This window comes from Rothia sp. HMSC061C12, from assembly GCF_001815755.1.
Taxonomy (GTDB): Bacteria; Actinomycetota; Actinomycetes; order Actinomycetales; family Micrococcaceae; genus Rothia; species Rothia mucilaginosa.
On the sequence record NZ_KV821880.1, the window covers coordinates 85,635 to 143,305 of the forward strand.

Below are 57,671 nucleotides of genomic sequence, written 5' to 3' on the forward strand. Positions count from 1 at the left end.
CAGGGTGCCCGAAGCGAAGCGAGGGCGGGTCCCCTGTAGGAACAAGGAGGGCACCATCCCTCCTAAACCAAAACTAAAAAGTTAAACACAAAAGCCCTGATTCCGAAGAATCAGGGCTTCATTTGTGCGCGATACTGGGATCGAACCAGTGACCTCTTCCGTGTCAGGGAAGCGCGCTACCGCTGCGCCAATCGCGCTCACAAAACAGTTGTTTTGTTGCGAGGTGAGGACGGGATTCGAACCCGCGTACACGGCTTTGCAGGCCGCTGCCTAACCACTCGACCACCTCACCGCATACGCTCCACGAGGGAACGCGTTCGAACTCTTGGAGTCCTTACGAGCGGTTGACGAGACTTGAACTCGCGACATCCACCTTGGCAAGGTGGTGCTCTACCAACTGAGCTACAACCGCATATCAGCGTATTCAATTTGAATCATGACGAGGAGTTTTTCGCTCCGTCGTGCTGACAGGTAAATACTATACGGGGTTTTTGAGTGTTTGCCAAATCCTTTGCAGAATGCCTTGTGTTCCGCATGTTTCCGGGGCAGAACGGGGTATTTGGGCTCGTTTTTGAGGTGCGCGAGCAAAATTTATTTTCATGGTGCCGGTCACATTTTTGGGGTTTTGGGGTGGTTACTGTTCCCGTGAGGGCAGCAGCGGGCACACGATGTCCTCCACGATGTCTGCAGAACGTCCGCAAAATTTTTTCAAAAGAGAACGAAAAAGAGAGGCGGGGAGCCAAAATTGGTTCCCCGCCCCTCCCCCATGAATTCCGCGCCTGTGATTTTTAGAGTTCTTCGAAGAAGAGTCGCTCGTAGACTTTGCGGGCGTTGCGGGTTTGGCGCAGGTAGTCCTCTTCGAGGGCGCGCGCGCTGCCGGCGGGGTATCCGCACCAGCGGGCGATTGCTTCCAAGTCGGCGCGTCCCGAGGGTAGGGTGTCGGATTGGCGCACGCCGCGCAGTACGTTGCCGCCGCGAATCTTCGTGGCGAGTAGCCAGGCGCCGCTGAGGACTTCAGCGTCCGCGGCCTCGACCAGCCCCGCCTCAACCGCGGCGTTTAGCGCCTTCAGGGTGGAGGTGGTTCGTAGCCCCGGCACGACGTGCGCGTGGCGCAGCTGCACGAGCTGGACCAGCCATTCCACGTCAGAGAGGCCGCCGCGGCCGAGCTTGAGCTGGCGGGTGCGGTCGGCACCGTGCGGCATGCGTTCGTTCTCAACGCGCGCTTTCATGCGGCGAATCTGCTGCACCTGTTCGGGCGTGAAAGTTGCCGGGTAGCGGTACGGGTCGATGAGCTCCACGAAAGCCTCGCCTAGCGCCTCGTCGCCGGCGATGGGGCGGGCGCGGGTGAGCGCCTGGAACTCCCAGGTTTCCGCCCATCGCTCGTAGTAGGAGCGGTAGGAGTCCAGCGATCGCACAATAGCGCCCTGCTTGCCTTCGGGGCGCAAGTCGGCGTCCACTTCGAGGGGCCGTTCGGCACGAATGGCGGGCTTCACCGGCTGCTTGAGGAGCGCCAGGGTGCGGTTGACAATGCGTGCCGCCTGTTCCTGTGCGGCGTCTTCGTCGGCCCCGTCGAGGGGTTCGTGAACGAACATGACGTCCGCGTCGGAGCCGAAGCCGTTCTCGGCGCCGCCGAGGCGGCCCATGCCGATGACGGCGATGCGGGTGAGCAGCTTCTCCCCCGCTGTCGCCTCAGCTTCGGCGCTTTCCGGTGCCGCTTGGAGTTCACGCAGGGCAATCTGCAGCGCCGCACCGATTGTGCACTCATCAATGGCGGCAAGACCGGCGCAGGTGTCCTCAACGTCGACGATGCCCAGGGCCCAGCCCATGGCGGTGCGCAGGGTTTCGCGGCGGCGCAGGTAGCGCACGGCGCGCATCGCCTCGGCTGCGTCCGCGTGGCGTGCCAGCAGGGAGGAAATCTCGGAGGCGAGAGCCTCCTCCCCCAGCGGTTTGAGGTCGGCAACCTTGTCCAGCCAGGCGATGGAGGCGGAAGCGTCCTCGAGCAGGTCGGTCATGGGGCGTGAGCTGGAGAGCAGCTGGCTGAGGCGTTCGGCGGCTGCGGGCGAGTCGCGGAGCATGCGCAGGTACCAGCTGGTGCTGCCGAGCGATTCGGAGACGATGCGGAATCCGAGCAGACCGGCGTCCGCGTCCACGCCGCGGGCGAACCAGCCCAGTAGCACGGGCATGAGGTGCCGCTGAATGTCTGCGCTACGGGAAAGTCCCGTGGTGAGTGCCTTGATGTGGCGCATGGCGCCGCGCGGGTCGCGGTAGCCCAGCGCCGCAAGACGGTCCTGTGCCGCCTGTTCGCTGAGCACCACTTCGTCGCGGCTGAGCGTGGAGACAGCGGCGAGTAGCGGGCGGAAGAAGATTCGCTCGTGCAGAGAACGGACATTCCGTTTAATTTTCTGCCACGCCTTCAGCATCTGCTCGGCGGAGAGCGTGCCGTTGCGTTCCGGGGAGAGAATCGAGCGGGCAAGAGCGCGCTGTTCGGCTTCCTTCTCGGGCATCAGGTGGGTGCGGCGCAGCTGCTGCAACTGGATGCGGTGCTCGAGCACGCGCAGCTTCTTGTAGTCGCGGCTGAATGCTTCGGCGTCGGTGCGGCTAATGTAGCTGACGGCGGTCAGCGCCGCGAGGGAATCCACGGTGGATTTGGTGCGCACAGCGGGGTCGGTTCGACCGTGCACGAGCTGCAGCAGCTGCACGGTGAACTCAATATCGCGCAGGCCGCCCGGACCCAGCTTAATCTGGCGGTCCACCTGGTTCGAGGGAATATTGTCGGTCACCCGGGCGCGCATCGCCTGCACGGATTCCACGAAGGATTCACGGGCGGCGGACTCCCACACGAAGGGGTCAATGGCGCGGGCGTAGCGGGCACCCAGCTGCGCCGAACCGGCGATGGGGCGCGCCTTGAGCAGCGCCTGGAACTCCCAGTTTTCCGCCCAGCGCTTGTAGTACTGAACGTAGGATTCGACGGTGCGAACGAGCGGGCCGTCCTTGCCTTCGGGTCGCAGGTTCGCGTCGACTTCCCAGAGGGCGGGTTCGGGTGCGGGGCCCATGATGGCGCGGGTGAGGGCGTGCACGAGCTCCGTGCCGATGGTGGAACATTCGTTCTCGGTGAGCTTGAGCGGGGTGCTCTCCCCTTCTGCCCCGGCATGAGGCGCGGCGCCAGCGGTGGCGGGTTCCACGGGCGCAACCACGTACACCACGTCAACGTCAGAGATGTAGTTCAGCTCGCGGGCACCGCACTTACCCATACCGATAATCGCCAAGTCCAGGGCGTCTACGGCTTCGCCTCGGCGAGGAGCCGCCAGGCCGGGGCCCAGCCCCTCCGCCACTTCGGTGCGGGCAATGGCGAGTGCACCCTCCAGCGCGGCGGCAGCCAAATCGGCGAGGTGACGACCGATGGTGGGCATCATTTCGACCGGGTCTTCACAGCACACGTCGAGCAGGGCGATGCGCGCCAGGGCGGCGCGGTAGGCGACGCGCAGGGTCACGTAGCCGTCTTTGCCGGTCTGCTCGGCGGCAGCGCGCGGACGCTCCGCGTGGGGGTCGGCACCGAGGGCGGTGAGGATGTCACGGCGGTAGGGGGTGTCCAGCGGTGCGATGGGGGTCAGGAATTCCCCGTCGGTTTCCGGCAGAATCGACGCCGGGTGCTGGGAGCGAATCAGCGCGCTCTCAGCCGGGTACACCTGCGTGTCGAAGAGCGGGTCAATGTGTTCGGGGCGGCGGTAGAGAAAATCGCCAATCGCCTGGGATGCGCCGAGCAGGCGGTACATGCCGAATTCTTTGTCGCCGCGGTTGGCGCGTTCGGCGACCGCCGGGTGCTTCTCGATGAGGCGCACGAGGGCGGGCAGGGCAATATCCGGTGAGGGCGCGAGGCGCAGCCCGGCAAAGAGCGCATCCTGCGAGACGTGCTTCAGTTCGGGTGCGTTGAGCCAGCGTTCTGCCTTGGACGGGTCGTGGAAGCCGGTGGCGATCATGCGGGTGCGCAGGCGTAGCTGGGCTTTGCGTTCGGCTTCGGCGCGTTGCTCGTCGTCGAGCGCATCGGGGGCGATGTCGGTCAGCGGCTTGGGTTCTTTGGCGGGGTCAACAATGCGGATGAGCCCGGTGACCGGGTAGTGAGAGCTGTCAGTCATAGCGTGAGAACTGTGGGTAGAGAGTATAAATTTCGGCGGGATAAAAAGCGATGCTGATACACCTGTGGGCGGTACCCGCCGGCGTGTTACCGGTAGCGGGTACCGCCCTGAGGCTGTCAGCGCTCACTCATCCTGTGAGGAGGTGAGAGGATCCAGCCGTTAGAGGATTCCGAGGTTGTGCTTGAGCTCGTAGGGGGTCACCTGAGCCTGGTACTGGTCCCAGTCGGCGCGCTTATTGCGCAGGAACTGCTCGAAGACCTGCTCGCCCAGAACCTCCGCCATGAACTCGGATTCTTCGGTGATATTGATGGCTTCACGCAGGGACGCGGGCAGCGGGTTGTAGCCCATGGCGCGGCGTTCGGCGTTGGTCATGGCGGCGAGGTCTTCGGTCACGGCGGGCATGAGCGGGTACTCGTTTTCGATGCCCTTCAGGCCTGCTGCGAGAATCACCGCGTAGGCGAGGTACGGGTTCGATGCTGAGTCCAGGCCGCGGTACTCGATGCGGGCGGACTGCATCTTGTTCGGCTTGTACAGAGGCACACGCACGAGGGCGGAGCGGTTGTTGTGGCCCCAGGAGACGTAGGAGGGTGCCTCGCCGCCGCCCCAGAGGCGCTTGTAGGAGTTGATGAACTGGTTGGTGACCGCGGTGAATTCGGGGGCGTGCTTGAGCACACCGGCGATGAAGTGGCGCGCGGTCTTGGACAGCTGGTATTCGGCGCCGGCTTCGAAGAATGCGTTGGTGTCGCCTTCGAAGAGGGAGAAGTGGGTGTGCATGCCGCTGCCGGCGTACTTGGTGAAGGGCTTGGGCATGAAGGTTGCGTACATGCCCAGCGAGTAGGCGACTTCCTTGATGACGGTGCGGAAGGTCATGACGTTGTCGGCGGTCTGCAGGGCGTCGGCGTGGCGCAGGTCGATTTCATTCTGGCCGGGGCCGGTTTCGTGGTGGCTGAATTCGACGGAGATGCCAACTTCTTCGAGCATGGTCACTGCCTTGCGGCGGAAGTCCTGCACGATGCCGCCGGGGGTGTGGTCGAAGTAGGATTCGTAGTCCACGGGCACGGGGAATCCGTCGGCGCCGAGCTTGGAGGATTCGAGCAGATAGAACTCAATTTCGGGCGAGGTGTAGCAGGTGAAGCCCATCTCCGCAGCTTTGTTGAGTACGCGCTTGAGCACGCCGCGGGTGTCGGATGCGCTGATTTCACCGTCGGGGGTGAGTACGTCACAGAACATGCGGGAGGTGATGTCTTCTTCACCGCGCCAGGGCAGGATCTGGAAGGTGGAGGGGTCCGGCTGCAGCAGCATGTCGGATTCGTAGATGCGGGAGAAACCCTCAATCGAGGAACCATCGAAGCCCAGGCCCTCGTCGAAGGCGCTTTCTACCTCGGCGGGCGCGAGCGCGACGGATTTGAGGGTGCCGACCACGTCGGTGAACCAGAGGCGGATGAAGCGGATGTCGCGCTCTTCGATGGTGCGCAGTACGAATTCCTGTTGACGGTCCATGAGTTGCCCTCTCGGTGCGGGCGCGCATCCGCGTGGTACCCGTCTGTGGGTGGCGGAGGCGCGCTAAATTTGCTGCCGAGGTGAGGAAGACCCTGTTGCGGAAGGTCCTGCATGTCCCTTGGGGTTCCAAGGGGTTCCGGCGGGTTGTGTACCAGCGGTGCTGGCGCCTCCTTGCCCCGGCGTGTGTCCTGTTGTTATCTAGCCTATCGGGTTCTGCTGTGCGTCGCGCGGGTGGGAGGTTTCGTTTGTGTAAATTCTCTTTTTCTGCGCCGCGGTAGCTCAGATTCTGGGCGGTATCGGGGCCGCTCCCCCACTTTTCTGCGGTGTGGGTTTTACTCAGATGCCAAGCAGGTTCAGATACCTAGCATATGACGGTTCTCGGGGCGGGGAGCGGGGTCGCCTTGCGATAATGGGAGTATGCTACATTCCATTCTTCCCTCGACTGTGCAGTTTCCGTCGGAGCAGTTTCCATTGGCGCAGCTTCCGCTGGCGACCAGCATCGTTGCTGCTGACCCCACCGGGCTTGAGTGGCTGCTACTTATTGCCGCCCCCATTGTTTTCTTGGTGTTGTATCTGGTCTGTCTTTTTGCGGTTGCAGTCTTTGGCCCGACAGTCATGAAGAATAACAAGACCGGTGGTGCGACCTACCTGCTGGACCGCCCCTCCCGTGTGGCGTTTAGGACCCGCACCGTGGCGTTGTGGGCGCTGGTTGGTGCGTTTGTGGAGTTCATCTGGACCGGTTACACGGGCCGTTTGGGTTCGAGTGCGGCTATTCCGGTCATTATTTTTAGTTGGTCGTGGAAGTACACTTTCTTCTTCTTGCCGCTTCAGGTAATTCGTTCCTGGTATGTTCACGCAAGCCGCGGCAAGTATGATGCGCTGTCGGCTGAGGGTGCTCAGCGCCGTGAGAAGCTGAACCGTAAGAGCGCTTACGAGGTGTCGAAGATGATGCAGCGTAACCCGCAGCAGTTCGCCATGAATAAGGAACTACATACGCTGGCGCGCGGTCAGAAGATTGCGGGCGTGCGTCCGTTCCAGCACCTTGACGAGGCGGGCAAGAAGCGCCGCACGAACTATACGGTGGAGCTGGCTGTGGCGCTCATGCAGGCGCGTGCCATGAACCCCGGCAAGCTTCCGTCGGAGGCGTTCGGTGAGAGCATCCTGGGTATGGGTGTTGGCATTACATCTGATCGGGCGGTGGAGCAGACCTGGTTGACTCTGTGCACGGAGCGTGTCAACGCGCCGGATGCGCCGAACTACCCGGATTCGCTGTACCCGGTGGCGGCTCGTTTTTCACTGTTTACCACGATGTCGCTGTTGCAGCCGGTGATGGGCCGCCCCTATTCGCCGTTTACTGCGCCGGATGCTCGTCGCTTCGTGCCGCGTGATTTCTCGGCGGATACTGTGCTGTTGAAGACTGAGGAGCTGGGCAAGAAGGCTTTGACGCAGAGCGCTATTTTCCGTCAGATTCATGAGCGTCTTTTGCCGTTGCATCGGCAGCAGCCTCAGCTGGTGGATGGCCGCGCGCTGGCGTATTGCGGTGCCCTGCTGGTAAGCGTGGCGAAGGCGGAGGCGGAGAGCCAGCGTCTGACGAGCCAGATTCTGGCGACGGCTGCTTCGGAACGTGGCGTCCTGTCCTTTGGCGTGTTCTCGCAGATTTCTGAGGATTATCAGTGTGTTCAGCGTCTGCTGAATCTGATGGTGAAGGCGACCGCCGACATTGAGCGTTTCATTAACGCGGTGGAGGCGTTGGTGCAGATGCATTCTGGTCCGGTTCAGCCTTCCGGCATTACCTACGAGAAGGTGCAGATGGAGTACATCGCTGCTCTTCTGGACGTTATTGTCTTCTCTTCGCACGCCCCGCTTGCCGGTTCTATTCAGGCGTCTTACGCCCTGCTGAAGGCAGACTATGAGGCGTTTACTTTCAACACCACCGATGAGCTGAGCCGTAGCTACTGGCTGCAGTACGCGAAGAACGCGGTGAACGCCTGCGATACGGGCCTGTCTCAGGGCTATGAGGGTTTCTTCGATAACGATGCAGCGCTCCCTGCGTGGGAGTCCTACGCGGAGGACGTCGTGAAGGAAGTCTGCACCTATTCGATCATGCAGCTGTACTGGGATGCGCTGGTGCAGCAGGCTCTCATTCAGCGCGATTTGCCGCGTGAGTTTAGTGATGCTTCTTCCGCTGTTCCGGAGCTGATGAATAAGAACGCCGCTGCATCGTTCCCGACCTACTACATTAACCTCATCTGGAACTAGGCATAGTTGTTCCCTCGTGGTGAGCGGTACGCCAGGTTGGAGCCGTACAGGGTTAGAATAGTCAGCATGACTACTGAGCGTTCTTCCGAGATCTCTTCGCCCTACGCGGCACAGCCTGCCGCTACCTCCGCGGATGCTCCCGCGACTGCTTCTGCGTCGAAGCCTTTTGACCTGGACACCGTCAAGAAGGTTCGTACCGTTCACCTGGCGCAGGCTAAGGCGACCGGGCAGAAGTTCTCCATGCTGACCTGCTATGACGCCCTGACCGCGCAGATTTTTGATCGCGCGGGCATCGACATGCTACTGGTTGGCGATTCCGCGGCGAATGTGGTGCTCGGTTACGAATCGACCCTGACCATTACCCTGGATGAGATGATTCCGCTGGTTGCGGCGGTTTCTCGCGGTGCTTCCCGCGCCATGGTGGTTGCCGATCTGCCGTTTGGCTCCTACGAGCAGTCGCCGCAGCAGGCGGTGGCGAGCGCTGTTCGCCTGATGAAGGAGGGCGGCGCGCACGCGGTCAAGATTGAGGCGGATGCCTCGATGACCGAGTGGGTTCGCGCCCTGGTGCGTACCGGTATTCCGGTGGTGGCGCATGTTGGTTTCACCCCGCAGTCGGAGCATGCTCTGGGCGGTTTCCGTGTGCAGGGCCGCGGCGATGCATCTGAGCGTGTTCGTGAGGATGCGGTGGCGCTGGCTGAGGCTGGCGCGTTCTGCGTGCTGATGGAGATGGTGACTACCCAGACTGCGCAGCTGGTGGATGATGCTGTGGGCGCTGTACCGACTATTGGTATTGGTGCCTCGAATGTGACGACCGGTCAGGTGCTGGTGTGGCAGGACATGATGGGTGTTCGTTCCGGTCGCGTGCCGCGTTTTGTGAAGCAGTTTGCGCAGGTCGGTCAGGTCATGGAGGACGCTGCGCGTGCTTATCGTGAGCAGGTTCGTTCGGGTGAGTTCCCGGCGGCTGAGCACACTTTTGAGTAGGCTTTAGGCTGAGAAGAAAAGCGTGAGAAGAAAAACTTGATGAAGAAAGACCCCCGTATCCGGTGCTCCGGGTGCGGGGATCTTCTGTGTCTCAAACTTTTTGTGGTGTTGGTAGCCTCAAACAACGCCGGGAGCGTTGAATCTTTAGCTCCAGTCGCTGTCCTTATCCCAAGCTTCGTTGCGTTCGCGGGCGCGGTCCATGGCGTGTGCCGCCTCCTCGTAGGTTTTGAAGGGGCCCCACAGGGAGGTGACGGCGCTCTGCTGGCCGCGCTCAACCTCGCCGGTTTTGAGGTTGTACCAGTACTCTTCGGGATGCGGGCTGGTGGCTTCGGTCGCGGAGTTCAGGGTCTTTTCGACCGCCGATTCGATGGCTTCGCTCAGGCGGTTTTTCTTCTCACTCATGGGTTCTCCTTCGACGGTGAGGGGCTGGTGTTTCTAGTTTCTCACGCACATAGGTTCGTGGCAACGAGGCGGGCAGAGCTTCTCACGGCGCTCCCCCTCCAGGGTCTTCCGCCTCTGCCTTCCGCTGCGCACAGTTTTGCCGCTGGGGTGCATGAAATTTTATTCACAATCTGGGAAAAAGGTACGGCTTATGTATCCGCCGCTTTTTTAGCGCCTGAGCAAGGGACACAACCCGCCCACGCCCGGTAAGATGAAACTATGTCTTCAACCAAAACGAATACTTCGCACAATCTTCCTGCAGAGCCCGGTCGAGCACCCGTGGGTTGTCTGACCCCCGGACGCATCACCCCCATGCGCCCGGTCCCCTCGCACATTGTTCGCCCCGAGTACGTGGGTAAGCCCACCGCCAACGAGGGTAACGACTCGAACATGTACACCCCCGAGGAAGTTGAGCGGGTTCGCGCAGCCGGCAAGATTGCGGCAGGCGCCATTGTTGAAGCATCCAAGATTTGCGTGCCCGGCACCACCACCGACGAGATTGACGTGCTGGTCCACGAATACATTTGCGACCACGGCGCGTACCCCTCCACCGTGGATTACCGCGGCTACCCCAAGTCCGTGTGCACCTCCCTGAACGAGGTCATCTGCCACGGCATCCCGGACTCCACCGTGCTGGAGGACGGCGACATCCTCAACCTGGACGTCACCGCATACCTGGACGGCATGCACGGCGACACCAACAAGACCCTACTCGTCGGCAACGTGGACGAAGAGTCCCGCCTGCTGGTTGAGCGCACCGAAGAGTCCCTGAACCGTGCGATTAAGGCTGTGAAGCCGGGCCGCCAGATTAACGTGATTGGTCGCGTCATTGAGAAGTATGCGGCACGTTTCGGTTACGGCGTGGTTCGCGACTACACCGGTCACGGTGTGGGTCGTGAGTTCCACTCGGGCCTCATCATCCCCCACTACGATGCGGCACCCGCCTACGACACCGAGATTCGTGAGGGCATGATTTTCACCATTGAGCCCATGCTGACCCTCGGCACCATCGAATGGGACCTGTGGGATGACGACTGGACCGTGGTCACCCGCGACCGCAAGCGCACCGCGCAGTTCGAGCACACCCTCGTGGTGACCGCTGACGGCGCGGACATCCTCACCCTGCCCTAAGTTGTTGTCTTAGGCATCTAAGTTTTACGGCTAACCTGCCGGACCATCTATTCATTATCACTCGATAGCGCAGATATGTTCCTCCGCTCAGGCGAAGGAAAGAAAGGAAATCATGGCTAACTACGCTGAGCCCGGCCTCATCAACGACCTGCCCGAACCCACCCCCAAGGACCTGCAGATTGGTGTGGACATTGGAGGCACCGGCATTAAGGGCGGCATCGTCGACCTGCGCACCGGTAACCTCGTTTCGGACCGTTTCCGCATTGACACCCCCAAGCCCGCAACCCCCGCCGCTGTGGCTGAGGTTGTACGCCGCGTAGTCGACGAGCTGCAGGGTCGCGACCTGGCACCGGACCCCGAGTCCGCTGTCGGCATCGACTTCCCCGCAGTGGTGAAGAACGGCATGGTCTTCTCCGCAGCTAACGTGGACGATTCCTGGATTAACACCGACCTGGAGCAGGTCATGAGCGAGGCGCTGGGCGGCCGTACCGTCTACGGTCTCAACGACGCTGACGCAGCCGGTCTGGCTGAGGCAACCTACGGTCAGGGCCGTAACCGTGACGGCCTGATTGCTGTCATCACCCTGGGCACCGGCATCGGCTCCGCCCTCATCAACAACGGCGTGCTGATCCCGAACACCGAGCTGGGCCACCTGGAGATTGACGGCCACAACGCCGAGTCTCAGGCTTCCGCTCGTGCCCGCGAGGTGCACGAGCTGTCCTGGAAGAAGTACGGCAAGCGCCTGTACCGCTACTTCGAGCACGTACAGATGCTCTTCTCCCCCGACCTGTTCATCATTGGCGGCGGCATCTCCAAGAACCCGGAGAAGTTCATGCCCTACTTTGAGGATCAGATTCGTACCCCCATGGTCATGGCTGCCCTGCGTAACAACGCGGGTATTGTGGGTGCGGCACTGTGGGCTGGCGGCATGCTGCCGGAGCGTCAGCGCCGCGGCGAAGCGTAAGGTTTTCCTGAACCTGCTTGACCCGCGGCCGCGTCAGCGCCGCGGCGAAGCGTAAGGGCTTGCTTCCTGCTATCCGCCTCGGATAGCGCTTCACATACGTACGAAGGGACCGCCTTCCGAATCATTCGGAAGGCGGTCCCTTCTGTATGCCGCCGCTCATGTAGCGGCGGCTGAGCTCATTAGCTACTGGGTTAGCTAGTGGCTGTGCTAGTCAGTTACTGTGCTAGCTAGTTACTGGGCGATGCGGTCCTCACGCAGACGCGCAATCGCCTCCTCAAAGTCTTCAAGGTTCTCAAAGGCCTGGTACACGCTCGCAAAACGCAGGTAGGCGACCGCGTCCAGCTTCGACAGCGGCTCCAGGATGGTCAGACCCACCTCGTGCGCGTTAATCTCCGCCAGACCGCGAGCACGAATCAGCTCCTCAACCTCCTGGGCGAGCTTCGCCAAATCATCCTCACCCACGGGGCGGCCCTGGCATGCCTTACGCACGCCCGCGGCAATCTTCGAACGGTCAAAAGGCTCGGTCACGCCGGAACGCTTAATCACCGAAATGGTGGTGGTTTCAACGGTCGTGAAGCGGCGAGCGCAGGAGGTGCACTGGCGGCGGCGGCGAATTGCGGCGCCGTCATCGGTGGTGCGGGAATCCACCACGCGCGAGTCGGTGTGCTTGCAATAGGGGCAGTACATTGTTTCTCCTTGGCTGGGCGCTAGCGCCCGCGTATACAGCGCTCAAGAATATTTATACCTATTCTACCGTGATATAGAGCGGATACACCGTATGTTGTGAGTGAATATACGCTCAGGGTGGACTCTGCTATGCAGAATCCACCCTGTCATTCCCACCTTGCGGGGTTATATATGTTTAGCGTCGAATGCAGCTCGGACCGAAAATCGTCTTGATTTCACCGAAGAGGCTCGGGTTCGGTTCCACACGCACACTAGCGTCCAGAAGCACCAGTTGCTCCTTATCGCGGGTGCGGATGAGCATGCGCACATCCGCGGTGCCCTTGTGGTCGCGCAGGGTCTCCTTCAGCTCCTTCAGGTTCGCCTCGGTCACCAGGTACTCGGGTACCACGATGGTGATGGGTGCGGCGCGGCCGTCATCGCTGATTTCCAGGATCTGCAGTTCCTGCGCGCTCATGTTCACGCTACCGTCGTCGCGGCGCTGCACGCGGCCACGAATCGAGCAGATGAGGTCGTCCGCCAGGGCGGCGCCCATCGTCTCGTAGGCGCGGGAGAAGAACATGACCGTAATGGTTGCGCCCGAGGGGTCTTCCAGCTCCACGGAGGCGTACTGGTTACCGCTGGACTTGGCGATACGACGCGAAACGCCGGTGAGCATACCCGCAATGGTAACGGTTTCGCCGTCGCGCACGTGCGAGTCTTCACCGATGATGTCGTGTACCGAATGGCTTGCGGCATCCGAGAGCGCACGCTCCAGTCCGCGCAGCGGGTGGTCCGAAACGTACAGGCCCAGCATGTCACGCTCAAAGTTCAGCTTCTCACGGCGGTCCCACTCGGGCACGTCGGGGATGGTCACGGTCAGCTCATCACCCAGGGTGTCATCCATTCCGAGGGAGCCGAAGAGGTCGAACTGACCCGCCGCTTCCTTACGCTTGACCGCCACGGCTGCGTCCACTGCCGCCTCGTGAATGAGCGACAGCGAACGGCGCGTATGGCCCAGGTCGTCGAAAGCGCCCGCCTTAATGAGCGACTCGATGGTGCGCTTATTGCACACCTGCAGCGGCACCTTCTTCAGGAAGTCGTTGAAGGACTCGTAGCGTCCCTTCTCCTCGCGGGCGGCAATCATACCTTCGACCACGTTCGCGCCCACGTTACGGATCGCGCCCATACCGAAGCGGATATCGTCACCGACAGGGGCGAAGGTCAGGGTGGACTCGTTCACATCCGGCGCGAGCACGGTAATGCCCATGGCGCGGCACTCGTTCAGGTACAGCGCGAGCTTGTCCTTGTTATCGCCCACGCTGGTCAGCAGCGCAGCCATGTACTCCTGCGGGTAATGCGCCTTCAGGTACGCCGTCCAGTACGACACCAGACCGTACGCAGCCGTGTGCGCCTTGTTGAACGCGTAGTCAGAGAACGGCAGCAGAATATCCCAGAGCGCCTTAATAGCGCCCTCAGAGTAGCCGTTAGAAATCATGCCGTCGTGGAAGGTAGCGTACTGCTTATCCAGCTCCGCCTTCTTCTTCTTACCCATCGCACGGCGCAGCAGGTCTGCCTCACCCAGAGTGTAGTTCGCGACCTTCTGCGCAATCGCCATAACCTGCTCCTGATACACAATCAGGCCGTAGGTGGTGTCCAGAATGTCCTTCAGCGGCTCTTCCAGCTCGGGGTGAATCGGCTCAATCTCCTGCTTACCGTTCTTACGCAGAGCGTAGTTGGTGTGCGAGTTCGCGCCCATCGGGCCGGGACGGTACAGCGCCAACACTGCCGAAATGTGCTCGAACTCCTCGGGCTCCATGAGCTTGAGCAGCGAGCGCATCGGGCCGCCATCGAGCTGGAACACACCGAGGGTGTCACCGCGCGCCAGCAGACGGTACGATTCCGGGTCGTCCAGCGAGAGGGATTCAAGGTCCAGGTCGATGCCTCGGTTGACCTTAATGTTCTCCACCGCATCGGAGATGATGGTGAGGTTACGCAGACCCAGGAAGTCCATTTTGATCAGGCCCAGGCCCTCACAGGTGGGGTAATCGAACTGGGTAATGACCTGGCCGTCAGCCTCGCGGCGCATCACGGGAATCACATCCACCAGGTTCTTGCTGGACATAATCACGCCCGCGGCGTGCACGCCCCACTGACGCTTCAGGCCCTCCAGGCCCTTCGCAGTCTCGAACACCTGGCCGTAAATCTTATCGACCGGGTCCTCAATGAGGGCGCGCAAATCTGCCGCCTCGGCGTAGCGCTTATCCTCTTCGTTGTACACGTTCTCCAGAGCAATGTTCTTGCCCATGACGTCCGGCGGCATCGCCTTGGTGAGGCGCTCGCCCACCGAGTACGGCTGGTCCATCACGCGGGAGGCGTCCTTGAGCGCCTGCTTCGCCTTAATGGTGCCGAAGGTGACAATCTGCGCGACCTTCTCTTCACCGTACTTTTCGGTCACGTAGTCGATGACTTCGCCGCGGCGACGATCGTCAAAGTCCACATCGAAGTCGGGCATGGAGACGCGGTCGGGGTTGAGGAATCGCTCGAAAATTAGGTCGTGGTCGAGCGGGTTCAGGTCGGTAATACGCATCGCGTACGCGACCATGGAGCCTGCACCGGAGCCACGGCCGGGGCCCACGCGAATACCGTTGCGCTTAGCCCAGTTGATAAAGTCGGCGACCACGAGGAAGTAGCCGGGGAAGCCCATGGAGGTAATAACCCCCACCTCGTACTCTGCCTGCTTGCGCACCTTGTCGGGCACACCGTCCGGGAAGCGGTAGTGCAGGCCCTTCTCGACCTCCTTCACGAACCAGGATTCCTCGTTTTCGCCCTCGGGCACGGGGAAGTTCGGCATGTAGTTCGCCTTGGTGTTGAACTCCACGTTGCAGCGTTCAGCGATTTCGAGGGTGTTCTCGCACGCGCCGGGAATGTCGCCGAACAGGGCGTACATTTCTTCTGCAGAGCGCAGGTAGAAGTTATCCGCGTCGAACTTGAAGCGCTTGGGGTCGGTGAGGGTCGAGCCGGACTGTACGCACAGCAGCGCCGCGTGGGCGGTGTGGTCTTCCTGGCGGGTGTAGTGCAGGTCGTTGGTGGCGACGAAGGGCAGGTTCAGCTTCTTGGCGAGGCGGTGCAGATCCTCCTGGACGTTGCGTTCAATGTCCAGGCCGTGGTCCATGACCTCGCAGTAGAAGTTATCTTTGCCGAAAATATCGCGGAATTCACTCGCCGCCTGGACCGCCTCGTCGAACTGACCCAGGCGCAGGCGCGTCTGAACCTCACCGGAGGGGCAGCCGGTGGTGGCAATCAGGCCCTTCGAGTAGGTCTGCAGCACCTCGCGGTCCATACGCGGCTTGTACAGCTGACCTTCCAGCGACGCAATCGAGGAGGCACGGAACAGGTTGTGCATGCCCTCAGTGGTTTCAGCCCACATGGTCATGTGGGTGTACGCGCCACCACCGGAAACGTCGTCACGGGAGCCGTCGCCCCAGCGCACACGCGAACGGTCGGTGCGGTGCGTGCCGGGGGTCAGGTACGCCTCCACACCAATGATGGGCTTGATGTCGTGCGCTTTAGCCTGGCGCCAGAAGTCGAAGGCACCAAAGAGGAAGCCGTGGTCACTAGTCGCCATGGACTTCATGCCGAGTTCTTTAGCGTGGGTGAACAGGTCACCCAGGCGCGCGGCACCGTCGAGCATGGAGTACTCGGTGTGCACATGCAGGTGCGTAAATTCTTTGGTTGCCACGGGAATCTCCTGGAGGTGTGGACTGGAGGATGGGCGGTGAATGTGAAGCTGTGTGCGGCGGCCCGCGGGTGGCTCTACCTAGCTGGGCTGTCTAGCCGAACCGAGCTGTCTAGCCGAGCTGAACCTTACCCTCGCGCAGAGCGGTCAGCGCGTAGGACAGGTCGAGCGGGTACTCGCTGGTGAAGGTCACGCGCTCGCCGGTGCCGGGGTGATCGAAGCCCAGGCGGTGCGCGTGCAACCACTGGCGGGTCAAACCCAGTTCGGCGCTAAAGCGCGGGTCTGCGCCGTAGGTCAGGTCACCGCAGCAGGGGTGGCGCAGCGCGGAGAAGTGCACACGAATCTGGTGGGTGCGCCCGGTTTCCAGGTGTACCTCCACCAGGGATGCGGGACCAAACGCTTCGAGCACATCGTAGTGGGTGATGGAGTTGCGTCCGTCTTCGACCACGGCGAACTTCCATTCGTTGCCGGGGTGGCGGCCGATGGGTGCGTCGATGGTGCCACGCAGCGGGTCGGGCAGGCCCTGCACGAGGGTGTGGTAGACCTTGTCCACAGTGCGTTCCTTGAAGGCTCGCTTGAGTTCGGTGTAGGCGCGTTCGCTGCGGGCTACGACCATCAGGCCGCTGGTGCCCACGTCCAGGCGGTGCACAATGCCCTGGCGTTCTGCCGCGCCGGAGGTAGCAACCGAAATGCCCTCGCCCATGAGCGCGGAGATGACGGTGGGACCGTGCCAGCCGGGTGAGGGGTGTGCCGCCACGCCTGCGGGTTTGTCCACCACAACGATGTCCTCGTCCAGGTGCACGATGCGGAAGCCATCCACCTTCTCGGGGCGGATGTCCGCCAGATCGCGCGGTGCGGGTGCATCCACGACGACCTCGTCCCCTGCGGACAGCTTGTAGGACTTGCCGATTTTCACGGACTTGCCATTGTTGGTCACGGTCACGTGACCGTCACGAATCCACCCGGAGGTGCGGGTGCGCGGCGCATCGAGGGCACCGGCGAGCGCGGCGTCCAGGCGCATACCGGCGAGCGCGCCTTCAACGGTGAATTCGGCGCGGATGCGTGCCGTATCTTCGGCGGCGTTGGTGGTTTCGCTCATGCGGCTCTCCTTCGGGTGGTGTTTGCTTTGGTTGTCTGTGTGAGGGGTCGTCTGTATGAGAACGGCTATAGGCACGTGTAACGGCGATGCAGCCGGGCAGGAAGCTATTTGGCGCTCTTTTTGTCGGTGCTCTTATCGTCAGCCTGCACGCGAGTGCCGTTGAGGTTCAGGCCCTTGAAGTTCAGCAGCACGATGAACGCCATGCACACGCAGATTGCGGAGTCTGCAATATTGAAAATCGCGAAGTTCGGTACGGAAATAAAGTCAACCACGTGGCCGGAACCGAAGCCGGGCTCGCGGAAGAGACGGTCGAAAAGGTTGCCGCAGATACCGCCGAGCAGTCCGCCCAGGGCGAGGGTCCAGGACAGGGCGCGGGTGCGGCGCAGCAGGTAGAGCACCACGGCTGCGGCGACGACCATGACGAGGGTGAAGACCCAGGTGACGTTCTCACCCATGCTGAATGCGGCGCCGGAGTTACGGATTGAGTACCACCACAGAAGCCCGTCAATGACGGTGATGCGCTCCCCCAACTGCATCTGGGTAACGACCAGGTATTTGGTGCCCTGGTCGATAGCGAACACGACGGCGGCGAGCACGAGCGCGAGAATCCCCGCGGAGCGAGCCGAAAGGATGCGCACGCGGCGTCCAGTGGCTTCTTCGGCGGCGTTATCGCTAGCCTGTGCGACTGAGGATTCAGCAGTCTTGGGGGTGTTGGTCATAGCTCTCCTCTAGTCTGTGCCGGTTGCTGCGGTCTGTTCCGGTTGTGGCGCCTACGGTGCGGAGGCCCCATGGTACGGAGACAGGGCGCGCTCGCGTTCGATAGTGCCCCTCTAGCTTAGCAAATAGGGGTAGCGCATCGAGTATTCGGCGGTGATGTGGCGGGTGCTCTCCCCCGCTTTGCACGCTGGGTTTTTAGGCCGTGCCGGGCGGGCATGAGAATACCGCCCGGTTCTTTCGATCTTCCCCGGTGAATAGCGGTGGAAGAGAAAGAATCCGGGCGGCATACGCTTCAAAGCGTCGTTAGCTTATTTAGGCACGCTGATTTATGCGGAAGCCTCGATGGACTTGAGGTTCTTCAGCTCCTGAACCTGTGCGTCCAGGTGCTGCAGCAGCTTGGAGCGGTAGCGGCTCTCGAAGCCGCGCAGAGCCTCAACAGCGATCTCCAGCTCTTCCTTCTCGTCGGTGAGGCGGGAGAGAACCTCTTCGCGCTGCTGCTGAGCTTCGCTCACCATAGCGTCTGCCTTCCTCTCTGCCTCTTCGAGCAGTTCAGCCTTAGCCTTCTCGCCCTGTGCCACGTAGTCGTCGTGAACCTTCTGTGCCATGGCGAGCAACGCCGCCGCATCCTGAGGTGCAGCCGATGCCGCCGAGGACTGTGCGGGTGCTACAGCTGCTGCGGGGGAATCGGGTGCATTTGCAGAGAGCTGCTCAACCTGACGCTCCAGAGCGTCACGATCGGAGTAGAGTGCGCGCAGTTCGACAACAAGCTCGTCCAAGAAGTCGTCGACCTCGTTGCGGTCGTAACCGGACTCTTCGGTTACGATCTTGAAGCTCTTAGTGATCAGGTCTTCGGGGGTGATTGCCATGGGCTTCTCCTCTGGGTATCCCTACGGTGTTTGGTGGTGAAGATGAGTGCCGCGGATTCACCAGCCAGATAGGTCGTGATCCCCGATAATTCAGGGTCCCGATGGGTCAGGGCATGGCTATTCCGCTATGCAGTCGTTGGCACCAATTCTACTATTCTTTGGTTTCTGTGCCCGGTTACACGTCGGTTGAATCGTAAAATATTCGCTCGGCGCAAGGGTGGGATTCACCACGCGCTGCGTTTATCCCTATCCCCGCCGTAATCAAGCTCGATATCTGCTCGCGGGTGCATTTCGCATGATTCGACGCCGGCTGTATTCGTCTCTCCCCCCTCGCGGGAGGTTCTTCTCGGCCCAGAAATTGGGTACAGAAAACCCCGCCAGCACGTCATCCCATGTCAGGATGCCAAGCGCAAGCGGGGCTCTCATGCCTAGTTCTCGTATCTCTCCGATGGAGGGGCACGTTAGGACAGCTTCGCGGTAATCGTCGTCATGATGTTCAGCAGGAAAGACAGCAGAACAATCAGAATCAGAAAACCGGTATCCAACGCAACGTTACCCACACGCACCGGCGGAATCAGACGACGCAACAGGTTCATCGGCCAGTCCGTCACCGCGTACACGCCGCTAGCGAAGAGCAGAACGATGCCCTTCGGGCGCCATCCCGGAGCGAACATGCGTACCCAGTCAAAGAGCATGCGCAGCAGCATGGAGACGTAGAGAACGTACAGAATAATCGTAATGAGGGCGAAAATATAACCCATCTATCAGTCCTTAGCCCTGGTCGAAGGGGAATTCGCCGTCGGTCTCAAAGCCGGCGGGAACCTCGGAGTTAGCCACGCCCAGAACCTCCAGGTTGGAGGGGGTCAGCAGGAACACCTTAGCGGTGACGCGCTCAATGCGGCCCTCCAGTGCGAATGCCAGACCGGATGCGAAGTCCACCAGGCGCTTTGCGTCTGCGTCAGGCATTTCTTCCACGTTCATAATCACGGGGATGTTCTCGCGGAATGCCTCACCAATGATCTTTGCGTCATTGTAGGAGCGGGGGTGGATAGTGGTGATACGACGCAATTCGTCCTCTTCTTCCTCGTAACCGTAGGTGTATCCGTTGGTTTCTTCGGGCGCGTAGCCCTGTTCGTAGTAGCCGTCGTTGGAGTACGTATCGGCGTACTGCTCGGTGTATTCGGTATTCGGCACCGGGGTGTCCTCCCAATTGTCTGCGCTGGCGTCGTCCCAAGTCTGTTCGGTTTCTGCCAGATCAGCTGTGGTTTCAGGTGTATGAGCGGTGGCGTGTGCCGCTGCATCTACGGTTGCTCGTCCGTCGGCAGATTCTTCTGCGTCCAGATACTCGGTTTCTGTACCGTCATCGTAGCTATCAGCCTGCAGGTACTCTTCCTGTTCAGTATAGGCGGGTTCGTCCTGCAGATGGTAGGTTTCGCTCTGCGACTCGGCATCGCTGTACTGTGCCGAGCCGGGCAGTGCTGAGAGCCTGTTGGCGCTATCGGTCTTCTGCGCTGTAGCAGCCTGCCCTGCGGAGGCGTTCGCCTCCTTGCGGGTGTCAGCCTGCACAGCCTGCGGGGATTCTTCCGGCGTCGCCTCGGCGTCCTGGTATCGTTCCAGGCCGAGGAAACCCGCCAGACGGCTTTGCTTCGCCATGATTCTCTCGCTGTTCTTTGCTTGTGGTGTACAGGGTCTGCCGTGGTGCTTCGTCAGAAGGTGTGTGCGTGACGGTACGTCATGCACCGGCATGTATATATTACCAGCGCCCACCCCGCGCGGGCGGTCAAGGGCACCGATGATTATGCCGCCAGTCTGCACCGAAAGCAGCCCAGCACTCGAAAACAGCCCAGCGCTCGAAAAGGCTACGCACGGCGCGTAGCTTAGGCGAGGCTAGAGCGCCGGGCGCTTACCCATGATGTCGCTACCCACGCGCACGCAGGTCGAGCCCCAGCGCACCGCCGCCTCCAAATCCCCGCTCATACCGGCGGAAATCTCGGTCGCGTGCGGCACCTGCTCACGCACCAGCGACGCCAAACCATAGAGCTTCTCAAACGCCGCATCCGGGTTCATGCCCAGCGGCGCCACCGCCATCACGCCACCACAGCGCAGATGCTCGTGATTCTCGATGCGCTCCACCAGCTCCAGCAGCTCGGAGGCGCTCGTACCGCCGCGCGCGCCCTCGGCGGCGTGGCCAGCCGTCGCAACCTCCGCCAGGGACACCTGCACCAGGCAGGTCAGCGCGCCCTGCTCCGCCGCCGCAGGTGCGGGCGCCTCCCCCGCCTCGAAGCGTGCCAGCTGGTTTGCGTACGCCTTCTCCAGCGCGTCCGCCAGGGAAGGGCGGTCCACCGAATGCACGCTGGAGGCGTACTTGACCACAGACTTCGCCTTGTTCGTCTGCAGCTGGCCAATAAACGCCCAGTGCGGGGGCTGCACCTCATACTGGGCACAGTATGCGGCAAGCTCGCGAGCCTTCGCGCTCGCCTCCTGGTCGCGGTTCTCACCGAAAAGAGTCACTCCCCCATCCAGCAGTGCCGCCGCGTCGGAGGCGGGGAAGAACTTTGTGACCGTCACCAGCTGCACCGGGGCGCTCGCCTCGGTACGCACAGCGCTGTGGTCCTGCTCCGCGGCGCGGATACGCTCAAGCACTCGGCGGTAGTTCTGCAGCAGCTGCTCGGCACGTTCGGGAGTGTACTGCAGGTTCTCTTCTACGTTCATTTCAGACATCTTCTTTCCTTCAGCGGCTCATCTTTAGCGGTTCTATCTTTAGCAGCTCTAGGCGGCGGGCTCTGCCGCCTTCTCAATCCACACCAGACCTGCGATGCGGCCCGGCTTCTCACCGCGGTTCGTGAACCCGCGATGCGAATACACCTCGGGCTCCTCAAACGTGCACTGCGCACAGTCCATGCTCACCTGCACGCCAGCCTCCTCCAGCACGGCGCGGGCACCGGCGGGCAGGTCCAGGCCGGGGGTCTGTTGGCTGGTCACCGAATGCACCTGCGGAATCAGTTCGGTGGACTCGGTGCGCATCGCCTCGGGCACCTCGTAGCAGCTACCGCAGATGCTCGGACCCAGCCAGGCGGTAATTTTCTCCGCACCGAGCTGACGCATCCGCTGCACGGTCTGCTGGAGCACGCCGTCAAGCAGGCCACGGCGACCCGCATGAGCCACCGCCAGGATCGGTTGCCAGTTCGCGACCCGCTCACCCACCAGCACCACGGGAATGCAGTCCGCCACCATAATCGCCAGGGGCACGCCCTCACTGCTAATCGCCGCATCGGCGACCGGGGAGTTCTCCAGCACCGCGCGGGCACGCTCAACCGTACGCTCCTGCGGCGCACCGGGCGCGTAGGATTCCACCGCATAGTCTTCCGGGTAGGCAATCTGCACGCCGTGCACCTGGTTCAGGTAGAAGAACGGCTCGGTACCCAGCGCCTCCTCCAGGGCGGCACGGTGGTTGAGGGTGCGCACCAGGGAGGCGTCCATACCGCCGCCGAGCTCATCGTCCACGTGCAAGCCCAGGTTGCCCGCCGCGCGGGAGGTGAAACCCACCCGCACACGCCAGGGGCCCAGGGTGCGGGTATCGGCAGAGGCAAGCAGCGAAGTTTTGGGGTTATCGCTCATCTTCTATTCCTTCATCAGATGTCAGCGGGTATAACGGCGGGTATAGCAAAGGGGAGCCGAGAACAGCACAATGTGCGTGTTTCTCAGCTCCCCTATAGCTTCATAAGACTCTCAGCCGTGCAACGCTTAGGCGTTCACAGCCGGGCAGACTACTTCAGGAAGTCAGGGACGTCCAGGGTGTCGCGGCGAGCCGGAGCTTCCTCCACAACCGGGGGAAGGTCAACGTCGAAGCCAGCAGCGCCGGTGGAAGCCGGAGCAGCAGCGGGTGCGTTGTAGCCGTAGCCGTTAGCAGCCGGAGCAGCCGCAGCGGTGGAACCGCCGAAGGATGCCTGGGTGCGCTGAGCCTGAGTAGCCGCAGCAGTGGAAGCGTTGGAGTTGGTCTCCGGGTTCACTGCGTCGAAGCCAGCAGCAATCACGGTCACGCGAGCCTCATCGCCCAGTGCGTCGTCAATAACCGCACCGAAGATGATGTTTGCGTCGGGGTGAGCAACTTCCTGAACCAGGCGTGCAGCCTCGTTAATCTCGAACAGACCCAGGTCGGAGCCACCCTGAATGGACAGCAGAACGCCGTGTGCACCGTCGATGGATGCTTCCAGCAGCGGCGAAGCGATAGCCAGCTCAGCTGCCTTCACGGCACGGTCCTCACCGGATGCCGAGCCGATACCCATCAGAGCCGAACCAGCACCCTGCATGACGGACTTAACGTCAGCGAAGTCAAGGTTGATCAGGCCGGGGGTGGTGATCAGGTCGGTAATGCCCTGCACACCGGAGAGCAGAACCTGGTCAGCGGACTTGAATGCGTCCAGCATGGAGACGTTGCGATCCGAAATCGACAGCAGTCGGTCGTTCGGAATAACGATCAGGGTATCAACCTCATCGCGCAGAGCAGCGATACCGGTCTCAGCCTGGTTGGAGCGGCGACGGCCTTCGAAGGTGAAGGGGCGGGTCACCACACCAATGGTCAGAGCGCCGAGGGAGCGGGCAATACGTGCCACGACGGGTGCGCCACCGGTACCGGTGCCACCACCCTCACCTGCGGTCACAAAGACCATGTCTGCGCCCTTGAGGACTTCCTCAATTTCCTGCGCGTGATCCTCGGCTGCCTGACGGCCAACCTCGGGGTTTGCGCCCGCGCCAAGACCGCGGGTCAGCTCACGACCAACGTCCAGCTTAACGTCTGCATCGGACATCAGCAGAGCCTGAGCGTCAGTGTTGATAGCAATGAACTCAACGCCGCGCAGACCAACCTCAATCATGCGGTTGACTGCGTTGACGCCACCGCCGCCGATACCAACGACCTTGATGACTGCCAAGTAGTTCTGGGGAGTTCCAGCGTCCATGTATTCCTCGATTGTTCCGTGTTCCAGCTTCGGAAGACCCGCAGCTTAATCTAAGCCTGAAGGTTTCCTCTAAAGAATGACTTTATCTGCTAGGATACCAAACTGTTTTTGTCGGTTCCTAGTCACACAGCGCAATTACCCCCTCTTTTTGCGGATTTCACACAAAAAGGGAGGATAAAGCGCCTGATTGGTTCCCCTAACGGGTCACCGGTACGCGCGGGGCAGACACGTCATAGACGGTCACCTTCTGCGTCTGTGCCTCGGAAGATTTCTCCTCCTGAGCACGCTTAGCAATAGCCTGGCGCAGGGAGAGCAGGACCTTAGCCTTCAACTCGCTCTCTTCAGCGGTTCCCCACTGCACCGTAGTATTATCCCTCAAGGTTAGAGTGATACTTGAGGTTGACGTAGCGCCGGCTTCCTTAACCTGAGCTAGAAGTTCAGAGGGCATCGCCGAAAGCGCGGTAGAAATAGTGCGGAACTCAGCCGAAGCCTGCGGGTCATCACCGCTGAAACGAACCAGCGGCACCGACGTATCGGGCTGGGTTGCCGACTCCAGAAGGCTCACACCATCGCTATCAACAGTATGGTACGTATCGCCCTGCTTCACAACCGCAACCGCGGTACGCTCCTTCAGAGTCACCACCAGCTCATGCGGCGGACGGCTTTCCACCTGCACGCTACGAATCACATTATCCTGCCCGATCAGCTCACGCACCTTCTTCTCGTCGATGCGAGTGAGCGGAACACCGCGCAGGGGCTCCAGCTTCTGCTCCACCTGAGTGGTCTCCAGTAGGGATGCGCCGCGCACCGTAATCTTCTGAGTCGCCAACAGGGGCGAGAAGAAGACCAGCACCACGTACAGCACCGCAATAATAGCCAGCGCCGAAGCGGTGTACAGCAGCTTACGGGCACGGGTCAGAGGCGCACGCTCCTTACGGGAGCGTTCCTCAGCACGCAGACCGTCCAAGCCCGGATCCTGACGCAGACGCTCACGCTGAGCCTGGCGGCTCGCACGCTCACGCTCCTTCTCAATCTCCGCGGCACGCTGCTGCTCACGCTCGGCACGCCAACGACCAAAACGGCTCGTGGGGCGAGGCTCTTCAGCAGCCTTCTCCCCCGCCTTATCAGTGCTCTTGTCGGCGCTTTCCTCAGCCTTCTGGGCGGCAGGCTCTTCGCGAGAGCCGGCAGCATCTGACTGGGCAGATGCCTTACCGGAGGCGGACGCAGACTTCTTGCTGGCGCCCTTATCGCTATCCTTGCCGGTGCTCTTCTCAGGCTGAGCAGAGGCACTCTGAGCAGACGTTGCCTTAGACGAAGAATCCTCAAACGCCTCAACATCAAACAGCTCGGGGGCATGCTCAACCTCAGACACGGTGCGACCGGTCATCAGAGCCGAACGCACCGAATCTTTCAGAGACTGCGCCGAAGAATGCACCGCCGCAGCGCTCTTACGAGACGAAGAATCAGCACCGTGCTGAGCGGAAGCCTTATGCGCCACGGGCTTACGCGGCGCATGGCGAACAGAGCTCGAAGACTGAGTAGCGGCTGCCTGGGCCGAGCCCTCGGAAGCGGTCGCCTTGGCGGGCTTCACCGCCTCCGCAGACTTCGTAGCCTCCGCAGCCTTGGTCGTCTTTGCCACCTGAGACTGGGCAGACTCAGCCTGCGCGGATTCGGCATGCTTAGCCTCAACCTGCGCATTCTCAGCTACCTGCTGGGCGCGCAAACGAGCACGCGAACGCGGAGCCTTCGGCGCGCGCGAGGAGGAATGCCCCTCCGAAGAGAGACCAGAACTCATCGGCACAGCCTAAGCCTCCGACTTCTTCGACTCGCCACCGTGACGAACCTGCAGGGACTCCAGCAGACGAGCACCCAAAGCGGTCACGTCACCGGCGCCAACGGTCATCACAATATCGCCGCTCTGAGCGCACGCCACGATATCCTCAATAGCGCCCTCAGCGGTGGCGTAACGAACCTCAGAGAAACCAGCACCGGTAATCAGCTCACTGGTCACGCCCTCAATCGGCAGCTCACGAGCCGGGTAAATATCCAGCACGTGGGCGCGGTCAGCCATCGACAGAGCCTGCGCGAACTCCTTCGCGAACTCGCGAGTACGCGAGAACAGGTGCGGCTGGAAAATCACGTACAGGTTGTGGCCATCAGCCACGGTGCGACCGGTCTCCAAGGCGCGGAACACCTCGGTCGGGTGGTGCGCATAGTCATCAAAGACCTTCACGCCGGCAACCTCACCGCGCAGGGTGAAGCGGCGGTCAGCACCCACGAACTCAGCCAGAGCGCGAGCAATATCGGCAGCCTCATAGCCAGAAATCAGCGCCGAGGCAAAAGCAGCCGAAGCGTTCAGCTGGTTGTGGATACCGGGCACCTTCAGAGCAATATCCTGCTCACCCTCATAACGCACGCCACGGCATTCAAACGACCAGGACAGGTGCGAAGACGAGGACGAACCGGCGCTCGTAATCTCGCTAATGCGCAGGTCAGCATCTGCAGACTCACCGTAAGTCACCACGGGCACACCCGCCGCACGAGAACGAGCCGCCAAATCAGCCGCGCCCGCATCATCAGCACAGGTCACCACAATACCGTTAGGTGCCAGCGAACCCACAAAACGGTTGAACGCCTCAAAGACACGCTCATCCGTCTCATAGAAATCCAGGTGGTCCGGCTCAACATTCGTCACCACAGCAATAGCCGGGCGGTAACGCACAAACGAGCCGTCCGACTCATCAGCCTCAGCCACAAAAATCGACTCCGGGCCCTGAGCACCCAGGTGAGCGTTCGTGCCGCGACCAGCAATCACAGTACCCACCGCAAACGACGGGTCAGCACCCAGCTGATCAAACATCACAGAAATCATGGAGCTGGTCGTGCTCTTACCGTGAGTACCGGCAACAGCAACCACCTGAGACTCACCCATCACAGCGGCAAGAGCCTCAGAACGATGCAGCACACGCAGACCCTGCGCACGAGCGGCAACAAGCTCCGGGTTATCCTCACGAATCGCAGTAGAAATCACCACGGTATCAACGTCCACAATGTTCTCAGCCTGCTGAGGAACACCCACACGAGCACCCGCAGCACGCAAAGACTCAACAGTAGCCGACTCCGCACGATCAGAACCACTCACCGTCACACCAGCCTGCAGCATCAGAGCGGCAATAGCGCTCATACCCGAGCCACCAATACCGATGAAGTGCACACGGCCCAACTCGCTCATCTTCGCACGCTCAGGGAACGGCGGGGTCAGCGGTGCCGGCAACACCATCTCAAGATTCATCAATTCAGTCATTACTTCTCAGCTGCCTTCAATACTGCTTCAGCCATAACGCGCGCCGCGTCACGGATACCAAGTTCATACGCCGCAGCGCCCATACGCTCCAGCTCCTCCGGGTTCGCCATAAGAGCCGGAATCTCACGGGCAAACCACTCACCGGTGACCTCTGCATCCTTCACCAGCAGAGCCGCAGACGCCTCCACCAGAGAACGAGCATTCAGAGCCTGCTCACCATTACCAATGGGAAGCGGCACAAAAATCGCGGGAACACCCACCGCAGCAACCTCACTGACGGTCGCCGCGCCCGAACGCACCAGCAGAAGATCAGCGGCAGCATACACATCCTGCATGCCGTTGCTGAACTCAATCTGACGGTAATTCGGCGCGCTCAACGGCTCACCATTCTCATCCAGAACAGCCTTACCCTTACCGGTAATATGCAGAATCTGGAAGTCCCACTCAGCAAAGTGGTCACGGCACGCCGCCACCGCATTGTTCAGGCTCTGCGCGCCCAGCGAACCACCGGTCACAATCACGGTCGGCTTCTGCGGGTCCAGGCCCAGGTTACGGCGAGCCTTCGAACGGTGCGCCTCACGGTTCAGGTAGGCAATCTCATCCTTCATCGGCATGCCCACCAGGGTCGCGCGCGGGAACGGAGTATTAGGGAACGCAACACCGGTGAACTTCGCAAACGTGCCACCCAGGCGGTTCGCCAAACCGGGCTTCGCGTTCGCCTCATGAATCACCACGGGAATCTTAGCGCTCAACGCCGACAAATACGCAGGCGGGCACACGTAGCCGCCCACGCCAACGACCACATCCGCATCTACATCCTTGAGGATGCGGCGGGTCTTCGACAGGCCACCAAAGAACTTAGCGGGGAAAGCCAAAGCGGCACGGTTAATGCTACGAGGGAACGCCGCACGAGGAATGAACTCAATATCGAAACCAGCTGCCGGAACCAGCTCGGCTTCCATCTTGTCGGCGGTGCCCAGCATCAGAATCTTAGCATTCGGCTCAAGATCACGAACCGCACGCGCAATCGCGAGCATCGGATTAATATGACCGGCGGTGCCACCACCGGCGAAGACTATAGAGGGCGCCTTCTTCGTCATAGGTCTTTCTCCCAACACATCGGTACAGCATCATTTTACGCTATCGCACCTGTTCAAAAGAGCGCCCCCGCCATTGAGCTACAACTCAATAGCGAGGGCTTTATCTTATATTCAGCACATATTCATCACGGGTAGAGGTGCGAACCGCAGCTCACTTCCCCGATTGCCAGCCCCCGATATGCAGGCTTCGCGGAGCGGGTTCCGCGGGGTTTAGCCCTGCTTACGGGTGCCGCGCTGAGCCGAGTTCCGAGCCGCGCCCTGAGCCGGACGCTGCGCCTGCTGAGCGCTGTTCTTCGGAGCACCCTTGGCCTGAGTACCCTTTGCCTGAGTGCCCTGTCGCGGCGCTGCCTGACGTTGAGCGCCCTGTCGAGGATTACCCTGTCGCTGGGCACGACGCTGACGGTCCTCCGGATGCAGCGGCTGCAGACCCGCAGGTAGCGAACCCGACGGACGGTGCTGTGCGCTACGGGGCTGAGCGCCACGAGGCTGCTGCACTCGCTTCTGAGTAGCAGGTTTCTGAGCGGTACGGGGCTGAGCGGCGCGCTGCTGTACAGCTTGCTTCGGAGCCGCGGGCTTCTGACCTGCAGGCTTCGCAGCGGTAGCCTTCTGAGCGGGGCGAGTCTGCTGACCGGTACGAGGCTGAGCAGGAGCCTTCTGCGGAGCTACCTTCTGCGGTGCAGGCTTCTGCGAGGCCTTCTGCTTCTGAGCTTCAGCCTTCTGCTCCGCCTTCACACGGGCAGCTTCCTCACGAGCCAGACGCGCCTCCTCGCGAGCACGACGCGCCTCTTCTCGAGCCTGCGCCGCCTCCTGGCGAGCCTGTTCCTCCTTGCGACGAACCTGCTCCCGAGCCTGGCGCTCCTGCTCCTTCTGCTGCTCACGAGCCATACGAGACAACTCGCGCTGCTGATCCGGCGCAAAACCCAACCATCGGCGCAACGTGCTCTCCGGGCCGAAAACAACCTTCAAAGGATTATGTTCCTTCAACAGGTGACCACCGGCAGCCGCACGAGCTGCCTCTTCCTGATTCAGCACATCCTGCAACGGCGTACGACGCTGCCATTCAGCATTCTCACGACGAACCTCACGCGCGCTCTGGGTCTCAATATTCGACGGTTTCGTCGCGCCACGCAACGGAGTCTGCCGCGCAAACGCCAACAACAAACCCGCTGCAAACAACGAGGACAACAGCGACGAACCACCATAGGAGACAAACGGCAAAGGCACACCAATCACCGGCAGGATACGGGACACCATGCCCATATTGATAATCGCCTGAGAAGTCAGCCAAATCATGATGCCGCCCGTAGCCAAACGCACCAGCGGATCAGTAGTACGCAGCATAATACGAACCGCGCAGTACACCAGGCCCACATACAGCAGCAGAACCGCCAGCGTACCCAGCAGACCCAGCTCCTCACCAATAATGGCGAAAATATAGTCGTTATGCGCCTCAGCCAGGTAGTTATACTTCTGGCGCGACTGGCCCAGACCAACACCCAAGAAGCCACCGGTCGTCAGCGCCACCTCACCAGAATTTGCCTGGTCACAGTTAGCGTTCGTGCACGAACCCCAAATACCGAAAATACGAGCCACACGGTTCGCGCTACTGAGCACACCCACGAGCGCCAACACCGCAAACGCGCCGCCAATCTTCAGCAGCGAGCTGCGAGAAGCACCCGCCAGCCACATCATGCCCACAAAGATGAAGCCATACACCATGGCGGTACCCATGTCACCACCGAGCATAATCAGCAGCACCAGGGCACCCACACCATAAATCGAGGGGAACAGCGTGCGCCAAATACTACGAGAAATATCGCCGTGGCGGCTATACACCCACGCCAGCCACATAATAATCGCAAGCTTCGAAAACTCCGACGGCTGAATCTGCACCGGGCCGAGCTTCAACCAGTTACGGTTACCGTTCACCTCAACGCCAACGACCACCACAGCAAGCTGCATGACCAAGGCGGCAACCAGCATCGCGTACACCACAGACTTCTTGTGGTAATACCCAACAGGGATACGCGTAATACCCGCCATCGCAATCACGCCAAGAACCAAGAACATGACCTGAGACGAAACCTGAGAGAACGGCGACTGCCCCTGAGAAATCATGGTGACGCTCGACGCCGACAGCACCATAATGCAGCCAAAAATAGCCAGACCCAGGGTCGTGACCAGCAGCATCACCGGCACATCCCACAGGTCAGCCTTCAAACCACGACGGTACAGCCTATCGGCACGAGTACGGAACGGCGCAGAGAAATCCTCCAAACCGGCTCGCAAAGACGCCCAACGACCACTCGCGGTCGAACGCGCCGAAGAAGCCGAACGCTCCGAAGATGCGCTGGTACTCACATGCCCTCCTATAGGCCTCAACTGCCACGGATCCGTCGTGGCGAATACACGAAAAAGGTTCAGGGGTGGGACACCGTTACCATCCCACCCCCGAGAAGAACCCGCAGAAAGCACCCCGGTCACCCAAGACACCCTCTACAGGCAATGTCCTAAGAGTCTGCCAGCTGGGCGGCAACAGCGTTCGCAAACGCATCACCGCGCACCGCATAATTCTTGAACTGGTCCATCGAAGCAGACGCGGGAGCCATCAGCACGGTATCGCCCGGATGCGCCAGCTCAGCAGCCTTCGCAACGGCCGCGTTCATCACGGCAATACCGTCCGAAGAATCAGCCACAGCGGCGGTCATATTGTAGGTCGGAACCTGCGGAGCATGGTTAGCCAACGCCGACTTCAGCGCCGCAGTATCAGTACCGATAATCAGCACAGCCTTCAGACGCTTAGCGTGAGCAGCAATCAGCTCATCGTACTCAACGCCCTTCGACAGGCCGCCAGCAATCCACACCAGCGAGGGGTAGCCGCTCATCGACGCGTTCGCGGCGTGAGGATTCGTAGCCTTCGAATCGTTCACCCACATGATGTCGTTCGCGTAGCCCACCAGCTGGTTGCGGTGCGCACCGGTCTTGAAGGAACGCAGGCCCGCGCCCACAGCCTTCGGGTCAATATCAGCCGCACGGCACAGCGCCGCAGCCGCCAGAGCGTTCTCCACGGTGTGCTTCGCAGGCATCTTACCGGGAGCCGGAGCCAAATCCTCCAGAACCGCCAGCTCATACGCCTCGTTGTAACGGTTCTTCAAGAAGGCGCGGTCCACCATAATGTCCTCAGCCAGGCCGAGCATCGACACGGCGGGCATCTCAGTGGAGCTGAAGCCAATCGCGCGAGCGCCCTCAATAACGTCCGCGTTCTCAACCATGCGCAGGGTGTCCACGTGGTCGGTGTTGAAGATGCAGGCAACCTGAGTGTGCTCGTACACGCGAGCCTTATCAGCCTTGTAGCCGTCGAAGGAGCCGTGCCAGTCCACGTGATCCTCAGCGATGTTCAGAACCACCGAAGCGTACGGGGACAGCGAGTAGGTCCAGTGCAGCTGGAAGCTCGACAGCTCCACCGCGAAGAACTCGTAGGGCTCATCGTCGGCAATCGCGTACACGATGGGCATGCCCACATTACCGACCTGAATAGCCTTCTTACCGGCAGCCTTCAGGATGGAATCGACCATGCCCACGGTGGTGGTCTTGCCGTTCGTGCCGGTTAGGCACAGCCACTTGGGGGTCGGGCGGTCGCTGCGCTCATTCAGGCGCCACGCCAGCTCCACATCGCCCCAAATCTGGATGCGACGCTCATACGCGTCCAGCATGACCGGGTGGTCGGGACGCACGCCCGGGGAGGTCACTACAAGCTCGGGTTCCTGACCGTCCACGGGGGGTAGTGCACGCATGTGCTCGGGACCGAACAGACCCTCAACGTTGCCGTATGCGTTAGCGTACAGGTCGATGCGTTCACGCTTCTCCGGGGTATCTGCCCCGTCGATGACAACAATCTTCGCACCCAGCTGGGCGAGCACATCGGTCACAGCGTCGCCGCTGGTACCCATGCCCACCACGACCACGCGCAGGTTAGCCCAGGGCGCACCCCAGTGAGTCAGTTCCGCGAGGCGCTCGTTCTCATACACCGGGTTCACCGCAATAGCGGCGGCGTTCGCTTCAATGCGAGCTGTATCCGGCTGTTCATTAGTTGACATTAGTGAATCACTCCAGAAGTCTGCGAGAACCAGTCACCGAAGAACAGCGCCAGGGCGACGAGCACGCAGAGGGCATTAACAACCCAGAGGCGGAACACGGAGTTCACTTCGCCGCTGCTGACGGTACCGGGGGCAATGCCTCGCTTATCAATTGAGTATTTGCCGTTGACGCCGACCTTCTCCATGTGGTGGTGGAAGGGGGTCATACGGAAGTAACGGTGCGCGTGCAGGGGCTTCTCCCCCGCTGCGACCGAACGCTTACGGCTGGTCTTGAACACGAACTTCTGCACAATCACAGAGAACACTTCCAGCACGGGAATCAGAGCGATGACCAGCAGAAGCAGCTCGGTGCGGGTGAACAGCGCGAAAGCAACCATTGCGCCACCGAGCGCCAGGGAACCGGAGTCGCCCATGAAGATCTGTGCCTTCGACACGTTCCACCAGAGGAAGCCAGCCAGCGAACCCACCAGGGATGCGGCAATCAGCGCCAGTGAACCGGGGTCGCGCACATCGTAGCAGGCGGTGCCAGCGCCAGCGGAGCAGGCGTGTACGTACTGCCAGATGCTGATGGTCAGGTAGCCGGAGAAGATGGTCATCATGATGCCGCCAGCCAGGCCATCCAGACCATCGGTGAAGTTCACCGCGTTCGTACCGGACAGGGAGATGAGGGTAATCCAACCAACCAGCAGGATGGAGCCGAAGACCGCGCCCGCCGCGAACAGGTCAATGGGCAGGTCACGTACGAAAGAGATGGCGGTCGACGCCGGACGAGCACCCGACTCATTCGGGAACTGGAACGCCAGGTACGCAAAGGGCAGGGTCACGCCCAGAAGACCAATGGTCTTCTGCTTCTCGGTCAGGCCCTCGTTGCCCTTATTGCGGAACTTCATGATGTCGTCCGCCGCGCCCACACCGAGCATGCCCAGGGTGAAGGCGATGGTCAGCCACGCGGTAGCGGTCGGTACCGGCGCGGTACCGAAGAGCAGCGCGCTCACCGCCAGGGTCAAGAAGTAGGCGAGAATCGCCGCGGGGATGAAAATCAGACCCGCCATGGTGGGGGTGCCCGCCTTATGCTGGTGGGCTGCCGGGCCTTCCTCACGGATGAGCTGGCCAAGCTTGAGGGACTTCATCTTTTTGATGAACACCGGCAGCGCGGTGAGGGAGATGAGGAATCCGAAGATTCCAGCGATCAGCACGGTAATCATAAAGCGCTACCCTTCGTTCGTGGTCTGTTCGGTGGCAGTACGGTCGCCATTAGCGGTACCGTCCAGGTGAGCGGCAAGGTGGTCGCTCAAGTCGGTGGTTTCAACAAAGTCACCGGCAGAAAGCCAGGTCGGTGCCTGCTCTTCCTCAGCGCCGAAGGTGTACTCGGCGAAAGCAACCTGGTCACCCAGAATGCCCAGCTTCGCGCCGTTCGAGGACTTGAAGAGCACAATGTCGCCGGGGCGAACCTCGGCGCGCAGAATCTGCTCTGCCTCTTCCGGGGTCTTCACCCAGGTCGCCTCATTACCCCAGGAGCCTTCCAGATGAGCAGCATTGTAGATGGGCTTCGTCTCGTCGCCCACAGCAATCAGCTTGGAAATGTTCATGCGCACCACGAGGCGACCGATGCGGTCGTGCTCCTCCACGGAGGCGTCACCGAGCTCCAGCATGGCACCCAGAACAGCCCAGGTGCGGTGCGGCTGACCGGTCGCCGGGTCAACGGTGCGGCCCAGCTGCGCCAGAGTGCGCAGTGCCGCTGCCATCGACTCGGGGTTCGCGTTGTATGCGTCGTTAATGACGGTCACGCCATCAGCACGGTCGGTGCGAGCCATACGCCACTTCGAAGCCGCCGCCGCCTTGTTGAGCGCGCGAGCGATTTTCTCACCCGAAATACCGCTGTTGTAGGCAATCGTCGCCGCAGCCAGCAGGTTGTGCACGTGGTGCTCACCGATCAGCTGCGAGGAGATCTCGTACTCGCTACCGTCGGGCAGGCGCAGAGTGAACTCGGGGCAACCAGCGTCGGTGGTGCGCAGGTTCAGCGCCGCCACGTAGCGTTCGTAGGGCTGACCGTTCGCGCCGGTCTTCTCACCCACGCCGAAGTAAGTAATGGGGGCAACCGAACGCGACGCCATGCGCAGCACGCGCTCATCGTCAGCGTTCAGAGCCAGGGAGCCGGTCGGCTGAACGCCCTCAGCCAGCTCACCCTTAGTACGCTCAATATTGTCCACGCCGCCGAACTCGCCAGCGTGCGCGGTACCAACCTTCAGGATTGCGCCGTGATCGGGGTGCGCAATATTCGCCAGGTACTCGATATTGCCCACACGGTCCGCACCCATCTCAATGACCAGGTAGCGGGTGGACTCATCCGCACGGAAAACGGTCAGGGGCACGCCCACCTCACTGTTGTAGGAGCCGACCGGGGCAACGGTCGGGCCCTCCGGGGTGAAAATGGCGGCAAGAAGGTCCTTGGTGGTGGTCTTACCGGCAGAACCGGTAATACCGATAACGGTCAGCTCACCCTGAGCGCGCATCTGCTCAATGGAATAGCGCGCCAAATCGCCCATCGCCAGCACCACATCGGGCACCTGGATGCTCGGGTAGGGCACGCCCTGCTCGTCGAGTACTTCACGCTCGACCAGCGCCAGGGTCGCGCCCCTCTCAAACGCCATGGGGATGAACCTGTGGCCGTCAGTGACCGCGCCGGGCTTCGCCACGAACAGGGTACCGGTCTGCACCTCGCGGGAGTCGGTGGTGGCGAAGTCTGCGTACACCTGCTCCTCACGGCCCTCCAGGCCGATAGCGGTGCCGCCGGTTGCCTCAATAATCTGGGCGGCGCTGAGCTTAATCATTCTTCACCATACCTTCAGCGGTCTTAGAGTCACTTTCATCGAGCATGCGCTGGTAGTCAGGCAGGATCTCGAAACCGTGCGCACGCAGGGCACGGGCGGTTTCAACGCGGTCGTCCAGGGCGATATCCACGCCGTCAACATCCTGTTCGGTTTCGTGGCCGCGGCCAGCAATCAGGATGGCGTCATGCTCGCCCGCCAGGGCAATTGCCGCATCAATAGCGGCGGCACGCGGAGAAATATTCAGGATCTGGGTGGCTCGGCGGTTCTCAGCCTTCTGCGCGCCCTCCTCAACGGCGGCACGAATCGGCTCGGGCGCCTCACCGTGCGGATCGTCATCAGTCACAACCACAATATCTGCGTACTGTGCCGCAATCGCACCCATAATCGGGCGCTTGAGCTGGTCACGCTCACCGGTCGCACCGAAAACAATCATGACCTTGCCGTCGCCGGGGCGATCCATCGCCTCCAGGGCACGGGTCAGACCGTCAGGGTTGTGGGCGAAGTCCACAATCGCGTGCGGAGCCAAAGAAATCAGCTGCATACGACCCGGCACCACCGGAGTCAGAGCCGAACCGGACGCCAGCTCGGGCAGCAGGCGCTCACGCTCAGCGGAGTCAGTGTCCAGGTACGCCATGAGAGCCGCCAGCGCGGCATTCGAAACGTTAAAGTCAGCGGGCAGACCGGTGTAGCATTCAACGCTCTCACCGGCACCGTTAGCCACGTGGAAGCGGTGGCCCAGGCCCTCACGCTGAACCTTCACCACAGCCCAGTCGCGGGCACCAAACTCTGCGGGTACCTCAGCCAGACCGGCACCGCGCGCAGTCACCAGGCGGTGCACCTGCTGCGCACCCATCTGCTCGCAAGCGGCGGAGAACATGTTCTCGCCCCACTCGTCATCAGCAGTAATCACAGCCAGCTCGGCACGTTCGGGGGTGAACAGCTGAGCCTTCGAGTCGAAATAGTGCTCCATGGTGCCGTGCAGATCCAGGTGATCCTGAGTCAGGTTCGTGAAGCCAGCAACCGCGTACTTCACGCCGTCCACACGGTGGTAATCAATCGCGTGTGAGGAAACCTCCATTGCGGCGCAACGCACCTGATGCTGACCCATAATCGTCAGCAGAGAATGCACGTGAGGAGACTCCGGGGTGGTCATCTTCGAAGGAACCGACACACCATCAATCAGAATCTGAATCGTGCCAATCAGACCGGTCTTCACACCCAGGCCGGTGCGGAACACCGACTCCAGCATATAGGTGGAGGTGGTCTTACCGTTCGTGCCGGTCACCGCGTAACGGTGGGTAGCGGGGAACGACGCCGAACCATAAATCAGCGCAGCCAACGGACCGACATACTCGCGCAGGTTCTCAGTCACCAGGACAGGCACCGGCGCCTCACCCAGCAGCTGCGCACCGGCAGCATCCGTCAAAATAGCGGAAGCACCCAGATTCAACGCGGCCTCAGCAAACTGCGCACCGTGCACCTTCGCACCGGGCAGAGCCACGTACAGGTCCTGCGGGCGAACACCTCGGGAGTCCATGCTAATACCGGTAACCTCAACAGAATCACCGGATTCAGAACCCTGAACGCCACTAGCCAGCTGGGAACTCACCTGAGCACCCAATCCCTGCAGATGTTCGCGAAGGTGCGCCAAACTCACCGGGCGCACAGAATTCGGGCGCAGAGTCTGAGCGTCGCCGCCCAGCAGGTTCTGGCCGGGTGCGTGAGATGCGGTATCCATCGTCCTTCTTTCCTCTCCGCTGTCCGAAGCGGTGAGCTCTGTATGGTCAATGCGCTCAAGGCACACAGGGTCATTCAATATTCTACGGGCTTTAGGCTTCGACAGGTGTTCAGTCCCGGGGCTTCTTCATCACGAATCAGCTACCGGGAACCTCTCCCCCGCTCGCCTTTAGCTCGTCTTATTGGGGCTATCCTCAGCAAAAAGCGGAATCAACTCCGGTTCACCGGTAGAACGCGGCACATTATAGGTGTGCAGGGTCTTCTCCATAATCTTGGAGAACTCAGCCGTCGTACCGTTCGCACCCACGCTACCCTCAGGACGCTGCATGGTCACCGCCACCAAGAACTGCGGGTTCTCAATCGGCGCCACACCAATAAAGGACGTCGTGTTGCCGTCGTAGCCGCCCTTCTCACTCGGAGTTTCCGCAGTACCGGTCTTACCGCCCACGCGGTAGCCGGTCACCTTCGCCGGACGGGCGTGGCCTTGCTCCACCACATTCTCCATGAGAGTCAGGCAGGAAGCGGCAGTCTCCTCGCTGACCATGCGTTCGCCAGGCTCTACGGCACGCTTATGTTCGGTACCGTCGGCGTCAATGATCGCGTCCACAATGCGCGGCTTCAGACGAACGCCCTTATTGCCCAGCGCCTGGAAAATCATGGCGGTCTGCAGCGGAGTCTGCGCAACACCCTGACCGAACAGCACAGTGTACTGCTGACGGCCATCCCAATCACGCCAATCAGCGATTATACCCTGCTCCTCACCGGTCAGCTCAATGCCGGTAAACTCGCCGACGCCGTACTTCTTCAACCAGTTGTAGCGCTCTTCCTTGCTGAGCTTCTGACCGACCAGCACCGTACCGGTGTTCATCGAGTCATGAATAATGCCCGAGAAAGTACGCCGCTGCGCCCCGTGCTCAAACGCATCCTTGAAAGTCTGGCCGTCAATCGTGAGGGTCGCGGGCACGTCATACACGCTCGTCGGGGTGGTCAGGCCCTGCTCAATCAGCGCCGAAGCAGTTAGCATCTTCTCGGTCGAACCGGGCTCCACGCTCTGCGAAATAGCGCGCGGGGTCATGTCCGCCGCATCCTCAATGGTTGCCGCGCCCGGGTCCATCGTAGAGGAATCAGCGAGAGCCAAAATGGAGCCGTCACGCACATCCATAACAATGGCGGTGCACCATTCAGCCTTCAGCTCCTCAGCGCGGGCACGAACCACCTGCTGCGCAAAATACTGCACATCACGGTTAATGGTCAGGCGAATATTTTTACCGTCCACCGCCAGGCGTTGCTCTTCCTTCGCCACGGGGATACGCACACCATCAGCACTAATCTCGTAGGTACGTTCACCGGGGGTGCCGGCAAGTTCCTTCTCGAAGACACGCTCAATGCCCACCGAGAAGTTACGGGAAACCGTACCGCCCTTGCCGTTGCCGTCAGCCTCTTCAACAATGTTGTACTTGCCGACCACGGAGCCACCCACACTACCGTTGGGGTACAGGCGCTGGGAGAACGCCTCACCGTAGATGAAGGGCGCACCCAGGGCATCAATCTTATTGAAAATTTCCGGGGTGATATTTGCCTTAATCACCGAGTACTTGGAGGTGCCGTCCAGCTTGGACTTGATGAACTCGTCGGTAATGCCCGGGTCAACGGTCTTGAGAATATCGACCATCTCGTACACCAGCTGGTTGGGGGTGACCTCAATCTTCTGGGTGCGGTCCTCGTTGTAACGCTTGAAGGTCGCCACGGCACTCTGATCAGCGGTCAGGTTATAGCGCTGCACAGTACGCGCCATGACATTGCCGTTGATATCCAGAATCTGGCCACGCACAGCAGGCAGCACCTGGGAGCGCAAACGCTTCTGACGGGACGCATTCGCCACCGCACCGGGATCAAAGCCCTGGCGGATAAACAGATTCGCACCAATGACGCCCAGAGCACAGGTGGCAGCGGCGCCGGCGACAAAGCCACGGCGGGTCAGGTCCGGCTGACCGGATGCCGATTCGTTCGCGTTCTTACGCGCGTCGGAGCTCATGCGGTGGTCCTTTCGCTGGTCTGGTCTATCGGTGATGCTACGCATCCTGTGGTCAATGTTGTTTATCGTGCGGGCTGGCTTGCCGCGGGGCTAGCTGCGGGCTGCTGAGCGGCGCTCGGTGCGGCGGAAGCAACCGGGCTAGCAGGGGCGCTATTCGCCGGTGCGGGGTTGGCCTGCTGGGCGGGGTTAGCCTGCTGCGCGGGGCTTGCCGAGGCGCTTGCAGATGCCTTTGCCGTAGCGCTCGCCTGGCTGTGTCGCTGCTGAACAGACTTGTCAGCATCCACAATGCCCTTGGCGTAGCTTTCTTCCGAACCCGCTGCCGGCGGCGAAATCAGGTTCTCCTGCTTGGATCCTTCAATACCGGTGGGGCTTGCAGCCGGGGCGGGGGTGCCCTCAATCGTGGAAGTCTGCAGGTTCAGGGTCGCCTGCGAAGAGCTCACAAACATGCCCAGGGTACTGGCGCGTATCGCCAAATCCTGCGGGGCTTCCTTGAAACCAATCTCCTGCTGCAGCGCCTGGTTCTCCTGCACGAGGCGCTGTTCCTGCGCGCGCAAATCCACCATGTCGTACTGTCGGGTCACAATCAGCACGTTAAGCAGCAGAATAAAAATCAGGGTCAGCGGAATTGCCGCAAAAACAGCGAGCATGGTGGGCGGGCTGAGCTTACGGGCTCGGCGGCGCACAGTGGACAGCGGGTTACGCTGCTTGGGCTTCGTTTCGCGTGCTTCTTCGGTGCGTGCTGCCGCACGGACGCTCGAGGGAACACGGCTCGCGTTCGTTGAGGTGCGCTTACCACCGTGAGATGCGGCGGTGCTGACGGGGCGGACCACCGGCTGGGAGGCGGTGACCGGCTCCAGACGCGCGGTGCGGGTGCGGCCGGAGTGTGCTCGGGTGGAGGCGCGGCTCGCCCCGGTAGAGCCGCCAGTAGAGGATGCGCGGGTAGAGCCAACGGCGCCGGGGGTGCCGGCGGCAGGGCGCGAGGAACCGGCGCGTCGACTCCGCGGGGCGCCCTGGGTGCGGGTGGGGCGCTGGGATGCGTGCTGGGTGCTCACTCTTCTTCGCTTTCTGTCTTCTACTTGGCGGGGATGCGGATCTTCTCGGCGGCGCGCAGCTTGGCGCTGGCGGCGCGAGAGTTCTGTTCAATTTCCTCGTCGGTAGGCGGTTCGGCGCCGCGGGTAATGATTTTGACGGTGGGCTTGTGCTCTTCAAGCTCTACCGGGAAGCCCTTGGGTGCCTTGGAGGTTGCCTCCGCGGTCAGTGCTCTCTTGACGATTTTGTCTTCGAGGCTGTGGTAGCTCATGGCGACGAATCGACCACCGAGGTTGAGCGCCTCCAGGGCTGCCGGTACGGCGCGTTCGAGGGCTTCCAGTTCGTGGTTCACTTCGATACGCAACGCCTGGAAGGTGCGCTTGGCGGGGTGACCGCCGGTGCGCTGCGCGGCGACGGGCACAGCCTTCTGGATAATGCGCACGAGCTCACCGGTGGTTTCCAGGGGCGTGTTGGCGCGGGCGGTGCAGATGGCGCGGGCGATACGCGATGCGAACTTCTCTTCGCCCCAGTTGCGGATAATGCGGCGCAGCTGGTCTTCGCTGTATTCGTTGACGACGATGCGGGCGGTGAGCTCGTCTTCGGAGTTCATGCGCATGTCCAGGGGAGCGTCGTAGGAGTAGGCGAAGCCGCGGGTGCGTTCGTCCAGCTGCATGGAGGAGACACCCAGGTCCATCAGGATGCCGTCGATGCCCTGCACACCGGCGGTTTCCATGGCGCGGTCAATTTCATCGTAGACGGCGTGCACGGGTACGAAGCGGTCACCGAAGCGCGCCAGGCGTTCACCGGCGATGGCATGCGCCTGCAGGTCGCGGTCAATGCCAATCAGCACAAGGTTTTCGAAGCGTTCAAGTAGCGCCTCGGAGTGACCTCCCATACCGAGGGTGCCATCAATAACGTAGGCGGTGCCGCGCTCCTCAACGGCGCGTTCGATGCCGGGTGCCAGCAGGTTAATGCAGCGGTCCAGCATCACGGGCACGTGGCGTTCACTCGCTTCACGCTGGGAGAGGTTCTCAATGGATGCGCCGGTCACCTTGGCGGCAGCGCCGGATGCGGTCGTACCGGTTTCGGGGGCGTGGTCTACGCTCATGGGTGCTCCTGTGAGAGTTTGTCCTGCGGGAAAGCTTACGGAAGAGTGGTGCGGTGGTGATAGAGAGATGCCGGGCGGTAGCCATCGCACCGGCGGGGTGCCGGCTAGAGTAGCGGGCTGAACGGGTCCTCGTCGAGGGAGGCAAATTCAGCTTCGGTGCGGGCGAGGTATTCCTCCCAGGCGGCTGCATCCCAGATTTCTGCGCGGGTACCGGATCCGATGACGACGAGGTTGTCGGTCAGTCCTGCGTATTGGCGCAGTATCGGCGGGATGGTGATGCGTCCCTGCTTGTCGGGCAGTTCGTCTGAGGCTCCTGAGAGGAAGACTCGCAGGAAGTCTCGGGCGGCTCGTCCGGGCAGGGGCGCGGTGCGCATCCGCTCGTGGATGCGTTCAAATTCTGCGGCGGGGAAAACGTACAGGCATCGTTCTTGACCGCGGGTCAGAACGAGGCCTGCTGAGAGTTCCTCACGGAATTTGGCGGGAAGGATGATGCGTCCTTTGGCGTCCATTCGTGGTGAGTAGGTACCTAAGAACATTCACTTCACCTCCCCGATGTGTGCCCCTGATGTGTGCCGATGTGCTGAAGCCTGCGGGAGCGTGGTTGCTCCACACATCCTGTAGGTGCCGGTGGCGGGGTGTGCCGGGCCGACGCCTCCGCCGTCTGTTTGAGGGCACGGCGATAGGACTGACTTTCAGCTTTCCCCTCCACTTTACCCCACTTTCCACCACCTACCCCACCCGGCAGAGTATCTTTTAGTGTTTTTATGCTCTCTCCTGCATTTTTAACGCTGACGCACAGCTTCTACACAGCTTCGGGCGTGTCCGCTCAGCGTAATACCCTCAGCATGCTTGCCATACCCCGGCTCAAGTAAAGGCTCAATAACAGAGCAAGCTTCAGGAATCGGCGTGACCCGTCTACCAGCTTTCATAAAGCATCCACGCTTCACTATTTCGGGCATAGAAAAAGCGGAAGGTAAGAATTCTTACCTTCCGCTTGTGAAGTCTTGATGAAGTCTTAAGACCCTAGAGAGTACGGATGCTCAGCCACGAGAAATACTAGCCGTGAGAAAAACTATTGAGACAAAGCAGTACTAGAACTGGCCGTTATTGCGTTCGTCCCAGCGGTCCTCCAGACGATTCATGAAGGAGGAACGCTCCTTCTGCTCACGCTGACGCACGCGAGCTGCGCCCTCTGCCTTACCGCCGAGGAAGGAATCCACCGGGGTCTTCTTGCTGGTGGTCGCAAAGTACACGCCACCCGCTGCGAAGAGGAAGCCGAATACGCCCAGCCAGATCATATTAGATGCGACCGCACCAATAATGATACCCAGGCCAATGAGAACGAAGAGAATACCGAGAGCCAGGTGGCGAGCACTGAAAACCGGCGCGGTGTTGCCGGTTGAAGACATGGAGGAGGCAAAGTGCGGGTCCTCATTACTCATGAGTTCTTCGAGCTGGTCCAGAACCTTCTGTTCACGCTCGGACAGTGCCATCGTTTTCTCCTTTGAGGTGTCGCTACTCAAGATGACGTCGGTATCAGCCGGGTTAGCTGGTGTACCAGCTGGCGCGATGAGCGCTTCTTCCCGCCGTATGCTTCCCATCGTACCGCGCGAGATGGGGTTGGCGCATTCTTTTTTCGGACAGAAGCTCTTTATGACCTATTTTCGTCAATGCTCTTCTCGGGCGCGGTAACTCCGGAGGCTGGCTTGAGGCTTTCCTGCGAGTACTTGCGGTGAATCGCGTCCATGACGTGCTCAACCTCGGACCATCTGCCGCTCTTCACGAGGCGGGCACCAGAGCCCGAGTGAGCGCCAGCTCCCGAGCGAGTACCGTTCTGCGGGCTATTGTCCGCTCCCCCGCCGCCTCGTTGTGGGGAGGCGGTTCTGGCGGAGCGTGAGCTTGCCGCGTTCTCGATGACATCAAAGAGGGTCTGCTGCACCCCGTCTTCGGCGCGGGCGAGTTTTTCGGCGCGCACTCCGATGAGCCGCAGGGCGCGTGGCGCCTCCTGACCCACCACGATTTCATCTGCTCGCAGGGCTTCCAGAGTCAGGGAGGCGATCTGCATGCCGGAGTCCACGGGCACGTTTAGTGAGATAGCGCGAGTGTGCGTTTCGAAGGTGCTGTAGCGAATTTTGAGGCTGAGCCCTCCGGCGAGTTTCCCGGCGGTGCGCAGGCGCTTTCCCAGTTTGAGACTCAGCTCCCGAATAGCAGCGCTCACCTCCTGGGCATCGGTCGTATCCGTCTCGAAGGTGTGCTCGCCACCCATGCTTTTCTCTTCACGTTCGGTGATTACGGGGCGTTCGTCAATGCCGCGCGCCATGGCCCAGAGGTGCTCGCCCTGGGCGGTACCGAAGCGTTCTTTGAGCCAGTCCAGGCTCATGGACCTCATCTGGGCGATGGTGTGAATACCGTATCGGGAGAGCTGCTCGGTACTCTTCGCACCCACTCCCCACAGGTCGGAGACTTTTCTCGGGTCAAGAAATTCTTGAACGCGCTCGGGTGGAATGACCCACAGCCCATTCGGTTTACTGCCGGTGGACGCCATTTTGGCGAGTAGTTTATTGGGTGCCACCCCTGCGGAGGAGGGCAGGGAGAGCTCCTGTGCGATGCGGTCGCGAGCGCGCTGCGCCAGGGCGACGGGGTCTTGGCCGTGCAGGTAGGCGCCGGTGAGGTCCACGAAGGCTTCATCCACGCTGACCTGCTCAACGTAGGGGCTCAGGTCATGAAGGATTGCCATGACGGCGCGGGAGTAGTGCCGGTAGTCGCCACGCAGCGGCAGGACGGTGGCGTTGGGGCTGAGGTTCCGGGCGCGGCTGAGCGGCATCCCGGAGCGTACTCCGTGAGCCCGCGCCTCGTAGGAGGCGGAGCATACGACCGAGCGGGGGCCCAGGGGCGCCACGATAATGGGCTCGCCGCGCAGAGCGGGGTTTTCGAGGAGTTCGACGTTGACGAAGAAGGCGTCCATGTCCAGGTGCATAATGACGCGGCCGTTCCTTACGCCACTATTCTTGCTGATTCGCATCTGCCCCATGTCGCCTCCTCTCATAACTTCTACGCCCACCTACCGAAAATATAGCACATTTCTACGAACAATAGGGGTAATATATCGTAAACGTGTTCGTAAATGCGTTCTCTTGGGCTTTTCTCCACTAAGCTAGAAGAAGTGCACACCGCACGGCATCAGGACCGTACATAGCGACCATCAGCGAGGATAGTATGACTCCCCCTTCTCCTTCCGGAGCACCCACTCCCCAGGCGACCGAGAGCCTCACCGTAGCGGCACCGAATATCCCGGCGGATTCTGCGCACCTCGCTGAGCGTATTGCTGAAGAGCAGCGAGCCTACCTGTACGCTTTTGACACCCTCATGGCTGAGTTTTTTGCCCGCCAGCGCGAACTGCTCGAGGGTATTTCTCCCGAAACCCTGCCTCTGCTGGAGGCTATTGAGTCCCTCTCCACCGGAGGCAAACGCCTGCGTGCCCTGTTGAGCTACTGGGGTTGGCGCGGTGCCGGCGGTGCACCCGTAACCGAGAACCGCGCGTCCTGGTCTATTGTGAAGGCCGGCATGGCGGTGGAGCTGTTCCAGACCTCCGCACTGATTCACGACGACATTATCGACCGCTCCGATACCCGCCGCGGCGCTCCCTCCGTGCACAAGCGTTTCGAGGCGGCGCACGAGCAGAATGGTTGGCGCGGTGATGCTTTCAACTACGGTCTGACCGGCGGCATTCTTGCCGGCGATCTGACCCTGGCGTGGTCTGCCGAGGTTTTCGCGTCCCTGGGTGAGGGAGCGATTTATGGCGCTCCTGCGCGTACCATTTTTGACCGGATGCGCGCCGAAGTTCTGGCGGGTCAGTACCTGGACGTCTACTCCGAGGTTCTCGAAACCGAGGACGCTCAGGCAGCTCTGCAGCGTGCCCTGAACGTGATTCGTTTCAAGTCCGCCAAGTACTCGTGCGAGCACCCCTTCACGATTGGTGGTGCTCTGGCTCTGCAGGCTGCCGCGCTGGAGAACGGCACCGGTGCCGTGAGCGAGCAGCACCCGGTACTCGCCGCCTACCGCGCGTTCGGTCTGCCGCTGGGTGAGGGCTTCCAGCTGCGTGATGACGAGCTGGGCGTCTTCGGTCAGCCCGAGGTGACCGGTAAGCCCGCTGGCGATGACCTGCGTGAGGGTAAGCGTACCGTGCTGGTGGCGCTCACCTCCGCTGCCCTCAACGAGAAGGATGCGGCGCTTCTGCACAATAGCTTGGGCGACCCCGAGCTGAGCGATGAGCAGGTGGAGCGCATCCGCGAGCTGATGGTTTCTTCGGGTGCTTTCGCCAAGCATGAGCAGCTGATTGAGCAGAAGTCTCAGGCTGTGTTTGAGGCACTGGAGGCGATGAACCTGGACGAGCTGACGCATGCGGCACTGACCGATATTGTGGGCCGTGCGTTGCGTCGCAAGGCATAGATGCGCTACGTCGCAAGGCGTAGAGGTTCAACACAGTTAGAACGTTAAACAAGTTGAGGCGGCATACCGAAGTATGCCGCCTCAACATATTTAGCTATAGTACTGAGCCGCTATTACCAAGCTGGTATTACCAAGCCAGTGCCTGCGCACGGCGACGGATTTCAGTCTTACGACCGTCAATCAGTGCGTCGATGGGACGGCCGGGCAGGGAGTCGTCGTTGGTGTACAGCCACACGATAGCTTCTTCATCGCTGAAGCCGGAGTCCTTCAGGACAGCGAGGGTGCCCTTGAGGGATTCGAGTACTCGCGAACCGTTCATGAACAGTGCGGGTACCTTGCGCACGTTGGTTTCCGGGTCGCGCAGCGCGATGAGCGTACCGTCAGAAATCAGGTTGTGAACGCGGGTCACCTTCAGGTCGAGTGCCTGCGCAATTTCGGGGATGGTTACCCAATCGCCGACGAGGGCGAAGGTCTGAGCAATATTTTCGTTAGTCACCTTTTAAGAGTGCCAGAGCTGGCACGTATTTACCACTTTTGACCCGCATCTGGAGCGGGAGCTCTCCTGCGCACCTTTCCTTTTTGCGCGTTGCCGGCGGTTCTTAGGCTGGGTTCAGACCCGTCGGTGCTTCTTAAGAATTCGCTGAGTGTTCACCTGCCCGGCGCCCTCTGGCATCGCTTCTGCCCAGGTGGGCGGGCTAAAATGTTGAGACGTATGAATACTCCCAGCCCACGCCGGATTTCTCCTGTGAACCCTCGTTCTTCTGCAAATACTTCTGTTCCTCCCGCCACCCGTCCCGCTGCCCCGGATACCGCTATTGGTTCTTCGCAGTGGCTCAGTGGCGCCATTATTGAGGGTCACTACCAGGTGGGTTCGCTTATTGGCCGCGGCGGCATGAGCGAGGTGTATTATGCACTGGACCTGTGGTCGAATAACCCGGTCGCGCTCAAGGTTCTCTCCCCCGCTCTGGCTGAGGATGCAGCGAACCGTCAGAAGTTCCACCGTGAGGAGCGCTCGATGCGCCAGGTGGGCGGCGGCGGGCATACGGTGGGCGTAATTTCGTCGGGTACCGAATATTTTTCGGGCCAGATGGTCATGTATATCGTGCTCGAGTATGTGCACGGTTGTACGCTGAGCCAGCTGCTACGTGTGCGTAATGCCCTCTCGCTGGGTGAGGCTCTGGATATCCTCATTCCGGTCGTGGAGGCGCTCTCGGAGGTTCATGCGAACCGCTACCTGCACGGCGATATTAAGCCGGGCAATATTCTTCTCGACGCTAACGGCCAGGTGAAGCTCACAGACTTCGGTCTCTCCCGCCGTGACGATCAGGTGGATGCGGGCGCCCCCATGGGCACCCCCGCCTACGTAGCGCCGGAGGTTCTTGATCCGAAGGTGAAGGTCGGAGCTCAAGCTGATATTTTTGCACTCGGCGTGATGATGTACCGCATGCTTTCAGGTCGTCTGCCCTTTGTGGGTCTGGAGAATGACCAGCAGGTGCTCTACCACAACGCCAATATTGAGATGCCCGCGCTGACCGATGTCGCGCCGGGTGCGGACCGCGACATTGCGGGGCTGATTTCGTGGTGTACCCGCAAGCAGCCGCACGCACGCCCGGAGGATGCGACCGAGCTGTTCACGGCTCTGCTGGAGATTTCTGAGTCGTTGGGTGAGTCTGAGCGTGCTTGGCGCGCCCCCTCGTGCCCGGAACCGGAGCTTCCCCTTTGGGAGGCCGTCGCCGATATTGCGGAGCGTAGCGGCGCCGCGCAGATGGTGCGTAACACCCCGATTAGCGCGTTTAGCGATGCCCGCGATCTGCTCGCCTACGATGTGTACTCCCCCGACAGCCTCGTGTACGATGCCTCGGCAGCGAGTCAGGGCGTGCACCTTGCCGACGTGGATGCTGAGGACTCCGTGCTCAACCGCCAGGGCATTCCGCCTCTGGTGAGTTCTGCCTCCGATAATGACGATTCTGACACTGATCAGGAGAAGGAAGGCTCAAAGGGCAAATCCGGCAAGCATGGTCTGGGTTCGTTCATGGGCCGCCGTACCGCCGCGGCGAAGGGCCCGCTGACTCAGTCCGTTGGCATTGGCCCGCAGACGGAGCAAGAGTTCATCTCAGCTAACGGCGAGTACGCCCCAATCCATGCGGAGCGTTCGTTGAGCCCCTCCGGCACACGTCGTTCGAAGTCTAAGGGACCGGCGAGCGCGTCGGAGGCTTCACCGGCAGAGGAGACCGCTTCTTCTCAGGAATCCGAGCAGTCTTCGCAGAAGGATCCTCGCCTGCCCGCCAAGCAGTTTAGGACCCCGCCCTCGGGTATGGCGGTGGGCGGTTGGGCTCTGGCGCTGATTCTGCTGGGCATGGGTTCGAGCTTCACCGGCTGGTGGCTTGCAACCTCGCTCGTGCAGTCGCAGTGGTGGCGCAATATTGAAGCGTTCCTGACCTTCTAGTAGCACGCCTTACCGAACGCCCCGTCCTCGCCTGTACCGCGCGCAGGTTAAACGATAATGCCCGGGTCTTCGCTCATAGGGAGTGAAGACCCGGGCATTTGTTTTTGCTATTCCCCGCCGACTAGTACCCACTGGCTAGTACCCGCTGACTAGTACGGTGAGGCGCATCAACGTTTTATGCGCGGTTCTTGAGGTACTCGGAGACCAGGAACGCGATTTCCAGGGACTGCGAGTGGTTCAGACGCGGGTCACACAGGGACTCGTAGCGGTCAGCCAGTGCTGCCTCGTCGATAGCGTCGGAGCCGCCCAGGCACTCGGTCACGTCGTCGCCGGTCATTTCCACGTGGATACCGCCGGGGAACGAACCCAGGGCCTCGTGCACCTCGAAGAAGCCGCGAACCTCGTCGAGCACGTCGTCGAAGCGGCGGGTCTTGTAGCCGGAGGGCACGGAGATGGTGTTGCCGTGCATCGGGTCGGTAACCCACACGACCTTCGCGCCTTCAGCCTGCACACCCTCAACGATTGCGGGCAGCTTCTCGCGGATATTCTTCGCACCCATGCGGGTGATGAAGGTCAGGCGGCCGGGCTCGCGGTTCGGGTCGAGCTTGTCGATCAGGGCGAGTGCATCCTCAGCGGTGGTGGTCGGGCCCAGCTTCACGCCGATGGGGTTGCGGACCTTGGAGAGGAAGTCTACGTGTGCATCGTCGATGCCGCGGGTGCGCTCGCCAATCCACAGGAAGTGTGCGGAGGTGTCGTAGGGCAGGTGGGTGCGCGAGTCGATGCGGGTGAGGGCACGCTCGTAGTCCAGCACGAGTGCCTCGTGGCCGACGTACATGTCGGTGGTCTTGAGGGCTTCGAAGTTCACGCCGCATGCTTCCATGAACTTGAGGGCGCGACCGATTTCGTTGGCGGTCTTCTCGTAGCGCTCATGCGCGGGGTTGGAGGTGAAGCCGCGGTTCCACTGGTGTACGGCGCGCAGGTCTGCGAAGCCGCCCTTGGTGAAGGCACGCACCAGGTTCAGGGTGGATGCGCTGGTGTGGTAGCCGCGCAGCATACGTTTGGGGTCGTGTACGCGGGCTTCGGGGGTGAAGTCGAAACCGTTGACGGTCTCGCCGCGGAAGGAGGGCAGGGTGACGTCGCCGCGGGTTTCCATGTCTGCGGAGCGCGGCTTAGAGAACTGGCCCGCCATACGGCCCATCTTCACCACGGGCATGGAGGCGCCGTAGGTGAGCACTGCAGACATCTGCAGGATGGTCTTGACGCGGCCGGAGATCTTATCGGCGGTTGCACCCGCGAAGGTTTCTGCGCAGTCGCCGCCCTGCAGGAGGAATGCGCGGCCTTCAGCAACCTCACCGAGTGCCTGGCGCATGGCGTCGACTTCACCGGCGAAGACGAGCGGCGGTACCGAGTTCAGCTCGGCGATGGTGCTCTCAAAATCTTCGTGCTCGCTCCAGGTGGGCTGCTGGTCAATGTGCAGCTGACGCCAGGTGTCTAGGCCGTGGTCGGGGGCCTGCGAGGTGCTGAGGTTTTGATTGCTCATCTTCACTCCATTGGGATGGTCTTGTGCGTTTTCTGATTCAGCCGCCGTTTCGGGTGCTCGGCGCGCCGTGTGCGGCGTGCTGGCTTGCGATTCTTCAGGCTGAATAGACCTAATTGTACTCTTGCTTGCTTCAACACCTAACCCTGCAGTCAGGTACATCTCACATGTTTAGATGGCGCCACCCGGTGTCGGCGATACGAGGGGTGAAAAGCGCCCTGACAGAACGGCATACGAAAGGGCGGGATGCGGCACGTACCGCATCCCGCCCTCTGGCGCATGTGTGTATCTGTCGTATGTGTGCACCCGGGGTGCTGTCTCAGGGTGTTGTCTCAACGTTTAGCGTTGCAGGTGTGCGACCGCCTCATCAGCGCTCATGTTTTTATCAGCCATGAGCTTCTTGACGCGGTCGGCGTACACGTCCACGTATTCCTGGCCGCTGAGGGCACGGATCTCGGAGCCAATACGGTCGGCGATTTCACGCTGAACGCGGTGGCTCAGGTCTGAGCCGTCGGTGTATTCCTCGAAGGTGAGGGGCTTGCCGATAATGGTACGCACCTGGATGGGCTTGCCGTCATGGCGCAGACGGATACGGTTCGAGCCGGAGGGCTGAATCAGGTCGGTACCGATCTGTCCGACGGGCACTACGGGCACGCCTGCTTCAACTGCGAGGCGGGCGACACCGACCTTGGGGCGGTAGCCGCGTCCGTCGGGGCTACGGGTGCCTTCGGGATAGATGCCGATGATGCCGCCGTCCTTGAGGACCTGCGCGCCGGCATTGAGGGATTCCTGGCTCTTCTGGCCGCCGGAGCGGTCCATGGGAAGCTGGCCGACGCCGCGGAAGAACGCCGCCATGGCACGGCCCTTCACGCCGGGGGTGGTGAAGTAGTCGCTCTTGGCGAGGAAGTTCACGGTGCGAGGCATGGCGAGAGGAATGAAAATGGAGTCACAGAACGCCAGGTGGTTGCTTGCGACAATGTAGGGACCCTCGGGCAGATTCTCAAGGCCCACCACGTCATGGTGGTACAGTCCCTGCAGCAGGGGGGAGCCAAGAACTTTGAGCGTTGAGTAGAGGGCGGTGTTAGGCATTGGGGTCTCCTCTCTGAATATTCCCGGGTCAATTCTATCTTGTCTGGAGCGTAGCGAGATAATGAAAGAAAGAGAACGATTTTTCTGCGCACCGGTGTATTGGGTGCGCTGGAGGCGATATACCAGCATCGGCGCTGTGCCCGCGGTAGCCGGTCGGGGTACGCTATAGAGCCTGCACCTGCGTTCATATTCGCGCAGGTTGGCTAAGGAGGACCATGAGCATTTTTGATAACTCGTTGGAGCCGCTCAAGCGGATGCGCCGCAAGGCTCGCGAGCGCAGGCTTCTAGCGACCCAAAATGTTAAGGACTCCCTGGCGCGTCGCCTCGAGGGCGACCAGGAAGCATTCGATCACTCCCCCGTTTCTTTTAGTCCTGACCCGGCGCAGCATTCTGTGGGTATTTTGCTGGTGCATGGTTTTACAGGTTCGCCGCACAGTATGCGCCCGGTGGCGCAGCGTTTTATGGAGCTCGGCTATGCGGTGGAGATGCCGTTGCTGACCGGTCACGGTACTCATTGGAAAGATTTGCGCGATAGCACCTATGAGCAGTGGCTAGCTTCTGCCGAGCAGGGGTACCGTCGCCTAGCCGATCAGGGTCTGCGTGTGGTGGTCGTTGGTATGTCGATGGGCGGCACGGTGGCGACCCATCTGTCGGCGCGCCTGCCGGTGGCGGGTACGGTACTCATCAACCCCTACATGGTGGATGTGAACCCGATGATGCGTCACGCCGGTAAGGTGTCGAAGGTTCTGCCGGTGCTCAAGGCGATCGGGTCTGATATTGCGGTTCCGGGCGTGAGCGAGGGCGCGTATTCTATCGTTCCGACGGCGGCGGTGCATCAGCTGCATCTTTTGGGTGCTGAGACTCGTGCCCTGATTCCGCAGTTGAAGGCGCCGGTTCTGTATTTGCGTTCACTGGGCGATCATACTGTGTCGGATAGCTCCCACAAATATTTTCTCGAACATTGTTCAGTTCCTGTAGAATTTAGGTGGCTGACCCGCAGCTACCATGTGGCAACGCTCGACTACGACGCCGAGTATCTCCTCTCCACCGTTCAAGCTTTTGTCGCATCCCTAAACCACTAAATTCTGAAGGTTCCGCCCGTTGCACACCGGCGAATGCATCACCCGCCGTAGCGAGTAGAACAACAGATAGATATTACGGCTCCTTGGGCCATCGAGGGCACCCCTCGGTACCGGATTCGCCACGGGCTCACGCCCTGATTTGAAAGGCGCATTATGAAAGTCTTCTCCACTCCCGCTGAGGTTCTTGTCGACCCCTCGCTGAACCTGACAAGCATTGTTGAGCGCCACCGTGCCGATAGCTCCAATCCGGTACTGTACCGCCGTCAGATGTCTCCGGGTAACTGGCAGCCGGTTCGCGCCCAGCAGTTCCACCAGATGGTGACCGACCTGGCTAAGGGCCTGATTGCCTCTGGTATCCGCCCGGGTGACCGTGTGGGTATTATGAGCCGCACCCGTTTTGAGTGGACTGTCATTGACTTCGCGATTTGGTACGCGGGCGCCATCTCCGTGCCGGTATATGAGACGAACGCTGCCGCCCAGGCTGCATGGGCGCTGTCCCATTCTGAGGCTGTCGCCATCTTCGTCGAGGATGAGAAGCTCCTGAATCGTGTGGCTGAGGCTGAAGAATACGCCGCTTCTACTTCTGAGCCGTTCCAGCTCAAGCACCGCTGGGTCATTGAGAACGGCGACCTTGATGCCCTCAGTGCTCGCGCCTCCGAGGTCAGCGATGAGCAGCTGGAGCAGGTACGTTCCGCAGCCGGTTGTGACGACCTCGCGACCATTGTGTACACCTCCGGCACAACCGGTCGCCCTAAGGGTTGCGCGCTGACTCACGGCCACTTCCTGAACCTCAGCGCCAACACCAGGCTGGTCGAGCCGGAGATTGCGAACTCCCGCAACTCCTCCATTCTTTTTTTGCCGCTGGCGCACGTTCTCGCGCGCCTGATTCAGGTTCTGGCGCTGGATGCTGGCCTGGTTATTGGTCACTCCCCCAACATCAAGAACCTGGCGTCTGACCTGGATAGCTTCAAGCCGACCATGCTGCTGGTGGTGCCCCGCGTCTTTGAGAAAGTGTACGAAGGTGCCATGGCAAAGGCGGCTAAGGGCGGCAAGTTCAATAAGTCTCTGTTTGAGCGTTCCACCGATATTGCGGTGCGCTGGTCGCAGGCGAAGGTTGAGGGTCGTGTGCCCCTCAAGCTGGCGGCGCAGTACGCTCTCTACGACAAGCTGGTCTACTCGAAGCTGCGTGCGGCTCTCGGCGGCGAGCTGCGTTACGCGGTCTCCGGCGGCGGTCCCCTCGGCGAGCGCCTGGCTCATTTCTTCCACGCGGTGGGTGTGCAGGTGGTTGAGGGTTACGGCCTGACCGAGACCTGCGCCCCGATTGCGGCTGGCCGCATCAACCCGTACCAGATTGGTATGATCGGCCCGCTCATCCCCGGTTCCGAAGGCTATATTGCTGAGGACGGCGAGCTTCTGGTTCGTGGCGTGGGCGTGATTAGCAGCTACTACAAGAACCCTGAAGAGGACGCTCAGGCGTTCACTGAGGACGGCTGGTTCCGCACCGGTGACCTGGCTCGTTTCGATGAGCGCGGCTACCTGAAGATTGTGGGCCGCAAGAAGGAAATCATTGTCACCGCCGGCGGTAAGAACGTGATTCCGGGTATTGCGGAGAGTCATCTGCGTACCTCTCCCCTGGTTTCTCAGGCGATGCTGGTTGGCGACGAGAAGCCGTTTATTGCGGCTCTGGTGACCCTGGATCCGGATACCCTACCCGAGCAGTTGGAGCACCTGGGTCTGCCCCGTTCACTCTCCATCCCGGAGGCTGCTGTTCACCCGGCGGTTCGTGCCGCAATTCAGAAGCTCGTGGACGAGGCGAACCAGCTGGTTTCCCGCGCCGAGGGTATTCGCGAGTTCCGCATCATGAACCGTGATCTGACCGAGGCGGACGGCTACCTGACTCCTTCGCAGAAGCTGCGCCGCGCGAAGATTCTGCAGGACTTCTCCTCCTACGTGGATGAGATGTACGGCAAGGTTTCTGATAGCACGTCGGATTCTTTGGCTCGTCTGCAGGAGTACGCGGCGGAGCAGTCTGAGAAGTTCGCTGAACTGCGTGAGCAGGCTGCGGAGCGTCTGCACGAGTACGCGGATCATCAGGCGGAGCGTCTTGCCGAGCTGCGTGAGCAGGCGGCTGAGAAGTTTGAGGAGCTGCGTGAGCAAACCGCCGAAATGATGCAGAAGCCGCAGGAAGAGAAGGCGGAGGCTAAGGACGACGCCAAGAAGCCTGAGAAGGCGGAAAAGGCTGAGGACTCTTCCGCTGCAGCTCCTACTGAGAAGGCATAAGCTGAGAAGAAGCCTGAAAGCGACAATGCCTAACCGGCTCTAGCTACCGAAACGAGAGGAGGGGGTCGTACCGCTGTGGTACGGCCCCCTCCTCTATGTTTACCTCACCGCTCAGAGCCTGAGTCCTTGAGCGGTATTCTTTGAACCGGTCGGTATTAGTTGGCGGGCTCGTCGAATTCCAGACCGAGCAGCGCGTTCTCAACGATTTCGGTCAGTGCCGGGTGAATCCAGTACTGGCCGCGTGCGAGGGTGCGCGCATCCATGCCGAAGCTCATTGCCTGCAGGAGCGGCTGGATGAGCACGGAGGACTCTTCACCGACCAGGTGTGCACCGAGCAGCTCACCGTTGTCCTTACGGGCAATGAGCTTGCACAGGCCAATCTTGTCTTCCATTGCCCAGCCGTAGGCGGTGTCGCCAAAGTTCTGTGCCTTGACGGTAATCTCAAAGCCTTCACGTTCAGCCGCCTGGCGCGCCTGCTCTTCGGTCATGCCGACCACAGCAATCTGCGGGTTGCTGAAGACGGCAGCCGGTACGTAGCGGTGGTCGCTGGCACGCAGGTCCTCGGGGTGGCTGAGGTTGTGCTGCACAACGCGTGCCTCGTGGTTTGCCACGTGCTTGAGCTGGTAGCGGCTGGACACGTCGCCGAGGGCGTAGACGCCGGGTACGGGCGCGCCGTTGTAGAGCACGCGCTGGTACTTATCGACGCTGAGCTGGCCGCCGTCCTGCACGTCGAAGTAGTTCTTCGCGTTGAGGGTGTCGGTGTTGGGGCGACGACCGGTTGCCACGAGCACAGCGTCTGCCGGGATTTCGAGCAGTTCTTCACCGTTCTCGGTAGTGTGCTTAGCTACGACGGTCACACTGCCGTCGGCGTTCTCACGGATTTCGGAGAGGGACGCATCCTTGACGATGTTCCACTGCTTGCTTGCGGCTTCTTCGAAGCGTGCCACGACCTCTTCGTCCACGCCACGTAGCAGGCGGGAGGAGCGGTTCAGCTGGGTTACTTCGGTACCGAATGCGGAGAAAACGTGGGAGAATTCTGCCGCAATCACGCCGCCGCCGATGACGACCATACGGGCGGGCAGCTCGTCCATGCGCATGACGTTGTCATTGGTGTAGACCTTGGAGGAGTCGATACCGGGTACGGGAGGCAGCACGGCGCGTGAACCTGCCGCAACAACAATCTGGCGGCCCTGCAGGCGGGTGCCGTCGGTCAGCTCGACGGTGTGGGAGCCGACGAAGCGCGCGTACTGGTCGTAGAAGTCGACGTTGGGCAGACCGGCACGCCAGTTGCGGCCGCCTTCAACAATCTGGTCAATGCGGGAGGCAAAGATACGGTCACGAATCTGCGCCCAGTGCACGGCGTCTACGTGTGCGTCGACGCCCAGGTGCTTGACCTCGCGGGTCTTCTGCGCGATGGTCGCCGGGTAGACGTACATTTTGGTGGGGATGCAGCCAACGTTCAGGCAGGTGCCGCCGAAGATACCGCCGTCGATGAGGGCGACCTTCTTGTCGTCCCATTCGGGGCCGATGAGGGTGTTGCCGGATCCGGAGCCGATGACGATGAGGTCGTACTGTGCTACGCCGTCAATGCGTTCTACGTTCTCGATGCTCATGTGGTCCTCTCGTTGATGATGTTGAGGCTGGGCTCGTTCCCAGCGTGCCCCTCGATGGCGGGGTTATTTCTGTTACTGCCACTATAACGCGTGGAGGCTACCGGCTATTCCCACTATCTAGTGTCAATGTTGACGGATATACGAAAGTGCGCCGTCCCAAAGAACACAGCGCTGAGAACACAGGGCTGAGAACACAGCGCTGAAAATACAGAGGTTCTTTGAGAAGACGCACTCAAGCGTTGAAACCTCAAGCGTTGAAACTATGTGAGCCCGCGGATTAGTGACGCGTAGATGTCTGCGCTTAGAGGTCTGCCATGAGCCCAGCCAGCAGGCGGGTGAAGTCAATGGCGGGATCAACCGACTCTTCGTCGGGCCAAAAATGAATCGGGTACGCCGCACCCTGGGCGCGTTGCAGCACGGGGCTTTCAGCGAGCACAGGATCTGCCACGAGCTCGCCGAAGAGGGAGCGCATTTCGTCGCGTCGGTAGCGGTGTTCGCTGTCGTTGGGGCGCATCTTGTTGATAACTACTCCCGCACCGTCAATGCTGATGCCGCTTTCCTGCTGAAAGCGCACGATGGCACGCAGGGTTCGTTCGGTGCCCGCTACAGAGAAAAGGGAAGGCTCAGCGACCGAGAGGATACGCTCACTCACCGCCCAGCCCATCGAAGACAGGGTTCCGAGGAACGGCGGGCAGTCAATCAGAATCACGTCGTAGGCGTCCGCTGCCGCCTCCACCATGCGCTTGAATCGGCGGATGAACGGCGCGGCTTCCTGCCGGTCCACGAGGGTGGAGCGCGCCGAGCCTCGCGCCACCTTCACGCTACCGGTGGTCACGGGGTTATTGGTCAGCAGGGTGGGTTTGCCGACGAGCGCGTTCCAGGAGGAGCTACCGGCTTCCTCCGCGAAGGCGCGCTCATTGGAGCTGGCAATCAGGGAGGCGACGTCGGGGATGGTTTCATCCACTGCCAGGCCGGTGCTGGCGTCGCCGTGGGGGTCGAGGTCAATAACAAGTGTGGAGAGTCCGCTGTGTAATGCCGCGGAGGCGAGCCCCAAAGTGATGGACGTTTTGCCAACGCCACCCTTGAGGCTGCTGATACTGACGATGCGGGGCATGCAGGTCCCTTTTATGAGTGAGGTGTAATGCCCCTTTATTTTAGCGAATCTTCGCTTTTCTTCTGGCTCTGACAGGGGTGTATCTTGAGTTTTTTCTCAAGTGAGCATTGAATATTCCCTCGCATTTAAAGCTTCAGCCCGCGCTCGCTACCCGATAGGTAGTGAGCGCGGGCTGATTCACGTTTTGTGTTTTATGCCTGTGCGCGGCGGGCACGGCGGGCGGCAAGTTCGTCGCCTTCGAAGTTTTCGTGCATCTCTTCGCCGGGCTGGCCGTTGAGGTTCATTTCGATTTCGCGCCAGACGCGGCCAATCGCGATACCGAAGACGCCCTGACCAGCCTGAACCAGGTCGATAACCTCGCTCGGGGAGGTGCATTCGTAGACGGTGGTACCGTCACTCATCAGGGTGATGTTCGCGAGGTCGTCAATGCCGCGGGTACGCAGATGCTCGATGGAGGTGCGAATCTGCTGCAGGGACACGCCGGTGTCGAGCAGTCGCTTCACAATCTTAAGCACGAGCACATCGCGGAAGCTGTAGAGGCGCTGGGTACCGGAGCCGGAGGCGCTACGCACGGTGGGTACAACCAGGTCGGTGCGTGCCCAGTAGTCGAGCTGACGGTAGGTGATGCCTGCTGCCTTGCAGGCGACGGCGCCACGGTAGCCGAGGTTTTCCTCGACGACAGAGACCGGGTCGGTGAAGAGTACGCCTTGTTCACCGCGCGGAGGCGGCGCTACGGGGAAGAGGGTGTCGAAGCCATCCAGGGGCTGGTCGAAGCCCTGGGGTGCCTCATGGGTGCCTGCGGCCTCGCCTGCATTTTCGGCTACCTGCTGCTCTAGCACGGTCCCTCCTTTTCGTTAACCCGTTTAATGCGATTCACCGCGCCCTATCAAATGTGGTCGACTTCGTTCCGGTGTAGCCCCGATTTTCGGGGTGAGATTCTAGGGCTAGGCCTTAGAATCTGCATCTATGATTCGCGTGGCTTCCCTCTGCGAGGTTAGCTACGCGGTTTTCAATACTACACATTGGCTCGACTATTCGGTTCGTAGAACACGATTCGATAGTGCGACCGATGCGCGATAGGCGCGGTTGTTCAATCTATTTTAACTGATAGAGGGCTCTACTTAAAATTGAACCCACCGAAGCGAATGATCTTTTCAGATTCATTCGTACCTCTTTAACGCCCTGTGGGGGTGCTCCTCCCCCGCTATTCTCCTCGCTTTTTCTGGGTATCCATCCCACAGGGGAGTTTAAAAAGTAAATGCGTACGGAGCAGTCCGTACGCATTTACAGCTGAGTTGAGTGAACAGCCTTGGCAGGCCGGGAGCCCCCTGGTGAGAAAGCTCTTCGTGTTGGACGAAGGGGTAGAAAT

The 57,671-nt window shown here is 60.9% G+C and carries 40 protein-coding genes, 3 tRNA genes and 1 pseudogene; 8 read left to right on the plus strand and 36 right to left on the minus strand.

Annotation, left to right across the window (positions count from 1 at the left end; translation table 11 throughout):
- Positions 1–125 precede the first annotated feature (125 nt).
- The 5 genes from HMPREF3055_RS08655 to glnA form a co-directional block, all read right to left on the minus strand.
- Positions 126–197, minus strand: a tRNA-Val gene (locus HMPREF3055_RS08655).
- 24 nt (positions 198–221) lie between these two features.
- Positions 222–292: transfer RNA gene (locus HMPREF3055_RS08660), tRNA-Cys, on the minus strand.
- Positions 293–339: 47 nt separating this feature from the next.
- A tRNA-Gly gene (locus HMPREF3055_RS08665) sits at positions 340–412 on the minus strand.
- A 376-nt stretch (positions 413–788) separates the two neighbouring features.
- Positions 789–4,133 carry a bifunctional [glutamine synthetase] adenylyltransferase/[glutamine synthetase]-adenylyl-L-tyrosine phosphorylase gene (locus tag HMPREF3055_RS08670; protein ID WP_210399390.1) on the minus strand — a complete coding sequence of 1,115 codons (3,345 nt, stop codon included), beginning with the start codon at positions 4,131–4,133 and terminating at the stop codon, positions 789–791.
- 159 nt (positions 4,134–4,292) lie between these two features.
- Entirely contained in the window at positions 4,293–5,633 is a 1,341-nt protein-coding gene (gene glnA / locus HMPREF3055_RS08675) for a type I glutamate--ammonia ligase (protein WP_049340701.1), read from the minus strand.
- A 417-nt stretch (positions 5,634–6,050) separates the two neighbouring features.
- Here glnA and HMPREF3055_RS08680 point away from each other — a divergent pair, with 417 nt between their 5' ends.
- Complete coding sequence (locus tag HMPREF3055_RS08680) at positions 6,051–7,892, plus strand: geranylgeranyl pyrophosphate synthase (protein WP_070738854.1); 1,842 nt, start codon at positions 6,051–6,053, stop codon at positions 7,890–7,892.
- Positions 7,893–7,958: 66 nt separating this feature from the next.
- Positions 7,959–8,873 carry a 3-methyl-2-oxobutanoate hydroxymethyltransferase gene (gene panB / locus HMPREF3055_RS08685; RefSeq protein WP_070738855.1) on the plus strand — a complete coding sequence of 305 codons (915 nt, stop codon included), beginning with the start codon at positions 7,959–7,961 and terminating at the stop codon, positions 8,871–8,873.
- A gap of 144 nt (positions 8,874–9,017) precedes the next feature.
- On the opposite strand, the gene HMPREF3055_RS08690 is transcribed toward panB, so the two are convergent.
- A complete protein-coding gene (locus HMPREF3055_RS08690) occupies positions 9,018–9,275 on the minus strand; it encodes a hypothetical protein (protein ID WP_083313480.1) in 258 nt (85 codons plus the stop codon).
- A 258-nt stretch (positions 9,276–9,533) separates the two neighbouring features.
- On the opposite strand from HMPREF3055_RS08690, the gene map reads away from it, so the two are divergent.
- Together map and ppgK are read left to right on the plus strand one after the other, a co-directional pair.
- Complete coding sequence (gene map / locus HMPREF3055_RS08695) at positions 9,534–10,445, plus strand: type I methionyl aminopeptidase (RefSeq protein ID WP_005506520.1); 912 nt, start codon at positions 9,534–9,536, stop codon at positions 10,443–10,445.
- A gap of 112 nt (positions 10,446–10,557) precedes the next feature.
- Positions 10,558–11,409 (plus strand): polyphosphate--glucose phosphotransferase, encoded by an 852-nt coding sequence (ppgK, locus tag HMPREF3055_RS08700; protein ID WP_070506710.1) that lies wholly within the window; start codon positions 10,558–10,560, stop codon positions 11,407–11,409.
- 231 nt (positions 11,410–11,640) lie between these two features.
- Here the strand turns inward: ppgK and nrdR are convergent, their stop codons facing one another.
- The 24 genes and pseudogenes from nrdR to dinB all read right to left on the minus strand — a co-directional run bounded on the left by nrdR (position 11,641) and on the right by dinB (position 43,723).
- The gene (gene nrdR, locus HMPREF3055_RS08705; protein WP_005506525.1) at positions 11,641–12,096 is read right to left on the minus strand and encodes a transcriptional regulator NrdR; all 456 of its coding nucleotides are present in this window, start codon (positions 12,094–12,096) and stop codon (positions 11,641–11,643) included.
- Positions 12,097–12,271: 175 nt separating this feature from the next.
- The gene (dnaE, locus tag HMPREF3055_RS08710; protein ID WP_070738856.1) at positions 12,272–15,814 is read right to left on the minus strand and encodes a DNA polymerase III subunit alpha; all 3,543 of its coding nucleotides are present in this window, start codon (positions 15,812–15,814) and stop codon (positions 12,272–12,274) included.
- Positions 15,815–15,923: 109 nt separating this feature from the next.
- A complete protein-coding gene (locus HMPREF3055_RS08715; protein ID WP_049350345.1) occupies positions 15,924–16,910 on the minus strand; it encodes an RluA family pseudouridine synthase in 987 nt (328 codons plus the stop codon).
- A 104-nt stretch (positions 16,911–17,014) separates the two neighbouring features.
- Entirely contained in the window at positions 17,015–17,629 is a 615-nt protein-coding gene (lspA, locus tag HMPREF3055_RS08720; protein WP_070738857.1) for a signal peptidase II, read from the minus strand.
- A gap of 324 nt (positions 17,630–17,953) precedes the next feature.
- A complete protein-coding gene (locus HMPREF3055_RS08725) occupies positions 17,954–18,493 on the minus strand; it encodes a DivIVA domain-containing protein (RefSeq protein ID WP_049340716.1) in 540 nt (179 codons plus the stop codon).
- A 461-nt stretch (positions 18,494–18,954) separates the two neighbouring features.
- Positions 18,955–19,254: a YggT family protein gene (locus HMPREF3055_RS08730; RefSeq protein WP_005507764.1), complete on the minus strand. Its 300-nt coding sequence runs from the start codon at positions 19,252–19,254 to the stop codon at positions 18,955–18,957.
- 10 nt (positions 19,255–19,264) lie between these two features.
- Positions 19,265–19,576: pseudogene (locus HMPREF3055_RS09470) on the minus strand (cell division protein SepF); the annotation flags it as partial.
- Between the two features lie 804 nt (positions 19,577–20,380).
- The gene (locus HMPREF3055_RS08740) at positions 20,381–21,214 is read right to left on the minus strand and encodes a YggS family pyridoxal phosphate-dependent enzyme (RefSeq protein ID WP_070738859.1); all 834 of its coding nucleotides are present in this window, start codon (positions 21,212–21,214) and stop codon (positions 20,381–20,383) included.
- Between the two features lie 48 nt (positions 21,215–21,262).
- A complete protein-coding gene (locus tag HMPREF3055_RS08745; protein WP_049340724.1) occupies positions 21,263–22,111 on the minus strand; it encodes a purine nucleoside phosphorylase YfiH/LACC1 family protein in 849 nt (282 codons plus the stop codon).
- A 149-nt stretch (positions 22,112–22,260) separates the two neighbouring features.
- Positions 22,261–23,451 carry a cell division protein FtsZ gene (gene ftsZ, locus HMPREF3055_RS08750; protein ID WP_005507755.1) on the minus strand — a complete coding sequence of 397 codons (1,191 nt, stop codon included), beginning with the start codon at positions 23,449–23,451 and terminating at the stop codon, positions 22,261–22,263.
- Positions 23,452–23,647: 196 nt separating this feature from the next.
- Positions 23,648–25,246, minus strand: coding sequence for a cell division protein FtsQ/DivIB (locus HMPREF3055_RS08755; protein WP_246826929.1), 1,599 nt, complete (start codon positions 25,244–25,246; stop codon positions 23,648–23,650).
- 9 nt (positions 25,247–25,255) lie between these two features.
- On the minus strand, positions 25,256–26,755 hold the full coding sequence (gene murC / locus HMPREF3055_RS08760) for a UDP-N-acetylmuramate--L-alanine ligase (protein ID WP_070738861.1): 1,500 nt from the start codon (positions 26,753–26,755) through the stop codon (positions 25,256–25,258).
- Positions 26,755–27,855 (minus strand): undecaprenyldiphospho-muramoylpentapeptide beta-N-acetylglucosaminyltransferase, encoded by a 1,101-nt coding sequence (gene murG / locus HMPREF3055_RS08765; protein WP_049350352.1) that lies wholly within the window; start codon positions 27,853–27,855, stop codon positions 26,755–26,757. The genes murC and murG overlap by 1 nt, the downstream gene beginning before the upstream one ends.
- 210 nt (positions 27,856–28,065) lie before the next feature.
- Positions 28,066–30,216, minus strand: coding sequence for a peptidoglycan glycosyltransferase FtsW (locus HMPREF3055_RS08770; protein WP_049350353.1), 2,151 nt, complete (start codon positions 30,214–30,216; stop codon positions 28,066–28,068).
- Positions 30,217–30,365: 149 nt separating this feature from the next.
- Positions 30,366–31,952, minus strand: coding sequence for a UDP-N-acetylmuramoyl-L-alanine--D-glutamate ligase (gene murD, locus HMPREF3055_RS08775; RefSeq protein ID WP_070738862.1), 1,587 nt, complete (start codon positions 31,950–31,952; stop codon positions 30,366–30,368).
- Complete coding sequence (mraY, locus tag HMPREF3055_RS08780) at positions 31,952–33,157, minus strand: phospho-N-acetylmuramoyl-pentapeptide-transferase (RefSeq protein WP_005507747.1); 1,206 nt, start codon at positions 33,155–33,157, stop codon at positions 31,952–31,954. Before mraY ends, murD begins: the two co-directional genes overlap by 1 nt.
- 6 nt (positions 33,158–33,163) lie before the next feature.
- Entirely contained in the window at positions 33,164–34,783 is a 1,620-nt protein-coding gene (gene murF / locus HMPREF3055_RS08785) for a UDP-N-acetylmuramoyl-tripeptide--D-alanyl-D-alanine ligase (protein ID WP_070738863.1), read from the minus strand.
- Positions 34,776–36,521 carry a Mur ligase family protein gene (locus HMPREF3055_RS08790; RefSeq protein ID WP_070690052.1) on the minus strand — a complete coding sequence of 582 codons (1,746 nt, stop codon included), beginning with the start codon at positions 36,519–36,521 and terminating at the stop codon, positions 34,776–34,778. The genes murF and HMPREF3055_RS08790 overlap by 8 nt, the downstream gene beginning before the upstream one ends.
- A gap of 168 nt (positions 36,522–36,689) precedes the next feature.
- Positions 36,690–38,555: a peptidoglycan D,D-transpeptidase FtsI family protein gene (locus tag HMPREF3055_RS08795; protein ID WP_070738864.1), complete on the minus strand. Its 1,866-nt coding sequence runs from the start codon at positions 38,553–38,555 to the stop codon at positions 36,690–36,692.
- 62 nt (positions 38,556–38,617) lie between these two features.
- Complete coding sequence (locus tag HMPREF3055_RS08800; protein ID WP_070738865.1) at positions 38,618–39,607, minus strand: cell division protein FtsL; 990 nt, start codon at positions 39,605–39,607, stop codon at positions 38,618–38,620.
- A 20-nt stretch (positions 39,608–39,627) separates the two neighbouring features.
- Positions 39,628–40,692 carry a 16S rRNA (cytosine(1402)-N(4))-methyltransferase RsmH gene (rsmH, locus tag HMPREF3055_RS08805; RefSeq protein ID WP_070738866.1) on the minus strand — a complete coding sequence of 355 codons (1,065 nt, stop codon included), beginning with the start codon at positions 40,690–40,692 and terminating at the stop codon, positions 39,628–39,630.
- A gap of 104 nt (positions 40,693–40,796) precedes the next feature.
- Complete coding sequence (gene mraZ, locus HMPREF3055_RS08810; RefSeq protein ID WP_005507741.1) at positions 40,797–41,228, minus strand: division/cell wall cluster transcriptional repressor MraZ; 432 nt, start codon at positions 41,226–41,228, stop codon at positions 40,797–40,799.
- 555 nt (positions 41,229–41,783) lie between these two features.
- Positions 41,784–42,185: a DUF3040 domain-containing protein gene (locus HMPREF3055_RS08815; RefSeq protein WP_005506566.1), complete on the minus strand. Its 402-nt coding sequence runs from the start codon at positions 42,183–42,185 to the stop codon at positions 41,784–41,786.
- A gap of 158 nt (positions 42,186–42,343) precedes the next feature.
- Positions 42,344–43,723, minus strand: coding sequence for a DNA polymerase IV (dinB, locus tag HMPREF3055_RS08820; protein ID WP_070738867.1), 1,380 nt, complete (start codon positions 43,721–43,723; stop codon positions 42,344–42,346).
- A 185-nt stretch (positions 43,724–43,908) separates the two neighbouring features.
- Here dinB and HMPREF3055_RS08825 point away from each other — a divergent pair, with 185 nt between their 5' ends.
- Positions 43,909–45,141: a polyprenyl synthetase family protein gene (locus tag HMPREF3055_RS08825; RefSeq protein WP_070738868.1), complete on the plus strand. Its 1,233-nt coding sequence runs from the start codon at positions 43,909–43,911 to the stop codon at positions 45,139–45,141.
- 127 nt (positions 45,142–45,268) lie between these two features.
- Here HMPREF3055_RS08825 and HMPREF3055_RS08830 read toward each other — a convergent pair whose 3' ends face one another.
- On the minus strand, positions 45,269–45,637 hold the full coding sequence (locus HMPREF3055_RS08830) for an Rv2175c family DNA-binding protein (protein WP_070506761.1): 369 nt from the start codon (positions 45,635–45,637) through the stop codon (positions 45,269–45,271).
- Positions 45,638–45,886: 249 nt separating this feature from the next.
- Between HMPREF3055_RS08830 and HMPREF3055_RS08835 the strand changes: the two genes are divergently transcribed.
- Entirely contained in the window at positions 45,887–47,587 is a 1,701-nt protein-coding gene (locus HMPREF3055_RS08835) for a serine/threonine protein kinase (protein ID WP_246826930.1), read from the plus strand.
- A 175-nt stretch (positions 47,588–47,762) separates the two neighbouring features.
- On the opposite strand, the gene HMPREF3055_RS08840 is transcribed toward HMPREF3055_RS08835, so the two are convergent.
- Both HMPREF3055_RS08840 and HMPREF3055_RS08845 read right to left on the minus strand, forming a co-directional pair.
- Positions 47,763–49,127: a class II 3-deoxy-7-phosphoheptulonate synthase gene (locus tag HMPREF3055_RS08840; RefSeq protein ID WP_070687164.1), complete on the minus strand. Its 1,365-nt coding sequence runs from the start codon at positions 49,125–49,127 to the stop codon at positions 47,763–47,765.
- Between the two features lie 336 nt (positions 49,128–49,463).
- Entirely contained in the window at positions 49,464–50,213 is a 750-nt protein-coding gene (locus tag HMPREF3055_RS08845) for a lysophospholipid acyltransferase family protein (RefSeq protein WP_070738870.1), read from the minus strand.
- Between the two features lie 215 nt (positions 50,214–50,428).
- On the opposite strand from HMPREF3055_RS08845, the gene HMPREF3055_RS08850 reads away from it, so the two are divergent.
- Entirely contained in the window at positions 50,429–51,295 is an 867-nt protein-coding gene (locus HMPREF3055_RS08850; RefSeq protein WP_070738871.1) for an alpha/beta hydrolase, read from the plus strand.
- A 153-nt stretch (positions 51,296–51,448) separates the two neighbouring features.
- Positions 51,449–53,575, plus strand: coding sequence for an AMP-dependent synthetase/ligase (locus HMPREF3055_RS08855; RefSeq protein ID WP_070690033.1), 2,127 nt, complete (start codon positions 51,449–51,451; stop codon positions 53,573–53,575).
- Positions 53,576–53,730: 155 nt separating this feature from the next.
- On the opposite strand, the gene HMPREF3055_RS08860 is transcribed toward HMPREF3055_RS08855, so the two are convergent.
- The 3 genes from HMPREF3055_RS08860 to HMPREF3055_RS08870 form a co-directional block, all read right to left on the minus strand.
- On the minus strand, positions 53,731–55,188 hold the full coding sequence (locus HMPREF3055_RS08860; RefSeq protein WP_012903832.1) for a mycothione reductase: 1,458 nt from the start codon (positions 55,186–55,188) through the stop codon (positions 53,731–53,733).
- Between the two features lie 301 nt (positions 55,189–55,489).
- On the minus strand, positions 55,490–56,302 hold the full coding sequence (locus HMPREF3055_RS08865) for a ParA family protein (RefSeq protein ID WP_005507726.1): 813 nt from the start codon (positions 56,300–56,302) through the stop codon (positions 55,490–55,492).
- Between the two features lie 191 nt (positions 56,303–56,493).
- Positions 56,494–57,141 (minus strand): MerR family transcriptional regulator, encoded by a 648-nt coding sequence (locus tag HMPREF3055_RS08870; RefSeq protein WP_070604573.1) that lies wholly within the window; start codon positions 57,139–57,141, stop codon positions 56,494–56,496.
- Positions 57,142–57,671: the final 530 nt, after the last annotated feature.

Bases quoted from the DNA above. Each gene is read 5' to 3' on its own strand.
- HMPREF3055_RS08670 (WP_210399390.1), bottom strand. From the start codon at position 4,133: ATGACTGACAGCTCTCACTACCCGGTCACCGGGCTCATCCGCATTGTT.
- glnA (WP_049340701.1), bottom strand. From the start codon at position 5,633: ATGGACCGTCAACAGGAATTCGTACTGCGCACCATCGAAGAGCGCGAC.
- HMPREF3055_RS08680 (WP_070738854.1), top strand. From the start codon at position 6,051: ATGCTACATTCCATTCTTCCCTCGACTGTGCAGTTTCCGTCGGAGCAG.
- panB (WP_070738855.1), top strand. From the start codon at position 7,959: ATGACTACTGAGCGTTCTTCCGAGATCTCTTCGCCCTACGCGGCACAG.
- HMPREF3055_RS08690 (WP_083313480.1), bottom strand. From the start codon at position 9,275: ATGAGTGAGAAGAAAAACCGCCTGAGCGAAGCCATCGAATCGGCGGTC.
- map (WP_005506520.1), top strand. From the start codon at position 9,534: ATGTCTTCAACCAAAACGAATACTTCGCACAATCTTCCTGCAGAGCCC.
- ppgK (WP_070506710.1), top strand. From the start codon at position 10,558: ATGGCTAACTACGCTGAGCCCGGCCTCATCAACGACCTGCCCGAACCC.
- nrdR (WP_005506525.1), bottom strand. From the start codon at position 12,096: ATGTACTGCCCCTATTGCAAGCACACCGACTCGCGCGTGGTGGATTCC.
- HMPREF3055_RS08715 (WP_049350345.1), bottom strand. From the start codon at position 16,910: ATGAGCGAAACCACCAACGCCGCCGAAGATACGGCACGCATCCGCGCC.
- lspA (WP_070738857.1), bottom strand. From the start codon at position 17,629: ATGACCAACACCCCCAAGACTGCTGAATCCTCAGTCGCACAGGCTAGC.
- HMPREF3055_RS08725 (WP_049340716.1), bottom strand. From the start codon at position 18,493: ATGGCAATCACCCCCGAAGACCTGATCACTAAGAGCTTCAAGATCGTA.
- HMPREF3055_RS08730 (WP_005507764.1), bottom strand. From the start codon at position 19,254: ATGGGTTATATTTTCGCCCTCATTACGATTATTCTGTACGTTCTCTAC.
- HMPREF3055_RS08740 (WP_070738859.1), bottom strand. From the start codon at position 21,214: ATGTCTGAAATGAACGTAGAAGAGAACCTGCAGTACACTCCCGAACGT.
- HMPREF3055_RS08745 (WP_049340724.1), bottom strand. From the start codon at position 22,111: ATGAGCGATAACCCCAAAACTTCGCTGCTTGCCTCTGCCGATACCCGC.
- ftsZ (WP_005507755.1), bottom strand. From the start codon at position 23,451: ATGGACGCTGGAACTCCCCAGAACTACTTGGCAGTCATCAAGGTCGTT.
- HMPREF3055_RS08755 (WP_246826929.1), bottom strand. From the start codon at position 25,246: ATGAGTTCTGGTCTCTCTTCGGAGGGGCATTCCTCCTCGCGCGCGCCG.
- murC (WP_070738861.1), bottom strand. From the start codon at position 26,755: ATGACTGAATTGATGAATCTTGAGATGGTGTTGCCGGCACCGCTGACC.
- murG (WP_049350352.1), bottom strand. From the start codon at position 27,855: ATGACGAAGAAGGCGCCCTCTATAGTCTTCGCCGGTGGTGGCACCGCC.
- murD (WP_070738862.1), bottom strand. From the start codon at position 31,952: ATGTCAACTAATGAACAGCCGGATACAGCTCGCATTGAAGCGAACGCC.
- mraY (WP_005507747.1), bottom strand. From the start codon at position 33,157: ATGATTACCGTGCTGATCGCTGGAATCTTCGGATTCCTCATCTCCCTC.
- murF (WP_070738863.1), bottom strand. From the start codon at position 34,783: ATGATTAAGCTCAGCGCCGCCCAGATTATTGAGGCAACCGGCGGCACC.
- HMPREF3055_RS08790 (WP_070690052.1), bottom strand. From the start codon at position 36,521: ATGGATACCGCATCTCACGCACCCGGCCAGAACCTGCTGGGCGGCGAC.
- HMPREF3055_RS08795 (WP_070738864.1), bottom strand. From the start codon at position 38,555: ATGAGCTCCGACGCGCGTAAGAACGCGAACGAATCGGCATCCGGTCAG.
- rsmH (WP_070738866.1), bottom strand. From the start codon at position 40,692: ATGAGCGTAGACCACGCCCCCGAAACCGGTACGACCGCATCCGGCGCT.
- mraZ (WP_005507741.1), bottom strand. From the start codon at position 41,228: ATGTTCTTAGGTACCTACTCACCACGAATGGACGCCAAAGGACGCATC.
- HMPREF3055_RS08815 (WP_005506566.1), bottom strand. From the start codon at position 42,185: ATGGCACTGTCCGAGCGTGAACAGAAGGTTCTGGACCAGCTCGAAGAA.
- dinB (WP_070738867.1), bottom strand. From the start codon at position 43,723: ATGGGGCAGATGCGAATCAGCAAGAATAGTGGCGTAAGGAACGGCCGC.
- HMPREF3055_RS08825 (WP_070738868.1), top strand. From the start codon at position 43,909: ATGACTCCCCCTTCTCCTTCCGGAGCACCCACTCCCCAGGCGACCGAG.
- HMPREF3055_RS08840 (WP_070687164.1), bottom strand. From the start codon at position 49,127: ATGAGCAATCAAAACCTCAGCACCTCGCAGGCCCCCGACCACGGCCTA.
- HMPREF3055_RS08845 (WP_070738870.1), bottom strand. From the start codon at position 50,213: ATGCCTAACACCGCCCTCTACTCAACGCTCAAAGTTCTTGGCTCCCCC.
- HMPREF3055_RS08850 (WP_070738871.1), top strand. From the start codon at position 50,429: ATGAGCATTTTTGATAACTCGTTGGAGCCGCTCAAGCGGATGCGCCGC.
- HMPREF3055_RS08855 (WP_070690033.1), top strand. From the start codon at position 51,449: ATGAAAGTCTTCTCCACTCCCGCTGAGGTTCTTGTCGACCCCTCGCTG.
- HMPREF3055_RS08860 (WP_012903832.1), bottom strand. From the start codon at position 55,188: ATGAGCATCGAGAACGTAGAACGCATTGACGGCGTAGCACAGTACGAC.
- HMPREF3055_RS08865 (WP_005507726.1), bottom strand. From the start codon at position 56,302: ATGCCCCGCATCGTCAGTATCAGCAGCCTCAAGGGTGGCGTTGGCAAA.